We start from the raw sequence: 46,347 nt of genomic DNA on the forward strand, positions 1-46,347 counted from the left end.
TTTTCAGTATAAGAATCCACTTTTTCTGTCTATACTATATAATATATTATTTTACCACATAAATCACAAAAAAAGTTCTATTATTTTAGCCTCTAACTGACTAAATATAGCACATATGAAAATCTGTCGTACCCCTTATAAAATTGCATTATTGTAGATCGACAGATTATATGAAATTTAATGTTCTATCCTCTTATTTTATGATAAATTCTTGAATGTCCCTTTAAATTATCTATCCTATTTACTGTGGTATTTATTTCCACAAAACTTTCGTTATTAAAGCTGCTGCTACAAGCGTTTGTTTTCTGCCATCAAATCCATAATACAGTTTTCCAGTGCATTGACTTCCTGCTATGTCAGCTTAATCTTCCTTTTCGATAAATACTGCTTTCATTCTACCATAAACGTGCACCGTTCCTTCTAACTCTGCGTTGGTGACCAAGTCATTGTCTCCATAATCAGCCAGACTTTAACGGAAAAACGGTGTCGATAATATACGTCCATTCCGCTCATCATACAGTTACATTTTTCATCATTTATATCATCCATCCTCATTTTGCAAGGGGTTTCTCTATTTTTTTACTCCAATATTTATTATAAAATTTTAAAAAATCTGATGCAATATTAAAACGCATCAGATTTTTACTTTTCAAAACTTTGTTAAAGCCTAATGCAAGATGCTTTATTTTTATAACTGTGCCCAACGCAACTCGTGATTTTATCAAAGCACTACCGTCCCTTCAACAAAACCTGATGAATTATATCCCCATTGATCCCATGGGCACTTTCCATTACTGTCTCGGATAAACTAGGATGAGGATGAATTGTTTTCGCGATATCCTCTGCTGTTAGACCATTACGAATGGCGATGGCACCTTCCATGATGAGGTCGCTGGCATGGGCACCGAGGATGTGCATACCTATAACTTTGCCGGTATCAGCATTGGTGATGATTTTTACTAGCCCATCTGTTTCACCCATGGAAACAGCCTTGCCGTTGCTAGCGAAGTTAAATTTGCTGACTTTTATCGCTATGTTTTGTGCCTCAGCCGCTTGCTCGGTAATGCCAACCATCGCTACTTCTGGCGTCGTAAATATACAGCCTGGCACTGCGCTGTAATCCATAGTACTATTGCCGCCCATTGCATTTTCGGCGGCAACCATACCTTCTGCCGAAGCGGCGTGGGCCCACATTTCTTGTCCAGTTGTATCGCCGATGGCGTAAATGCCTGCTATATTGGTCTCCATTTTATCATTCACTTTGATACCGTGCTTGCTATATTGAGCTCCCACCGTTTCAAGACCAAGTCCCTCTACTACAGGGTTTCGTCCAGTTGCGATCAATACTTTTTCAACTGCAAGCACTTGAAGCCCCTTACCATTATCAAGGAAAACCTTTACACCGTCGGCACTTGCTTCGATACTCGTCACTTTCGTCTTGGTCAGCATTTTGATGCCCTGTTTACGCAGCGGAATGCCTACCCGTTTCACTAGATCATGATCGACATTCGGTAAAATGGTTGGAAGCATCTCTACTACGGTAACTTCACAGCCAAAGGCTTGAAAAATAGCGGCAAACTCGATGCCTACCGCACCGCCACCGATCACGATCATACTGCGCGGTACCTCGGTCATTTCTAGCAGCTGATTGCTGTCAATGACGTCATCCAACTCCTGCCCTGGTATCGGTAAACGCATGGGCACAGACCCTGTAGCAAGGATGATGTTTTTTGCTTCATAACTGATTTGTCCATCATCCTGCTTAACATTCAAGCGATTCGCGTTCTCTAGCATCGCCGTCCCATGTACTAGGTCGATCGCGTTGCTTTTAATCAACTGCTCAATCCCGCCCCGCAGTTTACGTACCACTTGATTTTTCCGCTCCATAATTGCAGCAAAGTTAAACCCTATGTTATCCGCCTGCAAACCAAACGCAGCGCATTTTTTTAGTTCCTGCCATTTTTCTGCACTCTTTAGCAAAGTCTTCGTTGGTATACAACCACGGTTTAAACAGACGCCGCCCAATTGATCTTTTTCTATTAATAAAACCTTTCCACCTAGCTGGGCAGCTCGTATGGCAGCAACATAGCCACCGGGACCGCCACCGATTACCGCTACATCATATTGCATGTTTTTCCCTCCATCGATTTCGCTATTTGCTATACATCTCAACGCAGCATATTCCAAGAATCCTGACTATATTTTGTGGCAGCAAGCTCCGTACTTATCGCCTGTTCCTCTGCAGTAAGTTCACCGCACTCCAGCTGTATTCCAAGTGCCGTTGCAAACCCTTCTGGCATCGGACAATACACTTCCTCCCAAGTGACAGATCTGCCTAGCACTTCTTCCAGAGAAGTCGCCCTGCTTTTTAACATTTGAATCATCTGTTCTCGTTTTTCTTCTGATTGCATTCGCAATAAATCTACGAACTGCTCAGCGGAAAACCGTAAAAGCAAGGAGCCATGTTGTAAGATAACACCGTTTTTACGCACTTGCGCACTACCGACAAGCTTTCGCGCTGCTACGGTAAGCTCATAATACGAAGGAGCATCAAAGCAAGCCGCTGACGCAGGTTGCTTTTTTTTCTGTCCATACGCCGCGATTGGCACTGTCATTTCCGCTTTGACCCCCAACTGTTCAAGCCCTGCTAACAGTCCCTTACTAAAATAGCAATACGATGCCGTAATCGTCCGCGGAATCTGTGGAGCATCTTCCCGCACTACGATGCTATAGGTTAACTCAGCATCATGCAGCACCGCTCTGCCGCCAGTTAACCTGCGCACCACATCAATTTGCTGCTTTTTACATTGCTCTACATCGATTTCAGACTTAGACCGTTGAAAATAGCCTAAACTAACCGCCGCTGGCTTCCAGCCATAAAATCTGAGGGTCGGGGGAACTTTGCCTGCACTGTGTGCCAGTAGTATGGCTTCATCAACTGCCATATTGGTTGCGGCATCCGCGATTCCACTGTTAATAATTCGCCAATTCATCATGCACTCCCCTAACAATCCCACACACCTCTATTGCCTCCATCACTTCAAGTAAAGTAAGTGGATGAGGATAATTGTACATAACGCCACCGGGGCGTTCATTATAATAAGGACGATTACAATCCATGCAGCCACTCGTTTGAAAAGCCTGCCCATCCAGCAATACTGCAAACAGCTCTGCTTCTGGTACTTTATACGCGGAAATACAACCATTTTGGTAAGCAATAACGTCTTGCGAATAGCCACGTTTAAGCAATTGATGCGCAATCTGAATGCGCCGATACGTAGCAATGTCCGGCGGTAGTTTCTCTGCTAAAGCAGTTCCACGTACAGGCGTAAAGGCAAATAAGCCAATGCTGATGCTTTTGTCGATACAGATTGCCATCCGCTGCACCATCTCTTCTTCACTTTCACCCAAGCCAACGATGAGATGCGTAGTAATACGCCCCGGTAAGGCTTCTGCACAGGCTAGCAGTAGATTCCACGTAGCAGCCCAATCACCATTTTTCACGTTTGCATATAATGCTGGCGTAACGGCATCTAGTGCAATACAAACCCTTTCTGCGCCTCTTGCTACCAGTTCTTCCGCCTGCTCTACTGTTTCTAGATGACTTCCTACGCAGATTGGCACTTCACTACGGTTATGTAGGGACTCAACGGCTCGCACCGTATGTTCCCAGCTATCAGAACTGTCTACCACCTGTAAGCAAGCCCGTTTTAATTTGCCTGCGGTATAAGCAGCATTGATCCCAGCCGTAGCTTCTTCAATCGCAACCGTCGGCCAAGTCACGCGGGAAAGCAAGTCTGTCCGTGCTGCACTTTCCCGTGACTGGGCACAAAACTGGCAATTGTTTTTGCACTTTTCTCCGAGCATGATATAAGCAGTCGTTGGCAGAGCATTCGCCTTGATTTTCTTCTTGCCAATGACACAAGCTGTACCTGCTGAAATTTTCCAAAAGTTCATAATACACAGCACTCCTCACTTCGCTGAATCGTCCTGCCTAGTTCGTTTGCTAGTTCCACAGCTTTAGGGGTAGGATTCACAATCGTATCGAGTCCGATTTTAACCGCCCATTGATCAATCTCACTACGATATCGCCCCCCTGGTCGCATACAACCTAAATGAATCGGGATCGACGGACAAGTTTTTCTCGCCCACTTTAATAGTTCTACGACTTCTTCCATCTTTGGCGTTGAATACTCGGCATACCGCGTTTTGCGCGTTGGCGTAAAAACAATAAAAGTTAAGCTGTCTACACCGAGTTCTCGCAAAAGTTCGATCGCACGATACTCGCCCTTAAGTTCACCGCCCTGTAGTCCGATGCAAATATGCGGCATCACTTTCACCTGCTGACGTAACGCTTGATAACAATGGATATAATCCTGTACCGTCCGCTTAATACCCAATACTTCACGAATCGTTTCATCATCACCAATAAAATCAAAAGAAACACAATCGGCAATCTCCGCGATTTGTGAGATTTCTGCTTCATCGATCAAGCCTACATGGAGATTGTACCGTCTGCCCTGCTTTAACTCTTTTAGCTCTGCAACATGCTCGACAATCGGAACTTTTCCATCGGAACCGCAGCCGCCACTGATTAAAAAACTCGTGGCACTACTCGCCGCCATTGCTGAAATTGGCAGCATATGTTTTAGGTAATGACCACCGCAATGTGCACAATCTTGCTCGCAATGCGCAGCGGTTACACTAACGGATTTTGTCTGATTTGGGTAGGCAAAACGGATCATGCCTGCCATCTTAGCACCGGCTTACGAGCCGCTAAAGTTTCGTCCAAACGACCAACGACCGTCGTATGGGGTGCACTCTTAATCTCTGTTGCATCCGACTCAGCTTCTTGCGCAATTTTAATCATTACAGCGATAAAAGCATCCAATGTTTCTTTGCTTTCAGTATCCGTCGGTTCAATCATCATTGCTTCTTCTACAATCATTGGAAAATAAATCGTTGGTGGATGGTAGCCATAATCTAGCAGACGTTTCGCAAGATCGAGGGTATGAATCCCATATTGAGCTTGTTTCTTGGAGTTTAAGATACATTCATGCATGCAGAAACGGTCAAAAGGTGCATGATACTGTTCCTTCAATTGACTCAAGCAGTAATTCGCGTTCATTACGGCATCCTCACTGGCCTGCCGCAGTCCATCTGGTCCCAAAGCACGGATATAGGCATAACCACGAACAATCACACCAAAATTTCCATAAAAAGAATGTACCTTGCCAATAGATTCTGAACGATTATGATCGAGATCATATTTACTGCCATCAAAGGTAATAATCGGCGTTGGTAAAAATGGTGCAAGACTGCTCTTTACTCCGACAGCACCAGCGCCCGGACCGCCGCCCCCATGTGGTGTACCAAAGGTCTTATGTAGATTAAAATGAACCACATCAAAGCCCATATCACCAGGTCTAACGATACCCAGAATCGCATTGGCGTTCGCTCCATCATAATATAACAAGCCTCCGGCTTCATGAACGATACTGGCAATCTCTTCAATATTCGTCTCAAATAAGCCCAAGGTGCTCGGATTCGTCAACATGAGTGCCGCCGTATCTTTACCAACTGCTTCGCGGAGGGCGCCTAGATTAATCGATCCATCTTCATTTGATTTTATTTCCACGATTTCAAGTCCACATACAGCAGCCGAAGCAGGATTGGTACCATGCGCGGAATCTGGAACGATTACCTTCGTTCGCGTTTCCCCTCTATGGCGATGATACGCACGAATCAGTTTTAGCCCTGTCAATTCACCATGCGCCCCAGCAACTGGCTGCATCGTAATCGCATCCATACCAGCAATCTCGGCAAGATACTGCTCCATATCATAAAGTAGTTCTAGTGCCCCCTGCACAGTTTCCGGCTGCTGCAGTGGATGCACCAAAGAAAAGCCGGGATACCGACAAACATCCTCATTCACTTTTGGATTATACTTCATCGTACACGAACCCAGTGGATAAAAACCAGAATCCACACCAAAGTTGCGCTGCGACAATTGCGTATAATGCCGCATTAAATCGAGCTGACTAATCTCTGGCAATGGCGCAGGCTCTTTCCGTAAAAATTCTTGGGGAATCAGTGAAGCAATTGCTTCTTCTGGCACATCACATTTCGGCAGATCTAATCCGCAGCGACCTGCTTTGCTTATTTCAAAAATTAAGGCTTTTGCTTTTCTCATACCATCGCCCCCAATTTTTCAACCAATTTATCAATATCGCCCTGTGTTCTGTTTTCTGTTACACAGAGGAGCATACAGTTTTTAAGTTCTGGATAATAACACCCTAGATCGAGTCCGCCAATTATTTTTTCCTGTAATAATTCCGCATTGATTTCGGCTACAGGTTTTGGGCAACGGATCACAAACTCTTTAAAATAACTTACATCAAAAACACTGCTAAATCCATTCAATTTTGTCAGTTCACGGCAAGCGTAATGCGCTTTTTGCAGCGACAATCCCGCTACTTTCTGTAAACCGATTTTACCGACAGCACTTAAATAGACAGCTGCGGTCAAGGCACATAGTGCTTCATTCGAGCAGATATTGGAAGTCGCCTTTTCCCTGCGAATATGTTGTTCTCTTGCCTGCAAAGTTAACACAAAGCCACGATTGCCCTCATGGTCTACTGTCTGCCCGACGATACGCCCCGGCATTTTACGCATGAGTTTTTCATTCACCGCAAAAAAGCCTAAATAAGGGCCGCCAAAAGCAGGTGCTAACCCCATCGGCTGACCTTCGCCGACTACGATATCAGCACCGAGTACGCCCGGTGCTTCTAAAAGGCCTAAGGAAATCGGATCAACCGCAACGATAAGGAGTGCGCCTTGCGCATGCGCGGTCTCAGCAATTTTTTTCACATCTTCAATACAGCCGAAAAAGTTCGGTGATTGAAGAATGATCGCCGCTACATTTTTACTCATGAGCTGGGTAGCTTCTGCCAAATTGACAGTACCATCCGCGTAGCCTAGCTCTGTTATTGTATAATCCCGATCCCTTCCATAGGTATGAAGTACCTCACGATAATTCGGATGTACGGTACTCGCGACCAGTACTTCACTTCGGCGCGTAACACTGCAAGCCATCATCGCCGCCTCAGCTAAGGCAGTCCCACCGTCATACATCGAAGCATTGGAAACCTCCATGCCGGTTAACTGGCAAATCATACTCTGATATTCCCACAAGGCCTGCAAATAGCCTTGTGATATCTCTGGCTGATATTGCGTATACGCAGTATAAAACTCCGACCGCCCGATCACATGATCAACCACACTTGGAATGTAGTGATCATAAGCTCCCGCCCCTAGAAAGCAGGTATACTCCTGTAGATTGGCATTTTTCCCCGCCAACTTCTGCATTGCGTTGACGAGTTCAGGTTCAGACATTGCCGGTGGTAAATCAAGTGGCCTTTTAAATAATAATTTATCAGGGATATCACAAAAAATTTCTTCCACCTTTTCTACGCCAATTGCCGCTAGCATCGTTCGTCGGTCTTCATCGGTATGAGGTAAATAGCTCCATGCCATTTTAATTACCTTCCTCCGTTATAAATTTTTCGTACTCCTCGCTGCTCAGTAAATTATCTAACTCGGCTTGATCGGCTATTTTGATTACTGCGATCCATCCTTCGCCATAAGGATCTTCATTTATTATTTCTGGCGTATCGGTAAGTGCATCATTTATTTTGACAATTTCGCCGCCAACTGGCGCATAAATATCAGACACCGCTTTCACTGACTCTACCACGCAAAATCCCGCTCCCACAACGAGACTCGTATCAGCGATAGGCACTTCAACAAAAACCACATCGCCAAGCTGAGACTGTGCATAATCCGTAATGCCTACTGTTGCCTGATTACCCTCAATTTTTACCCATTCATGGTCACGTGAATACTTTAATTCTGCTGGAATATTCATACTTGTTGCCCCTCTCTTTTATAAAACGGTTTAGGAATCACCTGCACTGCTACGTTTTTACCGCGAATTTCTATCGCAAACTCTTGACCAACCTTCGCAAACTCAGTTTCCACTAAAGCAAGACCAATATTCTTCTCTAAAGTTGGTGCATAGGTTCCTGTGGTTACTATACCAATACGCCTGCCTTCAGCCATCACTGGATATTCCGCCCGAGCAATGCCTCGACCAGTTACGACAAAGCCAACGCTCTTACGTTTTACACCATTTTTCTTTTGCTCTGCCAAAGCAGCCTGACCATTAAACTCACCTTTATCAAGCTTCACAAACATCCCAATACCGGCTTCGAGCGGTGAAATATCCTTGGATAACTCATGCCCATATAATGGAAAACAAGCTTCAAAACGCAAGGTATCTCTACAACCTAACCCCACTGGCAATAATCCATAAGGTTTCCCCACAGCCATGATCGCAGCCCACAGTTCGGCAGCATCCTCAGCCTGACAGTAAATTTCAAAACCATCCTCACCAGTATACCCAGTTCTTGATATAAGAACCTCCTTACCGGCTACGATTACGTTTGGTAAAAACCAATAATATGCTAGTTCCTCTAGGTTCGTATCTGTCAAATGGCTAAGAATACTCTGTGCCAGGGGTCCTTGCAATGCCAATTGTGCCGTTTTAGCAGATACATTGGTTAGTTCTACCTGAAAGTTTTCTTTGTTCTCCTGCATCCACTGCCAATCTTTTTCAATATTAGCCGCATTGATGACCAATAAATATTCCTCTTCGCCCTGCTTATAAATCAGTAGATCGTCAACGATACCACCATCTTTATAACACATTGGCGTATATTGTATTTTATGCTGGGTAAGGCGAGATACATCATTTGTTACTAAATTTTGTAGAAATGCCAAAGAATCAGCGCCTTTGACCAAAACCTCGCCCATATGCGAAACATCAAAGAGTCCCGCCTTTTCTCTAACGGCTCGATGTTCCTCTAAAATCCCGCTATACTGCACAGGGAGTAACCATCCACCAAATTCAACGATTTTACCACCATATTCCAGATGAGTTTCATATAGAGGTGTCTTTTTTGCTTCTATCATAGTTTCTCTCCTCTTCTTTCTTATATTTGGGCAAAAAATAAAGACAGAGACAAAGGCGGACGAATCCACCTTTGTCTCTGTCTGTTGTACCTGAGAGTTTTGCCTAAAAGGCTCCCCATCGGTGACGCCCATTATCTGAGCGTTCTCTCCAGAGTTTAGTCCGGTTATGGTTCTTTTTACCTGAGAGTTTGACAAAGTTCTTGCTCCTTCGGCGCCGCTTTCGCGATCTCTCCTATAACCATCATTCTAATTTATTATTTCATTGTCATATATACGATTACAATAACATCTCTGTTAATTTATGTCAATGGAGTCTTTTCATATTCACCATTCTTTTTATAGCAAATAGCTTTCGTCGTTCATGTTTCTCAAACTAGCAATTTACCGATTTTCTTGAGATTTGGCGCACAACGAAACACCCCAGCGATAAAATCACTGGGGTGTTTCGTTCCTTCTAACTCCGCGTTGGTGACCAACTCATTGTCTCCATAATCAACCGAACTGCATCGGAAAAACCTTGTCGATAATATACGTCCATTCCGCTCGTCATCATACAGTTATATTCATCATCCAAATCTACCAAGGTTTCCTGCAATTCCACGGGCAAAGCACTCTTGATTTTTCTCTGATACACAAGAACTTTTTCATTGGCATAATAATATTCACTAGAATACTTCCCTAAATCGAGTCCGGCCAAATTTTCATGCTCCATCGTGCCAACCAGCGAATCAAATACATTTTTTATCATCATTTATATCCCCCATCCTCATCCTGCAAGGGGTTTCTCTATTGTAATCCAATAAAGGAACCCACCCTACAGTTTGTTTCAGGGGAAATCAAAAAAGCGCATGCGCGGGTTTATTCAACCTACACATGCGCTTTGCTATATCTTAATTGCATGCAGACGCTAAGCTCCTGTCAAAACTTCAATCATATCATACCGAACAAACCATCTCCCTTGTCACCCAAGGAAAATCACGGTATAATAAATTGTCGTCGTAGACAGCTAGCTGTTACGTGTAGGTGCCAACACACCTGCTCGTGCCTAAAGAGTGTTAGCGCACTCTTGGGACACGGCGACTTTTTTAATTTCCACCTATCTATAATTATATTACACTTCGTAACGATTGCAAGTAAAAATAGGCTAAAACATGATTTTTTTATTATGAAAATCATGTTTTTTTGTGGTTTTTAGGAGATATTACCAACTTGAACTTTATCTTTTAATCTGTAAATAAGCATAGCAGTTATTCGATCCATATTCATATTCATATTGATGGGAAAGGTGTTTTGCTTAACAAATTTTGTTTCAATCATTTTGAAAGTCTCTTCTGCTACAGCATTCTACTATGGACAGTTTTCCATACTTAGAAATCGCCGAATATTGAAAGTGCTCATCTAATAAATTCACACTAGGAAATTCATCGTATATCAACCAAAAGCAGGTAAATCAAGATAAGTCTTTGCGCATAAGTACAGCCTGACCATGAATTGTTTTAACCTGTTCTAACTCTTCCCATTTATGTCTGATATATAGATTCTTTGCTTCTTCAGTAACAAGAAATAAGCGTATATAACCTAGACGACGAGCTTCAACTTCCAATTTTTCTATTAAAAATGAAGCAATATGATTACTACGATAAAACGGATGGACAAATAAAGATGCTACCCACGGCGATAAATCGGGTCTCTTATTAAAATCAGACTTCCATAAACTAATCATTCCAACTGGCTTTTTCTTATCTAACGCCACCAATGTAAGCGGTATTCTTTCTTTGTTTGCTCCTTCTGTAAAACGAGCCACCGCATGTTTTAATGATCCACCAGACTGACAGCCCCATTGACCATACGCCCAGCTTGCACAGGTAAGAATCATGTCGGGATAATCAGCCAGATAACCTACATTTATTGTTGTCTCACTCATTTTATATCCATACCTTTCTCTGTATTCAAGGCACAAAGCGCAATAAAAAACGACTATTATCTTTATCTAAATCTTGACATAGAAGCAACATTATTTCTCTATTAACTTATAAAATTTGATCAATCTCTGTATAAATACCACGGCAACGGCATTCTTGATCTACCCAATCTAAATGATAGTGACCAAAATACCACATTTTATATTGAATCTGTGACTCAATCTCCGTTAGCAGCTCAGCCACCTCGTCACAAAAAAAGCTCCAGTCAATTCCTATATCTTTCGTTTTGGGGTGCAAAAACCGCACGGGTGCAGCATGTGTTATAACAATATCCACTTTATAGTCTACAGTTTGTAGGTTCGTTTTAAGATTTTCCACGTCTGCCTGGTTGTGAATTTCTTCTTTCCACCATGATAAATCCAAAACCCGGTACTTCCTGTCAGTAGAATGTGCGCCACCAAACGCAAGGATTTTCAGCCCACAAATATCAAAAATCTCCCCACGCATCAAGTGCAGCACGTTTGACCGTACTTCATGCACTCGCCCACCATTCCATATTTTTATTGGTAAATTATTTAGCAAATGAAAATTTTCGTGATTACCATCGACAAAAACGGTTGTATATGGCTGTTTTGCAAGCCAATTCAACCGTTTTTTATCACCCCAAGACTTGCCATATTTAGCAGACCACCACGGCAAGCCAAAATCTCCGCAAACGATAACAATATCATCAGCCGTTAGGTTGGCAAAAGGTTCGGCAAACCGTTCTCGTGGCTCACCGTGAATATCACCTGTGATGTAAATTGCCATTGTCAGCACCTCGTCTTTATCTATTCATAATACGCCCGTTATTTTGCCGTCTTAATATGGATTTTACGCTTTTAGTGAGTAATTAGCTTCATAATCCATAGCCACACCATATTCGTTCAATACCTTGCCTTGGTGATGCTTTCCATCCGTTAAAAGGTCAACAATAATCTTGCCCCCTTGCGGAAGTGTCTTCATGAATGGTCCTGTCGTATTTCCGTTCAAGTCAGTCGTAATCCCGCCCGGCATCACACCAAATATTTCAACTGAGATATTATTTTTTGTATAATACGCGCCAAAAGCCGCAATCATTGAGTTTAGTGATGCTTTACTAGTCATATAAGCGAAAGGTGAAAAGAAATCTTTGGCAACTGTTGGGATGCTCAAATTCAAGATACGCCCATTATTAGCCGCTAATATAGGTGTAAAGGCTTTAATCATTTCAAAGTTTCCAAAGAAATTCACATCAAAAACTTCCCGTAATTCAACAGTAGTGAAATCTAAAGCATCCTTATGCATGTCACCGGGGATACCGGCATTATTAATCAAAACATTCAAGTCAGCATGATTGGCTTGAATATATTTCGCAGCAGCCTGAATCGTTGACACATCATTCAAATCTACTTTGATCCATTCCGCCTTGACACCACTAGCTTTAAGCTTCGCCACAGCGGCTAAGCCACGTTCCTCACTACGTGCTCCCAATAAGATTGACCAACCTTGTTGACCTAATTGGCGGGCAGTTTCAAAACCAATCCCTTTATTCGCACCGGAAATTAATACTTTGTTTATCATAATATCGCTCCTTTGTTTTCACGATTTCGACTATTTTATCAGTGGCGCTTATGTAACCACCTGTTGAAAACGTCCCTCTAATGAGCCTCGCTGTTCACAATATTTTCTAAGACGGTTCGCAAGTACACCTAGCTTTATAGTAAGTCATGGAAGACGCAAAATCAATATACAAAATTGTTATATTTAAGAATACCAAGCTTGATATAATAGCTCTATGCCCCGATCAATTTCATGATTACTCATACCACCAAAGCCAAGCATTATTTGAGAATTATTACTGCTTTTATGCAGATATGTACTAGAAAGTGAAAATAGTTTTACATTCTTTTCCTGCGCACGGTTTATAAGTTCCGTTTCATTAAGAGAATTACCAACTAACTCTAAAACAATGTGGAGTCCCGCTCCCTGTCCGATAATGTTAGCTTGATCGCCGAAATGATGTTGGATAGATTGAATTATTGCATCATGCTTCTTTTTATAGAGCGTTCGCATTTTGCGCAGATGTCGTTCCCAGTATCCTTGTTCCATAAACATAGTTAATGTTCTCTGATCTAATAATGAAACATTCGTAGAATAATTGGCAAATAACCTACGATATAGGCTGAGCAATTGATAAGGCAGGATCATATAGCTTATTCGAAGTGCTGGAGATAATACTTTAGAAAAAGTCCCTATATATACTATATTGCCTTGCGGGTGCAATCCTTGCAAGGCTGGAATTGGTTTTCCAAAGTACCTCAATTCACTATCATAGTCATCTTCAATAATGACACCGCCAACGGTTTCTGCCCAATTAATCAACTTCAGTCTATTTACCACAGGCATAACACAACCTAATGGAAATTGGTGAGAAGGTGTGACATATACAACTGTACTATTCGTATTTTGTAAAAATTCCAAGTCTAGACCATCTGAATTTACTGGTATGGGCATGAGGGAAAAGGAATGATTACGGAAAACAGTTTTGGAAATGAAATGTCCAGGATCTTCCATGGCAAAGTTAGAATGATTTTCTCTCAATATGGGTGCGAGAATTGAAAGACTATCCTGAAGCCCAGAGCAAACGATGATTTGATCAGGCTCACAAGAAACACCCCGAGAACGCGCTAAATATCTTTGAATCTGGCAGCGTAATGCAAAATCGCCTTGTTGATTACTATAGAAAGCAAGTTGCTTCGGACTTGCTTTTAAACACTCTGTATAAAGCTTACGCCACAAGTTAATAGGAAAACTCCCTGGTGAAAGACAAGCCGGATGAAAATCAAAAGCATATACTTTTTCGTCGGCAAAGGCCTTTGGGGAATATGTGTTGATGGGATGAAAAGCTGCTGAAAGAAATTCCGGATCTATGAATGACACATAGTATCCACTTCTTGGCTTGCTGTATATATACCCTTCTGCACATAACTGTTGATAGGCATATTCCACCGTATTACGGCTTACCGATAATTCGCCAGCTAGGTTTTTAATAGATAGAAGTTTCGTCTTGGGAGATAATTCCCCCGATAATATTTTATTTTTAAGCTGATCATAGATTTTAGAATGTAATGGTTGCTGACCATTATGATCCAATATAAACATTACGCTCACCCAACTCATTTAATTGAAAAATTTTAACTACCGTCCGTATAGATAGTAATATCTATTGTCAAATTCCGAAAAATCTGACCCCCTATTATAAAATAAAACTGTCACTGTGATTATGGGTAGTTTTATTTTATAATAGGACTATCCGATATACAACATATTATTATATACAGTGTAATCTAGCTGGTTTGTACAATAATCGTACGAACCACATTGCATCGGTCGATACCTAAATTTACTTAAACAGAAAAGGATGATTCTTATGCTTAACAAAAAATTATTGGACGTACTTTCGCATCCCGTAGATGGAGCCGTCAGCATTGTAACGAATGGTGATGCTGGTCCGCATTTAGTCAATACTTGGAATAATTATATAGTAGTTACACCTGACGACAAACTATTAATTCCAGTTTCTGGCTTTAACAAAACAGAAAAAAACCTTAGTGTTCATAACCAGGTTATTCTATCCATTGCCAGCAGAGAAATAGAAGGTTACAAAGCGAAAGGAACCGGTTTTATTGTAAAAGGAACGACCCGTTTTATAAAATCGGGTGATGATTTCGATCATATGAAGGAAAAGTTTTCCTGGATTCGTGCCGTATTAGAAATAACCGTAACGACTGCAACACAAATGCTTTAAGAAGATTTATTCTTAGGGTTCTATAACAAATGTCGAGGTAAGCAAAAAACAAATTGCTTGCCTCGACCTATTTTTTGTCCAAATGAATTATTAAGGTAACGACCTATACGCCAAATATAGTCTGCAGATAATTGTCAAGAATGCAAAGTGTCTTATTTAAAGCCGTGTAAGGAAATTTATGGGTTGCCTTATAGCATATTCTTTGCGGAATTGGCTCTGATAACTTCTGCAGGACAAACTGTCCATTTTGTATCATGTGTGTACCTACAGAAGCCGGGACGATAGCCCATTGCCTGATGTCCTTCATAAAAGTAGTAATAAGCCCTGCCGAATCTAAATGAATGCGCGAAGGGCAATGCGGGTCCCACCACTGATCATGTTTGAATTGAAATTCTTTGTTCCAAATTATGAATATTTCGTGTTGCGGTGCCAATTCTTTTATTTCAACAGTATCCACTGCCTGACGTTTCGGTGAAGCAAGACGCAACAACATCATTTCTTCAGTAAAAAATGGCTTAACCGTGACACATGGCGAAGCTATTTCTCTTACCACAAACGCCACATCCATCTCACGTCTTTCAATACTATCAAACGCTTCCTGCGTATGCTGCGTTCGAATTTGCAACCGTATCGCTGGATTATGCTGCTGTAACATCTGATATAACGGTGGTAAAACAAAATGGCTTATACTTTCAGCGACACTAATTGCCAAACTTAATTGAGCTTCATTCGTTTGCAAGACTTGAGTTTCCCGCCAGAGGGCCTCCCATCTTTCTGCAATATAAAAAAAATTTTCTCCTTTGGGCGTCAGACTGATTTTGGATTCCCCCTTTCTTCTCTCTACCAATATTCCACCCATTTCCTGCTCTAAGGTCTTCAATCGATAGCTTACTGTAGCTTGAGATAAGTGCAGGGATTCTGCTGCCTTGCTTAAATTTCCAGTTTTTACGATAGCTAAAAAAGCTTCAATACCGGGAAAGTACATAAAAACACCCCTCAATATATAGAAAAATTTAATATATATTACAAAATATTTGATCTTTACAGTATTATTCTATATATGTAAAATTATCATTAACAAAGCTACTAGTCAAATAACTATTTTCACGGGAGGCGATAATGTGATAGAAGGCATCAGTCACGTAACTTTTATTGTTAGAGACCTTGAACTTGCAACTAAATTTTTCAAACAAATATTTGACGCGGAAGAAGTTTACTCTAGTGGAGATACTACATTTTCAGTATCAAGAGAGAAATTCTTCATGATTGGCGGGCAATGGATTGCAATAATGGAAGGAGAGTCTCTTCCAATTCGCACATACAACCATATCGCTTTTAAAATACCAGAAGCAGATTTTGAAACATATAAATCACGCATTCGAAAACTAGGTATAGATTTTAAGCAACCACGCCCCCGCGTAGAAGGCGAAGGCCAGTCATTGTATTTTTATGACTTCGACAATCATTTGTTTGAAATACATACCGGAACACTTTCTCAGCGACTAAAAAGATATAAAAGGAAGTAACAAAACCAATGCTTTATTCCTACCACATATACAGTTTAAATCTCGTACACTATACCTTTATGGTAAATTTGTAATACGAAACGGCTTTTCTTCGAATCATAGCATAGAACATGAAAGGTGGTTTACCAATGAAAATTCTCATTGTTGGCTATTTTAGCGAGACCTCAAAATTAAATATTGTAAGGAATTTCCCGAAAAACTGGGACATTGTAATCGTCCCGCCTGGAAAAGAAATGCTACATCATATTGAAGATTGCCATGTACTCATACCTGAACATATTAAAGTCGACAGCAGCCTGCTTTCTATAGCAAAAAATTTAAAATTAGTACAGACGGGTGCAGGATTTGATAATGTAGATATCAAGTCTTGCACGCAACTCGGCATTTGGGCAGCCAATGCCGCAGGCGTGAATGCACAAGCAGTAGCCGAGCACGTAATGGCACTGATATTATCTTATTATAAAAACATACCCTTTCTTGATACTTTCATGAAGAACAGGATGGATGAAAGTCAATTGGACTATACAGGGAGTGAATTAAAAGACAAAACGATTGGTATTATCGGATTTGGCGCTGTCGGTAGAAAAGTAGCTGAATTTTGCAAGGTTTTTGATATGAATGTGCTCGTTTATGCAAGAAATACGGTTGTACCATCTGACAGTTTTGTGAAAATGACGGATTTCGATACTCTTGTACGCACATCAGACATAATAAGTGTACATGCAGCCCTGAATCAGCAAACCAAAAACCTGATCAACAAATCCGTATTTGAAAAAATGAATAATTCCGTGCTTTTTGTCAATACAGCTCGCGGTGGGATTGTCAATGAACAAGACTTGATATTTGCATTAAAAAATGGGGATATTTCAGGTGCCTGCCTTGATGTATTTGAATCTGAACCCCTTCCAATTGACAGTGAGCTCAGAGATCTGGCTAATGTAATACTTACTCCTCATACCGCAGGCATGCCTGATGGTCTCAAATTTCATAAAAAAAGATATGATTTCTTTGTGAATAATATTAAACGTGTAGAAAATGGTAACGAGCCGAAAAGCAAGCTCAATCAATTATTATAGTTTTGGTAAAATAAAAAAACGGAAACGAAATAAAACGATTGAACTGACCCCCATAAATTAGATTTAGATCTAACTTATGGGGGTCAGTTCAAAAAGCCATTAATCGGTGCTTGTAACAACTGAAAAATCAGGTCCAGTATTGTTGACGCTTGACGGTGCTTACACCAAACATAATTTTGAAAATAACCTTCCCTTCCTGTCATTTGATCCCGAGATGGCTGCAAAATCAATTGGGCATCTGAAGGAACTAATTCAGAAAATCCATCCCAAAGTTATTTTTTTTGGACACGATAACAAGCAAGCATCAAAGGGACGTACATTCCCCGACTTCTTGTAACGGAGGGGAATGCCCTTATGAACAATCACTCCCACTTAACCAAAAATGATCATCATTTAATTGGAACGCTTTGCTTACTCTTCGTATTTGGGAATATCAATAATTGCAACCCAATATTTCCCGCCCAATGTCAGAGAACAAGTACTCGGTGCTTTATCTGCCACAATAGTACTGCTAAATAAAGTTCATTTCCTCAAGTTCTTTCAATTGATTTTTACGATACATAGCCATTCCTGTTTTCATTTTCCGAAAACCAAGATGCTCATAGAGACTAACCGTATTGGGATGCGTATAAAGGATAATATTGCACTGACTAACCTGACCTATCAACCGGTTAATAATTTCTTTTCCCAAACCTTTGCCATGATACCCTTCATCAAGCGCAATATTATAGATCGCAGCCTGACAAATACCATCTGAAATGGCTCTACCAAACCCAATTAACGTATCCTGATCAAAAACAAAGACAACAGCATAGCTATTCTGGAATACTTTTTGCTGTGTCACAGCATCCAGATCACTTAATCCAAAATTCGCCAAAAGTTCAGCGACCCGTGTCCAATCGATACATTTAGTATGTGTCTGAAAACGATATGTCATTAAAGTCCCTCGCTTTTCCTATGTTTCACCAAATTTATATTTTTTATCAAGTATTAGTAATGAAATTTTACTGTCCGATTTTTTCTCTGCCATGCTTCGTGTTCCATACCTTTATATCCGGACCTTTTGGAAGTATGCCATAACGATTCCCCTGTATCGTAGATAAATGATAATGTTTCTTAATACTATCAAAATCAGTCGTTTCGCCAAAACCAGCAGTCTGATATAAATCCCGTGCATAACCCCATAAATTAGGGAATTCAACAAGACGGTTTCTATTTACACGAAATCCATTATAATACGCCACGTCAAACCGCGCTAATGTTACATATAATCTCACATCAGAATCTGTAATTTGTCTGCCAAAAAGATATCGCTGCTCTGCTAAACGTTTTTCCAATTCATCCAGCCGATTAAAAATCGTATCATAAGCCTCTTCATAAGCAACTTGCGATTGGGCAAAACCGGCTCTATAGACCCCATTATTCAAATCTCGAAAAATAATATCATTAAGTTTATCAATCTCGTCTCGCAATGACTCAGGATATAAATCAGGTGCTCCTTTCTTATGATACTTTTTCCATGCCGTTTCCAAATAATTAGTCAACCGAAAGTAATCATTATTAACAATCTTTTTTGTTTTAATATCTACAACTGCTGGGACAGTAGGCCTTCCTGTATAGTTTGGATCTGCATTATAGTATACTTCACTAATATAATGAATCTTCAGCACCGGATCAATCTCGCCCTCATCCAAGGTAAATGCCCAATCCGTACGAGGCAGGTTCGGTCGAATGGGATCTGCAGTTCCTACACTGATTACATCTTCTAGTCCCAGCAGTTTTCTCACAATAATCGCCCGATGAGCCCACGGACAAACCGGAGACCATAATAAACGGTATCGCCCCGCTTCAACTGGCAATTCTCCCACTTCCTCCCCAAAAGGAATTGAAAATTGATTTTTTTGGCGATTAAACGCACCATCTTTTTTCATTTCAACGGATTTTAATGTTAATGCCATTTTTTTACCCTCTTTACTTTTTATAAATTTTTCCATTCTTCTTTTTAACAAAACGTACTGTCATATAAAAAAACACCGTATTACTTTGATATATGCTATGAATGACTCTGCCTAAATTTGATATTCAGGTTCCGTTGAATAGGCTATTTTAGAAAGAAATTCTTTTGTTCTTGTATTTTGGGGATTTTCAAAAACTTCTTTTGGTGTTCCATCTTCTATAATTTTTCCATTGTACAAAAACAGAACCCGATTTGCTACTTTTTTTACGAAATTCATCTCATGTGAAACCAAAATCATTGTGTTGCCTTCCAATGCGGTTGCTTTTATTGTATCGAGTACTTCACCGACTAATTCAGGATCTAATGCGGATGTTGGTTCATCAAACAGAAGTAGTTTAGGATTCATCGCCAAAGCACGTGCAATGGCCACACGCTGTTGCTGACCACCCGATAATTGTTTTGGATAGGAGTCGATCTGTTTTGCTAAACCAACCTTCTCCAACTGAAACTTTGCAATCTCCTCGGCTTCATTTTTCGCCAGTTTCTTGACGACAACTAAGCCTTCCATCACATTTTCTAAAGCCGTCTTACGACGGAATAAATTAAACTGTTGAAAAACCATAGCGGTATTTTGGCGAAGATTAATTAATTCTTGTTTTGTCTTTTTTTTCACATCGACTCGTAAACCATCAATTGTTATAGTTCCCTCTTCTGCCTCTTCCAATAAATTTATACATCTTAGAAGTGTTGATTTTCCAGCTCCCGAAGGACCAATAACAGCTACAACATCACCTTTTTTAATTGTCAGATCAATGTGATCAAGGACCTTATTTTTTTTAAATGTTTTGGATAAATTTTTAATTTCGATCATAGAAAATCAATGCTCCTTAAAAACATATTCGCACGTTCATTCTGGTATTGTTAATTTTCGTTCAATGACTTTTATACTTCGTTCAATAATAATGGTCATAACCCAATAAATAATAGCTAATGAAACATAAACTTCAAAATAGCGATAATTAGATCCGGCTAAAATTTTTCCCTGTGCTGTTATTTCCACAACCGAACAGACAAAAGCCAGTGAAGTACCTTTCAATAAACTAATTAAGGCATTACCTAATGTTGGTAATGCGACGACAAAAGCTTCCGGAATAATAATACGATATAAGACTTGAAAAAAAGTCATTCCCAAAGAATACGCTGCTTCAATTTGTCCTTTTTCAATAGATTGAATCGCCGCTCGAATACTTTCCGAATTGTACGCTGCTTCATTTAATGAAAAAGTAACTAAAACAAATAACAGTGGGGGAATACTATTTAAATTATAAGTTGTATCATTGTAATAGTTATAATAACGCAAAAAAATAGGGATGCCATAATACGTAAGATATAACTGCACCAACAATGGAGTCCCTCTTGTAAAAGAGACAAAAACTGCTGTAAGCTGCGTTAAAAATGTTATACCTTTTACTTTAATGATAGCTAAAATAAACCCGAGAAGTAATCCAATAACCATGGATAAAATAGTGATTTCTAGCGTAACCGGTAAATATAGCAACAAACTTGGTATTTGCGTAAACACGAGTTTGATATCGAAAATATTGGGCATGTAATAAATCCTCCTTAACGAATAACCCTTCACAAATCTGAGGTCAGCCCCATCTATGATAAAGAACGGCAATCTCTACTACCCTCTTGATAGTAAATCGAGATTGCCGTAACTTGCTTTACATTAAGCAAAAAAATCATTTAGGTGCATAATCATTATGAAAGTATTTTTGACTAATTTTTGTAATCGTACCATCCGCTATAACTTCTGCTAATGCTTGATTAATATCTTTTTCTAACTGTTCACCATCTTTCCCTTTGCTGATTAATAGATAACTATATGGTGCACCAATTAAATCCGACTCTTCCGCTGTTAAAGAAATCGTTTTTAATTTGAGCCCATAATCTTTAATGTAATTTTCCAACATAGCAGCATCAATAAGCTGAAAATCATATTTTCCACTTTCTACATTTTGCAAAATAGGCAGTAAATCTGCTTCTGTATAGTTTAATAAGACAGTTTGGCTGGTATGTTCTTTATTATAATTTTCTAGAGCGGTCGTATAGTTTGTTCCTGCACTAACTTCAGTTGTTTTTCCCTGAAGATCTTTAAAGGAATTTATACTTTTATTGTCAGCAGCTACTGCAATAACATATTGGTTTTTAAATATTGGCTTTGAATAAATATATTTTTCTTTGCGCTCCTTGTTCATAGCAAAATTATTAGCCCCGATTTGATAGCGATCCGAATCTAATCCCGCAAAGATCGAAGGAAATTCCGTTTTTTCAAAGGAAAGTTCATATTGAGGAAGTTTTTCAAAGATGGCTTTAACGGTCTCTATATCATACCCTGTTATTTCATTATTTTCATTTACATAACTAAAAGGTTTAGGTTGCCCGCCCGTTGCCACAACAATTTTTTTCCTCGCAGAACCATCCTTATTTCCCGAAGAAGCTGCTTGGTCTGAGCCACAACCAGCAGCTAATATAATTCCTACCAATAAAAGGCTTATAGCTGCGAATAGTTTACGCTGTATTTTATATCTAATTTTCATTTATAGATCCCCTTATTTATTTTTTATTTTTGGATATTAAAAATTTATGATCCGGGTCTTTACTTAGTCGTGCTCGATCATGTGGTTCTCCCCACAACGCAGCAAAATCAATTTGATTCCAAAAGCGAGTATTGTAATCTACAAAAATAGTATTCGTATTTCCCGTCTGCTTTGCCAAATCTTTAAAATATGTATTATTTTTAAAGGCTGGAATTTGATACAAGTCGCGCGCATAGCCCCAAATATTTTTAAAATCCACAATACGATTTCGAACTGGTCCCAAATGTCTGTAATAAGAAATATCAAATCTTGCCAACGTGACAAAGAAACGCACATCACTATCTGAGACATAATCCCCAAACAAAAAGCGGTTTTTCCCTAGACGTTTTTCAAGTTCATCTAAGCCCTTATAAAAATGATTGAATGCATCATTGTAAGCGCCGATCGTTTGTGCAAAAGCCGCTTTATAAACCCCATTATTGATGTTGTGAAAAAGCCATTCATTGAACTTATCTATCTCACTTCGCAATGTTTCAGGATATAAATCAGGTGCATTTTCTTTATGAAATTCTGCAAAATCAACTTCAAAATAATTGGTTAACTTATGATAATCATTGTTAATTACTTTTTTTGTTTTACTATCCACTAAGGCAGGAACTGTTGCACGACCTTTATATTCCGGATCTGCATTTGCATACAGTTCACTCAAAAACTCGACATCTAAAATTGGGTCTTTATGCTTCTCGTCATAGCAAAATTCCCAGCCTAAATCAACAGTTCGTTCTGTTCTACCGACTAAATTTACACTTATAGCATCGATTCCCAATAATTCTCTAACGATAGCGGCTCTATTTGACCAGTTACATCCCTTTGCCCAAATCAAACGATATCGGTTAGCTTCAACCGGGTTTTCATTTTCCTGCGGCCCAAATTTAGCCGTAAAGTGATTATTTTGTCTTACAAAAGCTCCATTCGCATCAATTTCATTTTCTGTCTCTTTCGGACGTGGTCTAGCTATATCATGATTTGGCATATGATGACCTCCCTATTTATTTAACGTTTCTCTATGATGCGGTTGTGACCAAATAGACAAATCCGGACCTTTCGCTAAAATCTGATAAGGATTTTCCGCATGATTTCCTAAATGATAACCTCTTTTTATGGCAGCAAAATCTGTTGTGTCACCAAAGCCAGGCGTTTGGTATAAATCTCTTGCATAACCCCATAAATTCGGGAAATCAATCAACCGATTTCGATTCGTTCGAAATACCATATAATATGCTATATCAAAACGAGCTAAGGTAACATATAAACGAATGTCAGAATCCGTAATCTGATTTCCAAATAAATATCGTTGCTTACTTAACCTTTGTTCTAATTGATCAAGTCGTGCAAACAAAGCATCATACGCTTTTTCATAAGCTGTTTGAGATTGGGCGAAACCTGCTTTATATACGCCATTATTTACATCATTAAAAATGATATCATTGAGCTTATCAATTTCACTCCGTAATTCAACCGGATACAAGTCCGGTGCATCTTTTTTTTGAAATTTTTTCCAAGCAAGCTCCCAGTAATTTGTTAATTTAAAATAATCATTATTAACCACTTTACCCGTTTTTACATCAACAACGGTTGGTACGGTTGCACGTCCTGTATAATTTGGTTCAGTTTTTTCATAAATTTCCGGTAAATAGCGAATTCCCAAAACTGGATCTACGCCGCCTGCATCTAAAGAAAACTCCCACCCCTTATCCGTGCGAACCGGATTTGCGGTTCCAATACTAATAACATCTTGCAATCCTAATAAATGAATAGCAATGATTTGGCGATGTGCCCACGGACAAATCGGTGCCCAAAGCAATCTATAGCGATTTGCTTCTATAGGCAAATCATTTTCGCCATCGCCAAATGGAGTCGTAAAGTAATTATTTTGTCTTACAAAAGCTCCAGCTTCACTAATTTCATGTATATCCTCTGACGTAGCAATTTTAGGTTCAAAATTTTTTATCGCTGCATCTGTCAAAAGGACTGTTTCTTTTTTCGTCGTCATAAAAAGGCCTCCATTTATAAAATTTTCTCCGTATATACAATTGGAATACTCGACTGTAATTGTATATCTGGATGAACTATATAATCTAAACTTTCATAAAATCCCTGCGCTTGAACTTGACTCGTAATAATAATTTTTTTCACACCATATTCTTTCGCCCATACCTCCATTGCCTGAATGAGTATACGACCAACACCTTTTCCTTGATAATCTTGTACAACACAAACTCGTTCTATCTTTGCTGTGTTGTCATCCACAAGCTGTAATCTTGCCGTCGCGATTGGTTCTTTGTCATCCAGTAAAAGTAGATACTTCGCCTTTTCACCATCTTTTTCATCAAACTCTAACTTCAATGGAATATTTTGTCCTTTTACAAAAACGTTAATGCGAATATAATATACAGCTGCTCTTTGCCACGTTTCTTCTACACGTACAATTTCCAAATAAATTCCTCCAGTTATATGTCCAAGATAAAATAAAACCTTGTAGTACTTACCGTTTCACCCTTGATATAAAAAAAACAGAGACGTAAAAGGATTCATATCCTTCACGCCTCTGTTTTTTCAGTCAGCATTGATTTTCATTATCATATCATGTTTTCATAGAATCATCAATATATTCGCTACTATCATTGATATAAATTTACCTCATCTAAGTTAAATACTGCTAGTGTAAGCAGCTTAGCACGCTCATATAAAGACTCTACAACTGCATATTCTTCTTTACTATGATTTCTTTCTCCTTTTACCCCCATACCACAAACTGTTGGTATGCCGCTTGAAACAGCATATGCTGAATCGGATGCTCCACCGACTTTTCGTGCCTTTAGAGGGCCTAAGTTGTTTTCTCTTGCTGTTGCTTGAACGAATCTAAATAATTGTTCTACACCAGGTGTTGTATCCATTGGTTTAAGACAAGCACCTAAACTTAATTGTGTATGTGTACCTTCTATATAGGTTTGTTCAGCAATAGCTTGTAGTTGTTTCGAAAACACCGCTATATCGGATTCCTTACCAAAGCGCACATCAATTTTTATTTTTGCGTAATCCGGTGTAGAGTTGGGCACCGTGCCACCTTCAATTGTTCCTACATTAAATGAAATAGCCGCTTGCTTATCCGTAAGCTTTTCAATTTCCAGTAACTTATGTGCGATCTCTACTATAGCACTGCGCCCAATTTCCGGATTATTTCCAACATGAGCTGCTACCCCAAAAGTTTCCATAGTAAAAGAAGCTACACCCTTACGACCAATAATGATTGCATCATCCACAAAACCTGTTTCACAATTAAATACGGCTCGTGCACCAATAAATTCTCGTTGCAGCACGGTAGCAGCATCCGATTTTTGGTGTCCATTTTCTTCATCGCCAGCTAAAATTATTTTGAAAGAAGAACTGTTATATCCAATTGCCTGCAAAGCTTTAATTGCATATAAAATAATGACAATACCGCCCTTCATATCCAAAACACCTGGTCCAAAAGCCTTTCCATCCGTAATGGTAAAAGGTCTTTTTCCAACAGTTCCTTTTTTAAAAACGGTATCACTATGCCCTAAAAAAACAATCGGTGCACCTTTTCGGTCATGCCTAATCTCAGCCAACAGCAGATTGCCAGCCTGATCGTAATGAACGTACTGAACCTCGGCGCCTAAATTTTCTAAAATCTCACCTATTTTAATTTGTAACAGATCAATTCCGACCTTATCATCATTGCCACTATCGTGATTAACTAATTCTTGCCACAAGGATAACATTTCACTTTTATGTGCATCAATAAAAGCCAGCAGCTTCTTTTTTTCCATTAAAATCAGCCTCCTCCCGCAAACTGCAACTACCGCAAAAATTCTTTTTTCTCAAAAGTAAAAGAATCTAATAAAGTTTGAACCGGCTCAATTCCAATTCCAATTTCTAACGGTACTTTTATCATCGCTTTTTTATTAATCGTTACAGGCGCACTCATAAAATCATTTGCATAATAACGGTTAGATGCTGGCACATCACCAGGGAATTTATAATTAGGCAGGGAAGCTATGGCAATATTATGGGCCCGCGCGATCCCCGCATCGAGCATTCCGCCACACCATACAGGGATATTATTTTCCTGACATAAGTCATGTATTTTTTTTGCCTCCGTAAGACCGCCGACACGGGCAACTTTAATATTTATTGTTTTCATACTACCAAGTTCAATAGCTTTCCTAGCATCTTCAACAGATTCAATACTCTCATCCAAACAAATTTTTGTTCGCAATTCTTTTTGCAGCTTTGCATGATCAATAATATCATCATTTGCCAGTGGCTGTTCAATCATAAGTAAATTCAAGTCATCTATTTGTTTAAACAAATCCATATCCGCAAGAGTATATGCCGAATTGGCATCTGCCATCAACGTAATATCACCAAATTCTTTACGCACCACAGATAGATAGTGCAGATCTTTTGCTGGTTTTATTTTCACCTTAATCCGTCGGTAACCTTCATTTATATATCTATCTACCATATATAAAAGTTCATCTGGATTTTTTTGAATTCCTAAGCTGACACCAGTTTCAATCTCACTTCTCGTTCCCCCTAGTGCTTTTGCAAGAGAAATGTTATTCTCTTTTGCATACAAATCCCAAAGAGCGCAGTCTATTGCTGCTTTTGCCATTTTATTACGGCGAATCCATTTAAAATCATCTTGTATTTTTTCTGGACATGAAATATCTTGATTACTAAAAAGAATCGGAATTAAAAATTTTTCGATATTAGCCCAAGCAGTGTCTGTTGTTTCTTCACTGTACCACGGTGCTGCCAATGCCGAACATTCACCATACCCAATGTGATCTTTGGAATGAATTTCGACAACAATAAATTTTTTCGTTTTCATAGCAGCAAAACTAGTTTCAAAAGAAACCTTTAATGCCATTTCCATTTTTCGTAATACGATTTTCTTTATTTTCATTGTTTCAACCTCAAAATCTAAAATCAAATCTACTCACAGTAAACAAAGCAAAAGCAATACTTTTTCGTTTTTTTTAGACTGCCCATGATTAAAAAACAGGAATTACAGATCCGGCAAAACGTTCAAGAATAAAATTGCGGACTGCCTCACTTTGATATAATTGAACAAACTTTTGTAATTGTGGATTATCTTTATCTGCCTCACGAACAGCTAACACATTAGCATAAGCTGAATCTTTTGATTCTACTAAAATGGCATCTTTTTTCGGATCTAATTTTGCATTAACAGCATAATTCATATTCACGGCAGCAAAATCCATATCATTCAAGGAACGAGGGATTTGTGCAGCTTCCAATTCAAAAATCTGCAAATGTTTTGGATTTTCGATAATATCTTGCACGGATGGTGAAAAGCCAACATTATCTTTTAATTTAATAAGTTTTGCCGACTGCAATAATAGCAATGCACGCCCGCCATTTGTTGGATCATTTGGGATAGCCATTTTACTTCCATCTTTAATTTCATCTAAAGATTTAATTTTATTTGAATAAATTGCCATTGGAGCTATAATTGTTTTGCCAATATCTACTATTTTGTAACCTTTTTCTTTTATAGCATTTTCCATAAATGGTTTATGTTGAAAAGCATTTATATCAATTTCGCCATTATTCAAAGCCTCGTTTGGCGTAATATAATCACTAAACTCAACAACTTTTATCTTTAAGCCTTGCTTTTCGGCCTCACCTTTAAAAAACTCCATAATTTCTCCGTTAGCCCCTGGTGTGACACCAACAACAATTTCTTTGTCGGCAGCAACTGGTTTGGATGTTTCTTTTTCACCATTACTGCAACCTAAAACAGAAAGTGCCAACAAACTTAATGAAAATACTCCTACTATAATTTTTTTGTAATTCATAAATTGTCTCCATTCCATCAACATATACTTAATAATTTCGATTATTCCATCGCGAAAAGCATACTTAATTGATATATTTTATATGCTTTATTTTTAATATTATAAACGTTATGAAAAATTTTGTCAATGTCAGCATTGTCATTGCAATCGATATATGATACGTCTACTAGATCGGTTTTGATGCTGTCTCAAAGTTCGAGATATACTATTGTTACTACCTAGCGCAAAAGTAAAAAAATTGTTACGTTATAAAATAAACATAGCACCAACAAAAGCGGCGCTATGTTTATTTAAGCTTCTTTTAAATTTAAAAATTTCCGAATGTATCTTGCATAAATTAGCTAAATATGATAAATAAAGTTTGAAATTCAATTCTCAAAATGCTGGAACTACAGCACCTTTATACTTATCTTCAATAAATTTTCTAACATCATCAGATTGTAAAATCTGCACTAATTTTTGAATTTCTGGTCTATTTTCATCATTTTTTCTTACAACCAAAACATTTGCATAAGGAGAATCCGCAGCTTCACGGAATAAAGCCGAATTAGGGTCTATTTTTGCTTCTAATATCCAGTTTGTATTGATAACCGCACCATCAACATCAGGTAAAGCGCGGACAAGCTGTGCCGACTCAACCTCAACAAACTGTAAATGTTTCGGATTTTCGACGATATCTTTCGGTGTTGCTGAAAAGTTAATTACGTCGGCCTTTAATTTAATCAAACCTTGTTTTTGCAAAAGAACCAAACTGCGAAATTCATTAGATGGATTATTAGGAATCGCAATTTTAGCACCATCTGGTAATGCATCGATCGATTTAATTTTTTGTGAATAGAATCCCATTGGTTCTACGTGTACTTTGGCCACTGAAACAAAATCATAGCCTTTTTCTTTTGCTACAGAGTCAAGATATGGTACGTGCTGAAAGTAGTTCGCATCAATCTGTTTTTCCTGTAAAGCAGGATTTAATTGCCCTTCATCATCTAAATTAACAATTTCGAGATTGATACCGGCTTCTTTTAATTTAGGTTTAATAAAATTTAAAATATCAGTATGTGGAATTAACGCGGCCCCTACTTTTAATGTAACTTCTGATTTGTCAGCCGTAGGTGCTGTTACTGCTTTATCGGCACCGCAACCCGAAAATAAAATTCCCACAAGTAAGATAGAAACTAATAACAATACATTTTTTACGATTTTTTTCCCTAACATAATCATCATCCCTCACTATAATTTACTCAAATTTGTACCGCTTGCGTTCAATATATTTGGCGATAAAATCGCCACCCCACTGTATTCCTTGGACTAAAAGCACGAGTATAACAACGGTAACGATCATGACATCATCCCTATAGCGCATATAACCAAAGCGAATAGCCAGAGACCCCAAACCACCTCCACCGATAGCACCAGCTACTGCTGTAAAACCAATAACCATAATAATAGCAATTGTCATACCGCGAATCAGTGATGGAAGTGCCTCAGGAATAAGCACTTGAGTAATAATGGTAAATGGAGATGCCCCCATCGCCAGTGCCGCTTCAATTTTACCAAATGCAACTTCCTTTAAACAATTTTCTATAATTCTGGCAAAAAAAGGAGCAGAACCAATCGAAAGTGGTACGATAGCCGCGGTAGCTCCCAGTGTCGTTCCAATCAGGAATCTGGATAATGGCAATAATATAACAATTAAAATAATGGAAGGAAAGGAGCGAAAAATATTCACAATCGTTCCTAAAGCCTGATGAACTTTAGCCGATTCCAATATATTCCCCTTTTCGGTGACAACAAGAATGACCCCAAATGGTAAACCAATCAACAATGCAACAATCGTAGATGCCCCTGCCATATATAAAGTCTCTGTTAAACCAGTCAAAACCAAGTCAAACAAGTCATTGTTCAAATTCCCTCACCACCTTGAAAAATTCGTTTTTTCTGAAAGCCCTGTAATATATGGATGAATCTTTGTGCGGTATTACTTTCGGGATTGGAGAAAAACTTTTCGACCGTCCCTGTTTCAACAATTTTGCCGTTCTCAATAACAGCCATATGATTGCAAATCGTATTCAAAACATCCAATTCATGTGTAATCAAAATAATTGTTAAGCCAAGTTTTTTATTAATATTCTTTAATAATTCCAAAATAGAATACGTTGTCTGCGGGTCCAAAGCAGAAGTAGCTTCATCACTCAAAAGTACGTCAGGATCATTGGCTAGTGCCCGCGCTATACCAACTCGCTGTTTTTGTCCGCCACTGAGTTGCAGTGGATACGCTTGCATTTTATCGGACAAATCCACCAACTGTAATATTTCCCTTACTCTGTTTTCAATTTGATCTGAGCGAAACCCCGCAATTTTCAAAGGAAAGGCAACATTCTCAAAAACTGTTTTTGAATCAAATAAATTAAACTGCTGAAAAATCATGCCAATTTTCCGTCTGGCCTGCCGCAATTGTTTGTCATTCATACTGGAAATATCTTTTTCACCAATTAAAATCTCGCCCGAATCTGGTTCTTCTAAACGGTTTAAACATCGGATCAACGTCGATTTTCCTGCTCCGCTGAAACCAATAATACCAAAAATATCACCTTTTTCAATTTTTAAATTTATATCAGAGACTGCTTCAATAGAAGAGTGCGGTGTATAATACGTTTTTTTTAAATTTTTGATTTTTATCATTTCGTTTCAACTCACTTTGCTCTTTGCCATCGAAATCTGCATTCCTTCTTATCGATATGTATCTAATACGCGGTCATAAATATCTTCTACAACACGTAGTCCTCCGTTATAGCCTGCGTAACCGCAATTAAGCACCAGACGATGACTGATTGGTGCACTCACCGTCAAAAGATCAGCTTTTAACTCTTGTGCTAAATTTTTTTCCCAACTGCTGCCCAGAATCAAAGCACGACTTTTATTCTCATCTTTGGCGATAGATTCCTGGATTGCTCCACCATCCGTCTCAAATACAACTTCCGCTGAGCGAAATTCTGAAATATGCTGAAATTCGTTTCGAATTGCATCTTGAAATTTTTTAGGCGTATTATCAACAATAAATTGCTGAGCAGGAAGTAACCCTAGTTCATTAAGTAAATATTTGGCAAATCCAATCGCATACGATGCATCTAATATTGTATAAAATCGACGCGGCAGCCCATAGCGGAACTCCAGTAAAAAATCTGCCATACGTTCAATATGCATGTAAAATTTTTCTTCTTCTTTTTTGATAAATGATTTTACCTGTTTTGCATCCAATTTCATCTGATCTGCCACCTGATACAAAAATTCACTACTGGCCTTACCGCCGATTGGAAGATAAGGAAAGTGAATATATGGCGTACCATATTTTTCTTTCAAATGATTTGCAATGTCCAGCCCTGACCAGGCGTTTACCACAATGTTATATTGTGCTTTTGGAATAGTTTTCCACTCCTCTACGCCATTGGATTCAGTGCCAAATAAAATATTCACCGTAAGTCCTATCCCCTCCAATATTCGCTTGATTTCTTCTAAATTCCCATTCCAGTATGGATCTTGGTAAGGTACTGTCGCAAAAACATTCACTAAATACAGAATCTTCGACTTGTCATTGCAGAACTTATCCACATACTGATCGATAATTGCATTTACCACCACTTCATGGCTCACATAATTATTACTTTTAAATCCGCCGGTTTCAGCATAAACAATCGGTTTATCCAAATCTTGCCAAGGCGCAACAACACTTTCCACATTATCACCAACGATATCTGCAGTACAGCCAGTTAAAACTACATAAAGGTCTGCATCAATAACTTTAAATGCCCCTTCAATCAAAGTATTTAATTTTTCCTCACCACCAAAAACGATTTCCGTTTCACTTGAATTCGTACAAGGAATCGTGCTGCCGCCGGCATAGCCTTCACCCTGTCCGATGAGTCGAGAAATCTTTCCACTACAACCGGGACCCGCATGAACAATGGGAACCGCCCTTTTGATAGCAACAACCGATTGTTGTGCCCCTAAAGCGCAAGAATAACGTGGTTGCTCAATAAACTTCGACATTTTGATTCCTCCCCAAGAAAAAAAATGGATCTTGTTCGAGCCACCATTTTGTATACGGAATGGTGCTGTGTTTCGACAAATTTGTAACAAATTCTTTATTATCCAACGTTTCTAAAAGACGTTCCGCATAATTCAGTAAACCTTGATAACCAAATAGAAGCTGTTCATCTCCAATAAGAAGCGTTGGTATACCCAGTTTCGCACCCCAAATCGTCATTCCGCCATGACGAGCAATCATAATGTCGGGACGCACCTTAGATAAAATATTCATCAATTCATATGCCTGCTTATTGCAAACATTGTAATGAGGAACATCACCATATGTTTTTACCGCATGTGCCAGAGCATCAGAGACTGCTTCACCATTGTCATAAAAAGGATCATGATGAAAAATAGCTGCTCCCTGAACCGTAAACCCCAACTCACGTAATAAAGCAATTAACGAATGACCATGGGCTGCACCAGCTGTAATATAAGCTTTTTTCCCCTGAAATATTTTGCGATATGCTTCAATCTGCGGCAATAGTCTCACATGTTCCCGAAGAATAACTTTTTCTATTTCTGCTTCACGATCTAAGACTTTTTCCAATTCCCGCAACCAGATATCCGTGCCCGCAATACCATATCCTGGTGGTGACTTCATTTCAGGAACGCCATATACCTGTTCTAATGCCGCTCCTAAATACGTTCCTAACGTTGGACAAATTTGAATCGTTGCAACCGCTTCGGAAATATATTCCAAAGCCGCTACAGTAGAAAATGGAACAATATATTGCGCTTCATAGCCCAAAGATTCTAAAAGCTCATCAAATATATGGCTGCCCCAAAAATTAATAACATTAACTTTATTCGTTTTTTTTCGAGGTGGTTTAACTATTTTTCTTACAATCGAATGATACGCTGCATCAAATCCGGAAGTCCAAATTTTTGAGCGAAACCCTTCACAAAAACAAGCCACCACGGGAATATTGAGTTCTTCCGATAAACGATTGGCCGTTTCTTCTACGTCGTCTCCAATAATAGCCACAGCACAAGATGTCGTAATGAAAATAGCTTTAGGATGTACTCGTTCATAAGCAGCCCGCACCGTATTTTCTAACTTCACGGTTCCACCAAAAATCGTATCATTTTCATCAACATTCGTATTAAAATAACGACCATTACTCGGCGGTAAATCACGACTCATTTGCCCCACACGATAAACATAATTATAATTAAAAAAATCACCAGCGCAGCCAACCGGGGCATGATTCACAATCGCTGCATCACGAATCATCGAAAGCTGGCATAAGGCATTACCGGAACCACAATTCATGCATTGGCTGAAACTACGAGTGCATTCGTGCAGCTTTCCTGCCTGAGCTCGTTGCACAAGATCACTGGCTGTCCCTTCAAAACCTGTAATAGACCCAAGCCTTTTTTCTCTGATGACAACCTCCGGTTCTTTTAAACTAATAACACTCATAATAAATTTCCTCCGTTTTATAGCAAAAAAAAGCCGGACAATCTCCAACATGAGAGTGCCCAGCCTTCAGTTTATCTGATCAACTAGAAATAAAAAGATATGTATCATATAGCTTGTAATGCGGTAGTCAAATCACGGACTAAATCTTGACTATCTTCAATCCCCACCGATAAACGTATGAGATTATCATAAATACCATTTTGTTCACGAATTTCTTTTGGAATTGATGCATGCGTCATAATTGCTGGTGCCTCAACCAAACTTTCCACACCACCTAAACTTTCCGCCAAAGAAAATAATTTTGTGTTTTCCAAAAAACGACGAGTTGCTTCTGCATCGCCTCTAATGAAAAAAGATACCATTCCACCAAAATGTTTCATCTGTTTTTTTGCTATTTCATAATAAGGACTGGTCGGTAATCCTGGATAAAGTACTTTTTCTACATTAGGCTGTTTTTCCAAGAAGCGAGCAATTTCCAAAGCATTTTTAGAATGTGCCTCCATTCTTAATTTCAAGGTTTTTAAACCACGTAATAATAAAAAAGAATCAAATGGTGAAATCACCGATCCAATCGCATTTTGTAAAAATTTTATACGCTGCGAAAGCTCATTATTTTCTTTTGTAACCACAACCCCTGCTATAATATCAGAATGACCATTGAGATATTTTGTCGCCGAATGAACAACAACATCAAACCCAAAATCCAATGGGTTTTGTAAATACGCTGACGCAAAAGTATTATCACATACACTGATCAAATGGTGTTTGGCAGCAATCGCTGCAATGCTTTCTAAATCAACAATTTTCAGCAGTGGATTGGTTGGTGTTTCCACCCAAATAAGCTTGGTATCTTTCTCAATAGCTGCTTCTACAGCATCTGGATTCGTAAAATCAACATATGTTACTCGTAAATGGTTAAGATTTTTCTTTACTTGTTCTAATAAGCGAAACGTTCCCCCATAAAGATCATCCGTCGCAATTACATGTCCTTCACTTCCAATCGCATCAATCACTGCTGACTCTGCTGCCAAACCGGATGCAAACGCATATCCTGCAGCCCCATTTTCAAGCGATGCAATACATTCTTCCAAAGCAGCACGCGTAGGATTGCCACTGCGCGAATAATCATATCCTTTATGTTTTCCCGGGCTTTCTTGCACAAAGGTGGAAGTAGCGTAAATCGGCGTTATTACAGCACCGGTAGCACTATCTGGTTTCTGTCCTTCATGAATCGCTCTTGTTGAAAATTCATATTTACTCATTTCTGCCACTCCCTATTTTAATTTTTTACGTAAATAATTCATATAGTCTGCTTTTGTTATAAGGCCGTAAAATTTATCATCTTTAAGAACGAGAACCAGTAAGTCTTTTTTTAACAAAGCAACGACCTTATTCAAATCATCTTCAATCGATACAGTAATAACATCCCGTGACATATATTCATTTACAAGTTTGTTGAAATTTTGTTCGTCACCATGCTGTACGGCCGTGAGCAAATCCCATTCGTCAATAATTCCAAGGATCGCATCCTCTTGGACAACAGGCAACTGTGAAATTTCAAACATTTGCATTTTAGAATAAGCTGACAATAACGTATCGTCGGGTTTCACGGTAATAACAGCTCGATCCGAATACTGACGTGTAACCAAATCCGCTAAATTATTTTTCTTTTCCTGTTTAATCAAACCTTGATCTATCATCCAATAATCGTTAAACATCTTGCTCAAGTACTTATTTCCACTATCACAAACAAAAGTAACAATATTTTTCGGCGTTGTTTGTTCCTGCGCATATTTTACAGCTGCGCTGATAAGCGTACCGCTCGAAGAACCAGCCAAAATCCCCTCTTTTTTCAATAAAGTCCGCGCCGCGGCGAAACTTTCCTCATCCGTGATGGAATATGCTTTTTTTATTAATGTCAAATCAAATTGACTAGGAATAAAATCTTCACCGATTCCTTCAACAAACCAGCTTCCAGCTGTTCCTATCGTATTATTTTTTACATAATCTGCTAAAACAGAACCAGCAGGATCGCCTAGAACTATTTCTAAATCTGGCTTAACACGCTTAAAATAATTTGTTAACCCTTTTAAAGTTCCAGCGGATCCAACCCCGACAACCAATGCGTCAAGCTGGTGATCTGTCTGCTCCCAAATTTCTGGTGCCGTAGTTCGCTCATGTGCAGCTGGATTTGCCGAATTATTAAATTGATTTATAAAAAACGCATGCGGCGTTTCTTCAGCAATTCTTTGGGCATAATCTTGATAATATTCAGGATGACCTTTTTCCACATCAGATCGAGTAAGAATAATTTCAACCCCCATCGCTTTGAGATGGTTTATTTTTTCTACACTCATTTTATCAGGAATTACAAGAATCAATTTGTAACCTTTGGTAATTGCCGCTAAAGCTAAACCAATTCCCGTGTTACCAGCTGTGGCCTCCACTAAAGTATCTCCCGCTTTAATTTTCCCGTCTTTTTCGGCCTGTTCTACCATAGATAAACCAACCCGGTCTTTAATGGATCCTCCTGGATTTTGACATTCCAATTTTAAAAACAAACGACTTTTACCTGTATCAAAACAGGTAACTTCTACCAAAGGTGTATTGCCAATTAAATCTATGGTATGTTTTGCCTGAAATAGAGAATTTATTTGTGTCATAACGTTTTTCCCCCTTTCAACATCATCAGTAAACAGTTGGTCTCAATTTAAGTTAACATCACGCAATGTCTTCAACTATGTAAAAATAGAACAAAAAAAGCCTATTAACTGTATCACACACTTTCATGCGACACAGCTAATAGGCTTTAGCATTCTAATCACCTAGTCTACAGGCTCTATTTTTGCCATAATGCCTACAAAAATATTACTTGTAATATTTTAATAACATTCTTTTCGTATATGTTTACCTAATGAATAGTATAGATATTATAATATCATAGATTTATAATTTGTCAATGCGATTTCACGCTGGAATAATCATTGTGTGATCGATATATGATAATGTCTTACTATACCGTTTTTGATTATGTCCCAAGTTCCATAATACACAGAGATTTCTTCTTTTTTGCTATCCCAATATTTATTATAGAAAAAATGGCAGAAATTTTTTTCTAATAACATTCTCTTATTTTCAGTTTTTCTGATCAACTGTATTACAACGATCTTTTTTGCCGTGCTGTAAGTCTTAAACACTATTATCATTCGTTAATGTAAGTGCTGACTGAATAAATACTTTCATACCATACAGCAAAGACTCTTCGTCAATATCAAACTGGGAATTGTGATTAGAATATATCAATCCTTTTTCACTATTCGATGCTCCAATAAAAACAAAGCAGCCTGGAGCTTTTTGTAAGTACGCAGAAAAATCTTCACTTGCCATGCGTTTGGGAAATACTACAACATTTTCGGCGTTAACCACGTTTCTACCAATTTTCCTCAGCGTGCCAACCAGCCCAGGATCATTGATAACTGCGGAATAACCTTGATGATAGTCAAATTCGAAAGAAGCACCATGTGCCTGTGTTATACCTTTGACAATTCGTTCTATAAGCAATGGTATATTTTCACGAACTGTTACGCCAAAACTACGAACAGTTCCTCCTAACCGAACTGTCTGTGGAATGATACTATAAGAGGTTCCTCCCTGAAAAATCGTGACAGATATAACAGCTGCTTCAAGTGCACTGGTATTGCGTGAAATAATTTGCTGCAGATTAACTACAACCTCAGATGCGATAATTACAGGATCAACAGTCGTTTCAGGGCGTGAGCCATGCCCACCACGACCCTTAATCAAAAGATCGAATGTATCTGTATTCGCTAAAACAGTCCCTTCTGTCAAGCCAATTTTTCCTACCGGCAGATCATTGGTAAGATGCAGCCCAATAATTGCATTGATTCCATCAAGTGCACCAGATGCAACTATTTCACGAGCGCCTCCAGGCTGTTGTTCCTCCGCGTGTTGAAAAATAAATCGAATTTCACCGTGTATCTGTTCCTGTAACTGTATAAGAACTTTTGCGGCTCCCAAAAGCATCGCTGCATGTCCATCGTGACCGCAAGCATGCATGATTCCTTCTTTTTGTGACCTGTATTCCACTTGATTTTCTTCCGTGATTGGTAAAGCGTCAATATCAGCACGCAATGCAATTATTTTTCCTGGCAACCGCCCTTTTAAGCTAGCTACAACACTGGTCTTTGTCGGTTTTGACACAGACACATAACCAAAAGACTGTAACCGATCAAAAATAAATTTTGCTGTCTTCTCTTCTTGAAAAGATAACTCAGGAAAGCGATGAAAATGTCTCCGCCATTTTCGAACTTCTTGCTCTATACCATTTATAAGATAATCAATATTTTCCATTGCACTGCCCTCTTTCTAAAAAGTCATAACTTTTGCCATTTTAAAAACACATTTTTCTCCAAAAAATTAACAAAAGCCACAAAAAACTGTGAAAGAATCGTCACTACGATAATGACAACAAACATGCGCGGGGTATTATACAATGCTGTAGATTCTTGCAAAAGATATCCAAGGCCTGCCTTTGACGCCGTTATTTCTGCAAAAATAACACCTGTCAGCCCCGTCGTCGCAGTAATCCGCAAACCCGTTATAATAGATGGCATCGCTGCCGGAATAAGCAATTTAAATACCGTCTGACTTTTTGTAGCACCAAAAACTTTCGCTACCTTAAGAAAATTAATATTGGTCTGCTTTGCACCATTACGTGTATTAAAAAAAATCACAAAAAAGGTGAACAAAAAAACTAACACCATTTTGCTCAACAGTCCTATACCAAACCAAATGATCAACAAAGGTATCACAGCTACCTTTGGCACAGCCATTACCGCAGAAAAGAAAGGTGTAAAAAACTGATCAATCCACGGAAAAGCAACAAAAACTACTCCCAATAAAACACCAGCAGCAACCGCGACGGCATATCCGGCAAAAAATTCTTCAACAGTAATAATCATATGCGGCCAAAGAACATTTTGCGCAATCATATTATAAAACTCTATTGCCACGTCGCTTGGCGCAGCAAGAAACATTTTATTGATTTTTCCAGCTTTCACTGCATATTCTGCAAGACCCAATACTGACAAAAGAAATATTAGCTGTCCACTATATAATCCGATGATTTTCGCACGCTTATTTTTCATGAGAAACCTCCTCGCACTATTTTATTAAGAGTCAAATATAAGCTCTTATATCTTCACGATCTGAACTGATTTCATTCAATCTCTGCTGAATCTTTTCAATTAATGCCAATTGCGCTGCATCAGTCCGTCTGCGCGGACGATCTTCTTCAATTTCATAAATATTGCTGATACGACCCGGACGTGGTGAAAGCAATACCACCCGTGTCCCCAAATAAACCGCTTCAGCAACATCATGTGTAATAAAAATCATCGTTTTATTCTCTCGCCGCCACAAATCGACAATTTCATCCTGAAGCGTCTGGCGCGTTAGATAATCCAACGCGCCAAGCGGTTCATCCATCAACAAAACTTCCGGATCATTCACCATCGTCCGGGCTAATCCAACCCTTTGGCGCATTCCTCCAGAAAGCTGTTGCGGATAACGATCTTCAAATCCAGTCAAGTTCATCATTTTTATATATTTATCGACTAAAATTTTTTTATCCGCTTTGCTGCGTCTATTGATTTCTAGACCAAATTCAATATTCCGTCGAACCGTACGCCACGGAAATAGCGAGGAATCCTGAAAAACAACACCAATATTTTTACTTGGTCCGGTTACTTCCTTTCCATCAAGAAAAATGTGACCACTTGTTTGTTTTAAAAGTCCGGAAATAATTTCAAGCAAAGTACTTTTACCACAACCACTGGCTCCCAAAACAGAGATGAATTCACCTTCTTCAATATTGAGATGAATATCTTTCAAAGCCTGCGTATTTGTTCCCGTTCCATCCGTGTAGATCATATTAATATGCTGCAGAGATATCTTTGCCATAATCACCAAATCCTTTAACGTTTCTTTGCATAGCAAAATTACTTATTATACGTGTAGCTTTCCGGCAAAAAGCTGGAATCGATTTTCTGACTGATATCAACATAGTTTTGCTGAAATTTCCATTTCATTTGCAATTCCTGTGTAGCTTTTATATTATCGAGATTGATTTTCAAATCATTGTCCCATACTTCGAATTCACTATGCACAGCTTTGCGCATAGTTTCTTCCGGTACGTTATACTTTTTTGCTGCAAAAGCAATAAATTCATCTACATGATTTTTTGCATATACATAACTATTATAATAGCCTTGTAAAAATCTTCTTACAGCCTCAGGATTTTTTTCTTTAAATGTATTACTGGTTAAAATCAACCCTGTATGAAACTTCGGAACGACTTTCCATCCCGTTGTCAAAGTATGCCCTATACCGGCCTCTTCTGCTTTTGTCGCATATGGCTGGGTTACAATAATAGCACTGGACTGATTATTTTCTAGATTAGCATACGCAACCTGTGTTTCCGTTGCAATAAGTTCTACATCTTTATCCGGATCTAGACCATTTTGCTGAAGCCATTCCCTAATGGTAAGTTCCTGTCCACTGCGTGCCGTCCCGCTGCTAATTTTTTTTCCCTTCAAATCTGCCACATTATGAATATCATTTCCCACAACAATATGCCATGCTCCCTTGGTTCTCCACATACTCGATACCGGGGTAACCGGCGCACCGTTACTCAAGGCAACGATCGACTGCGATGTATTATAGTCAGCCATATCAATGGAATCAGAAATCAATGCTGCAACCTTATCCGTGATATTCGTCATTTCCAGTTCAACGCCAGCGTCTTTAAAAATTCCCTTTTCAACCCCAAACAAAACACCGGTACTTGCCATCGTATTATACGGTGAAAAACGAATTTTTATCAATTGTCCATCAGAACCTGTATTTGCTGTGTTTTCTTCCGATGCCGCCTGCTGCGTTCCTGAACAACCACTTAAAGAAATCGCCAATGCTGTAATTCCAAGTAACGTAATGATGAGTTTTTTAAAGTTCCTCATTGAAAATTTCTCCTTTTTCATTTTATCCGATGCCTCCACTTTAGCCACACCAAACAACAACTTGTCTGCCTGTGGCTAAGATGGCTCTGCAAAAACATACAGTTTAATTCGCCGAAAAGCTTTCCCCGACCGAAATCCACCACCGAGTGTATTTCCCCCAGCAATTGCACAAGACATATGAATGTGCGCAAACAAAGGCGATGTCTTCTGATCATCAAGAAACAATTCATCCAACGGTGCTAACTGCCGCAAATAAATATCCCCTGAAAAACTTGTTATTTCGGCCGGACCTTTGCAATTTGTCAAAACAAGCTGTGGTGGAATATCAAAACTTGCAGGAGCTGCCAGCAAAACATCTTTAATCGAGCCAACCGCACCACTTATATAAACATGTTGCAGTCTGGATTCCAACATATATTGATCCAAACACATCCTTATCTCTTCATCACGTTCAATAATCCATTCATATATTACCATGTTGCTATTTTGCTCCCCTTAAAATTAATTTACACGATATTTATCAATCACACCCAGATCCGTCATAATCTGTCTGAGGTCTTCTTTATATTCCACTTCGAGATCAGGATATGGTCTGCGAATCCCCCCTAAAGGCAAGCCCAACAACTCATAAGCTGCTTTAATAACAATCGGATTAGAAAACCAGTATAAAGCTTTTAATAGCGGATAATATTTGAAATAAGTATTACGGCTTTCTTCTACTTTTTCAATACTGTCCCAGGGACGTGAAATCAGCGCCATCTCTTCTGGAATAATATTTCCCCCAATATTCGCTGTCCCATTACCACCAACTGCCAGCGTAGGTAACACAATCGAGTAACCCGGAGCATCACAGCAAAGAATATTCAGTTTGTCCCCCACCTGTCGTTTCACTTCAACGAGATGAGCAACACTCGGCACAGCTTCCTTATCGACAATAAAGTTTGGCATTTCTTTCGCAAGCGTTACCAGCGTGTCCACCTCCAGCTCCACGCCTAAACGGCTTGGATTATTGTAAACGCCAACCGGTACGGATACCGCACGCATGCATGCACGCAAATGCTCCAAAATAGCACTTTGCGGCGGTAAAAGGTAAGGAGGCGCTGTAAATATCAGTCCATCAGCTCCTTCATTTTCCGCAAACTTTGCAAACTGTACCGCATCCTTTGTCAATGTATACGAAGCGTTAAAAAAAACAGGAATACGCCCTTTGGTAAGTTTAATTACCTTCTTAACAATCGTTTCTCTCTCTTCCGGTGTCAGAAGCGTTACTTCACCAGCCGACCCCATAACAAAAAGTTCGGATGTGCCATATTCAATCTGACGATCAATAATTTCCTTAAACACCCCAAAATCGATTTTCCCATTTTTGTCGTACGGTGTCGGCAATGCTACCCAAGAACCTGTTGGTTTAAACATACTATCCATCTCCTTAAATAAATAAAAAAACTGAAAGCTAAAAGAGTGGTAGTCGTACCCACATCTTTCAGCCTTCAGTTTTTCTGATCAGCTTACATTTTATGTTATAAGAATACTTGAAAATCTACCTCATGTCCAATGCAAATTATCAATATCCTTATGCATTAGCCTCATTAGCAGAAGCTAATGTAGCATAAATTTTTCATTTCGTCTATAATAAAGATACAATAAAATTTATATTTTAGGAGCTTGCTATGGATTGGAATCAACTCGAATATTTCAAGACAGTCGCCCAAATGCAACATGTTACGTTAGCAGCCGAGAAACTCATGATTTCTCAATCAGCACTCAGCCGCTCTATTGCAAATCTAGAAAAGGAGCTAGGTTTTCCGCTGTTTAATCGTTCTGGAAAAAATATTATGCTAAATACAAACGGACAAATTTTTCTAAACTATGCAGAACGATCCTTGAAAGAAATTACTGTAGGCAGAAAAATCATCATGGATTCGCTGAACCCTGGTATTGGAAATATTGCCTTCGCCTTTTTACGTTCTTTAGGCACGCACGTAGTTCCTAAACTTTTGGTACACTTCCGCACATCTTTTCCTGAAATACAATTTAAACTTTACGAAAACAGCACCTTATTTCTTTTGGAGCAACTACTAACAGAAGAAATTGATTTGTGCCTGTGTACTTCTAATATGATGAAAGATCATTTAGAATGGAAATTTCTTTTTTCAGAAGAACTTTTCGTTGCCGTCCCCTCCATGCATCATCTTGCTTCAAAAAGTAGTATTGAACTGGCTGAAATTGCAACCGAGCCCTTGATCACACTTAAAAGCAGTTATGGTCTGCGCCTATTAGTTGACCGTTTTTTCAATGAAATTGGTGTTCGTCCACTGATTGCCTTTGAAGGAGAAGAGATCCTGACAATTGCCGGTCTAGTTGAGGCAGAACTTGGCGTATCATTAATACCAAAAATGATCGGATTAGAACAATTCAATATCGTTCTGCTTCCCGTGACCAAGTCTAAATGTGTACGAAATATCGGTTTATGTTGGAATAAAAAACATTACCTATCTCCCTCGGCAACAAAATTTAAAGATTTTGTCATTCGCTCAACTTTTTCAGTATGAAAATCCAAGCAAAGCTTGAATAAATAACGATACAGGATCAAATCCGGAGCGTCCTGAATCTGAAGATATATATCCTTGTGGCTTGGCAACACTTGTATGTGTCACGTTTTTCTCGGTAAAGAAAATCAATCTTTATTCTAACTGCGTTCTCCAATTTTTCAAACTTAACCGTTTTGTCCATTATGCAAAACAGCGGCATCAATGATTATTTTATTAATGCCAACACTATTTATGTTTTTTGGTATTATTATAAAAATGTATAACAAAAAAAGTGGTAAACACTATAAACAACACATTCACGCTGAATATCAAGACCAAAACATTGTCATTTCGCTTGAGTGTGGCATCTTCGAAGATGAAATGATTGCCAAAAAACTTCGTTTGATAATGATATGAATTGAATTTCAACGCGAAGATTTAGAAGCAAATTGGAAACTTTTATCTGATGAAGAAAGTTATTCAAGCATCCGGCATTGTGCCTTTGCATTTGAATATTGCCCATGTTCTTGCGGGAATTTCATTTATGCGGAAGCCATCAGGCACAGGCATTTTCCCATTGTAATCTGACGCTATCGAATATGGAAATTCCGCTGAGCATCCGTTTCCATAGCATATACCTAAAATCTGACCGTCCAATTCCGATTCTCCGCAGTAACTGCACGACGTTTCGATCGTTCCATCGGTTTTCGAATGTGTCCAGAAATTCGGTATCTCCTTCAGGTTCGAGTCATCCTTTGTCGAAAATGACTTGACTTTTTCAATGACCTTAAACCTTTTCTTTTCTTCGATTCTATAATCCATAACATAACCGCCCTCCAAAACAAGTTTAACGGAAAGCTTTGAAAACAATTTGAGATTTGCGCCGACGTTTTTCGCCTGTGACGGCGTGGTGATGCCGTGAAATTTTAGAACGCCCGTCTGAAACCTTCAGGGCTGTCATAGCCGTATTTAATGCAACATCGATGACCTTGACATCGGATGATGATGCAAGCTCCATTCCCGCGGGCGCGAATGTATTCACCAAGCGTATAGCCGCAGAGAATTCCGAACACACGTTGAAAATGAAAGTTTGAGGAGTACGCCCGCTTTTGCGATCTCGTCACAATCTAATTCTTCCTTTATGTTTTCTTCAATATAGTCAATTGCATGTTGTATTCCAACGATCCAGTTCAAACAGTTTCACTTTCTTCCTTTAATATCATTATAGAAGGTTCAATATATGTTATCCTGACTTTTTGTGCGGAGAGCTGTCTGGGTGTGATATCAAAAAAGCATTTGCATTTTACTGTCTTTGTTTTTTTCATAAGCAGCAAAAATACCTTTTAAGCGTGCGATAATAAAGGAAACATTAACTGATTGTGGGCGAAGAGATTTTCTTTGCTCTTTAAAATAAATAACGTAGTATTTGTTTCATTCACTTGTGAGATTTTATAGTTATAAATTTGCTTTGGCGTAAAACCAAACACTACATATTTAGTACTATCTAGCGCCATAATAGATAGAATTTCACCCATATCTTTTTTAGCATCGCAGAATATATCAAAACATAATAATTTATCATCTTTATATGCCGCAATTACGATTGCATCACACTTTTCAATATAGTAAATATTATTATTCATAAACTGTAAGCAATAAAACATGAGCAACCCTATATTGTCTACCATCGGTAAGGCTGAGAACGGATTTGATTGCGAATATTTACGTAGTAGCAGTTCTCTGTCTTGTGATAAAGCCATATCAAGTTTTTTCACAACACCTTAAGTTTTATAAATCGGCATTTCATTCTGGTATTCAACTGCTTCAACAAAGCCAAACTTAGGATAAAAGTCAAGAACACTATCATTTGCGAAAAGATAAACTGCATCGCATTTATCTTTCCATTCTTCCAATATTTTATTGATTAAAAAACATGACAACCCTTTATTCCTATATGCAATGTCTGTCATAACAGTTCCAAGCTGAATATAAGATTTTCTCTGATTCTGCCACATTGTATCTATTATATTTACAGAAACATTTGCAACTACATGCTTATTATCTAAAAAGACATGCGGAATATAGCTTTTTTCCCAAGTTTTGAAACTTAAGCCAAATATTTTTTTTGCCAATACATTAAAACTGTTTCGTATCTGTTCATTATCAATTATATTAGAATTATAAGTATATTCTTTTCCATTGATATTATACTTCATATGATTATCCTCCAATAAAAGCGTCTTCGGCAATTGAAAAATTCACAAAACGAATCGCAAAAAAATCATCATATTTTGTAAGTGCCATGTTGAACAAAGTCAAGATTTACCGCCGATAATCCAGCGGTAAAAAAGGCTTTTCTAAACGTAATGATACTTTATATTTTATTTAAATACAACTGTAATTATCGTTGCTTCAGTTGTATCATGCACACTCCCATTAACATCATTACTACAACAGATTCTAATACCCTTTTCAATAGGATGGATTTTTCTATGTATTATTCTGCCATATCATAATATTTTTTAAATTTTATTACTTACATAATAATTTACCGGACATTACCCCAATAAATCAATGTCTGGTATTCAAAAGATACAAAACCATTATTATTAAACTTATCAAAGATATTTTTCAACTCTTTAAGCATTGGTTCATAATTGTTATCACTTGGTGATGGTGCATACGATGATGATAATAGCCGCCCCGTCAATTGCTCAAAATTAAAATACTGGTTATTGGGCAACATATCCGTATCATACTTATCTTGAAAAAACTCCTTTAGTTCAGCATCTCCAATATTCTCAAGACTTATCTCTTTATATTCTTTGGCGTAATTAAGTAGCAACTGTTCATAATCAATCAAAAATGGATTTCCTTTCTTTATACGCTTGTTCCAAACTAATAAATGCCAATGGGGACGTCAGACTGTGCGAAAACGCTTAAATTTTGAATCTCAATAATCCCTAAAATACCGTTTGACATAAAAATTACGGCTGTAACAAATAGTATTTCTTAAACCTATTTGATTGCCGCTATTAGTTTCTTTGCTCCTATAATATTGAGCACACGTTTTAGGTTATACATTAAACAATGCATAACCGCTTCGCCTTTCACTTTTTCAATACCACGCAGCAAAAAATGCGTATAGCCTAAAGTGCGCTTTATTGTACCAAATGGATGTTCGACTATCATTTGCCGTTGCTTATAAAGTTTTAAATTGCTAGCTAGTCGTTCATCCGTACGTGCCATTACTTTATGATGTTCTCCCTGTACTATTTGCCGACCACGTTTATTTTTTGTACACTCATCTTTATGTATGCAGGTTTTACATGCTTTACTTCGATAAAGTTTTCCTATTGCATCCTTTTTGCTTACATTGCAAAGAATTTGGCTTTGGGGACAAATGTAA

51 protein-coding genes and 1 riboswitch are annotated in these 46,347 nt (G+C 38.6%); of the genes, 6 read left to right on the top strand and 45 right to left on the bottom strand.

Annotated features, from left to right (window positions below; translation table 11 throughout):
- Positions 1–420: 420 nt before the first annotated feature.
- The 14 genes from F606_RS23865 to pdxR all read right to left on the bottom strand — a co-directional run bounded on the left by F606_RS23865 (position 421) and on the right by pdxR (position 14,138).
- Positions 421–549 carry a hypothetical protein gene (locus tag F606_RS23865; protein ID WP_281166781.1) on the bottom strand — a complete coding sequence of 43 codons (129 nt, stop codon included), beginning with the start codon at positions 547–549 and terminating at the stop codon, positions 421–423.
- A gap of 180 nt (positions 550–729) precedes the next feature.
- Positions 730–2,130 carry a dihydrolipoyl dehydrogenase gene (lpdA, locus tag F606_RS0116720; protein ID WP_019555038.1) on the bottom strand — a complete coding sequence of 467 codons (1,401 nt, stop codon included), beginning with the start codon at positions 2,128–2,130 and terminating at the stop codon, positions 730–732.
- 38 nt (positions 2,131–2,168) lie between these two features.
- On the bottom strand, positions 2,169–2,996 hold the full coding sequence (locus F606_RS0116725) for an octanoyltransferase LipM (protein ID WP_245542143.1): 828 nt from the start codon (positions 2,994–2,996) through the stop codon (positions 2,169–2,171).
- The gene (locus F606_RS0116730) at positions 2,974–3,957 is read right to left on the bottom strand and encodes a LipS2 family lipoyl synthase (protein ID WP_019555040.1); all 984 of its coding nucleotides are present in this window, start codon (positions 3,955–3,957) and stop codon (positions 2,974–2,976) included. The genes F606_RS0116725 and F606_RS0116730 overlap by 23 nt, the downstream gene beginning before the upstream one ends.
- Positions 3,954–4,754 carry a LipS1 family lipoyl synthase gene (locus tag F606_RS0116735; RefSeq protein WP_154651201.1) on the bottom strand — a complete coding sequence of 267 codons (801 nt, stop codon included), beginning with the start codon at positions 4,752–4,754 and terminating at the stop codon, positions 3,954–3,956. The genes F606_RS0116730 and F606_RS0116735 overlap by 4 nt, the downstream gene beginning before the upstream one ends.
- Positions 4,742–6,193: an aminomethyl-transferring glycine dehydrogenase subunit GcvPB gene (gene gcvPB, locus F606_RS0116740; RefSeq protein WP_019555042.1), complete on the bottom strand. Its 1,452-nt coding sequence runs from the start codon at positions 6,191–6,193 to the stop codon at positions 4,742–4,744. The genes F606_RS0116735 and gcvPB overlap by 13 nt, the downstream gene beginning before the upstream one ends.
- A complete protein-coding gene (gcvPA, locus tag F606_RS0116745; RefSeq protein ID WP_019555043.1) occupies positions 6,190–7,536 on the bottom strand; it encodes an aminomethyl-transferring glycine dehydrogenase subunit GcvPA in 1,347 nt (448 codons plus the stop codon). The genes gcvPB and gcvPA overlap by 4 nt, the downstream gene beginning before the upstream one ends.
- 1 nt (position 7,537) lies before the next feature.
- A complete protein-coding gene (gcvH, locus tag F606_RS0116750; protein ID WP_019555044.1) occupies positions 7,538–7,927 on the bottom strand; it encodes a glycine cleavage system protein GcvH in 390 nt (129 codons plus the stop codon).
- Positions 7,924–9,033 (bottom strand): glycine cleavage system aminomethyltransferase GcvT, encoded by a 1,110-nt coding sequence (gene gcvT, locus F606_RS0116755; protein WP_019555045.1) that lies wholly within the window; start codon positions 9,031–9,033, stop codon positions 7,924–7,926. The genes gcvH and gcvT overlap by 4 nt, the downstream gene beginning before the upstream one ends.
- 157 nt (positions 9,034–9,190) lie before the next feature.
- Positions 9,191–9,278: riboswitch (glycine riboswitch) on the bottom strand.
- Between the two features lie 209 nt (positions 9,279–9,487).
- Positions 9,488–9,784 carry a hypothetical protein gene (locus F606_RS0116760; protein ID WP_019555046.1) on the bottom strand — a complete coding sequence of 99 codons (297 nt, stop codon included), beginning with the start codon at positions 9,782–9,784 and terminating at the stop codon, positions 9,488–9,490.
- A 699-nt stretch (positions 9,785–10,483) separates the two neighbouring features.
- Positions 10,484–10,957: a GNAT family N-acetyltransferase gene (locus F606_RS0116770; RefSeq protein WP_019555048.1), complete on the bottom strand. Its 474-nt coding sequence runs from the start codon at positions 10,955–10,957 to the stop codon at positions 10,484–10,486.
- 106 nt (positions 10,958–11,063) lie between these two features.
- Entirely contained in the window at positions 11,064–11,765 is a 702-nt protein-coding gene (locus F606_RS21510; RefSeq protein WP_019555049.1) for a metallophosphoesterase family protein, read from the bottom strand.
- Positions 11,766–11,828: 63 nt separating this feature from the next.
- Positions 11,829–12,557 carry an SDR family NAD(P)-dependent oxidoreductase gene (locus F606_RS0116780; RefSeq protein WP_019555050.1) on the bottom strand — a complete coding sequence of 243 codons (729 nt, stop codon included), beginning with the start codon at positions 12,555–12,557 and terminating at the stop codon, positions 11,829–11,831.
- 183 nt (positions 12,558–12,740) lie between these two features.
- Positions 12,741–14,138 carry a MocR-like pyridoxine biosynthesis transcription factor PdxR gene (pdxR, locus tag F606_RS0116785; protein WP_019555051.1) on the bottom strand — a complete coding sequence of 466 codons (1,398 nt, stop codon included), beginning with the start codon at positions 14,136–14,138 and terminating at the stop codon, positions 12,741–12,743.
- Positions 14,139–14,406: 268 nt separating this feature from the next.
- Between pdxR and F606_RS0116790 the strand changes: the two genes are divergently transcribed.
- The gene (locus tag F606_RS0116790; protein WP_019555052.1) at positions 14,407–14,784 is read left to right on the top strand and encodes a pyridoxamine 5'-phosphate oxidase family protein; all 378 of its coding nucleotides are present in this window, start codon (positions 14,407–14,409) and stop codon (positions 14,782–14,784) included.
- A 103-nt stretch (positions 14,785–14,887) separates the two neighbouring features.
- Here F606_RS0116790 and F606_RS0116795 read toward each other — a convergent pair whose 3' ends face one another.
- Positions 14,888–15,769, bottom strand: a complete 882-nt coding sequence (locus tag F606_RS0116795) for a LysR family transcriptional regulator (protein ID WP_019555053.1) — start codon at positions 15,767–15,769, stop codon at positions 14,888–14,890.
- Between the two features lie 136 nt (positions 15,770–15,905).
- On the opposite strand from F606_RS0116795, the gene fosX reads away from it, so the two are divergent.
- The 3 genes from fosX to F606_RS23545 all read left to right on the top strand — a co-directional run bounded on the left by fosX (position 15,906) and on the right by F606_RS23545 (position 17,723).
- A complete protein-coding gene (gene fosX, locus F606_RS0116800) occupies positions 15,906–16,310 on the top strand; it encodes a FosX/FosE/FosI family fosfomycin resistance hydrolase (protein ID WP_019555054.1) in 405 nt (134 codons plus the stop codon).
- Between the two features lie 110 nt (positions 16,311–16,420).
- Complete coding sequence (locus F606_RS0116805) at positions 16,421–17,386, top strand: NAD(P)-dependent oxidoreductase (protein WP_154651202.1); 966 nt, start codon at positions 16,421–16,423, stop codon at positions 17,384–17,386.
- Between the two features lie 106 nt (positions 17,387–17,492).
- Entirely contained in the window at positions 17,493–17,723 is a 231-nt protein-coding gene (locus F606_RS23545; protein WP_019555056.1) for an MBL fold metallo-hydrolase, read from the top strand.
- Positions 17,724–17,897: 174 nt separating this feature from the next.
- Here F606_RS23545 and F606_RS0116815 read toward each other — a convergent pair whose 3' ends face one another.
- From F606_RS0116815 to F606_RS0116930, 24 genes are all read right to left on the bottom strand, one after another.
- Complete coding sequence (locus F606_RS0116815) at positions 17,898–18,323, bottom strand: GNAT family N-acetyltransferase (RefSeq protein ID WP_019555057.1); 426 nt, start codon at positions 18,321–18,323, stop codon at positions 17,898–17,900.
- Between the two features lie 67 nt (positions 18,324–18,390).
- Positions 18,391–19,344 carry a glutathione S-transferase family protein gene (locus F606_RS0116820; RefSeq protein WP_019555058.1) on the bottom strand — a complete coding sequence of 318 codons (954 nt, stop codon included), beginning with the start codon at positions 19,342–19,344 and terminating at the stop codon, positions 18,391–18,393.
- 111 nt (positions 19,345–19,455) lie between these two features.
- Positions 19,456–20,214: an amino acid ABC transporter ATP-binding protein gene (locus tag F606_RS0116825; protein ID WP_019555059.1), complete on the bottom strand. Its 759-nt coding sequence runs from the start codon at positions 20,212–20,214 to the stop codon at positions 19,456–19,458.
- Positions 20,215–20,250: 36 nt separating this feature from the next.
- Positions 20,251–20,952, bottom strand: coding sequence for an amino acid ABC transporter permease (locus F606_RS0116830; RefSeq protein ID WP_019555060.1), 702 nt, complete (start codon positions 20,950–20,952; stop codon positions 20,251–20,253).
- 136 nt (positions 20,953–21,088) lie between these two features.
- Positions 21,089–21,946, bottom strand: a complete 858-nt coding sequence (locus F606_RS0116835) for a transporter substrate-binding domain-containing protein (protein ID WP_019555061.1) — start codon at positions 21,944–21,946, stop codon at positions 21,089–21,091.
- A gap of 16 nt (positions 21,947–21,962) precedes the next feature.
- On the bottom strand, positions 21,963–22,979 hold the full coding sequence (locus F606_RS0116840) for a glutathione S-transferase C-terminal domain-containing protein (protein WP_019555062.1): 1,017 nt from the start codon (positions 22,977–22,979) through the stop codon (positions 21,963–21,965).
- 12 nt (positions 22,980–22,991) lie between these two features.
- The gene (locus tag F606_RS0116845; RefSeq protein ID WP_019555063.1) at positions 22,992–23,999 is read right to left on the bottom strand and encodes a glutathione S-transferase family protein; all 1,008 of its coding nucleotides are present in this window, start codon (positions 23,997–23,999) and stop codon (positions 22,992–22,994) included.
- 14 nt (positions 24,000–24,013) lie between these two features.
- A complete protein-coding gene (locus F606_RS0116850) occupies positions 24,014–24,442 on the bottom strand; it encodes a GNAT family N-acetyltransferase (RefSeq protein WP_019555064.1) in 429 nt (142 codons plus the stop codon).
- Positions 24,443–24,627: 185 nt separating this feature from the next.
- A complete protein-coding gene (locus F606_RS0116855; protein ID WP_019555065.1) occupies positions 24,628–25,800 on the bottom strand; it encodes a M20 family metallopeptidase in 1,173 nt (390 codons plus the stop codon).
- Between the two features lie 29 nt (positions 25,801–25,829).
- Positions 25,830–26,942 (bottom strand): o-succinylbenzoate synthase, encoded by a 1,113-nt coding sequence (gene menC, locus F606_RS0116860; protein ID WP_019555066.1) that lies wholly within the window; start codon positions 26,940–26,942, stop codon positions 25,830–25,832.
- A gap of 88 nt (positions 26,943–27,030) precedes the next feature.
- Complete coding sequence (locus tag F606_RS0116865) at positions 27,031–27,858, bottom strand: MetQ/NlpA family ABC transporter substrate-binding protein (RefSeq protein ID WP_019555067.1); 828 nt, start codon at positions 27,856–27,858, stop codon at positions 27,031–27,033.
- A gap of 375 nt (positions 27,859–28,233) precedes the next feature.
- Complete coding sequence (locus tag F606_RS0116870; RefSeq protein ID WP_019555068.1) at positions 28,234–29,073, bottom strand: MetQ/NlpA family ABC transporter substrate-binding protein; 840 nt, start codon at positions 29,071–29,073, stop codon at positions 28,234–28,236.
- A gap of 22 nt (positions 29,074–29,095) precedes the next feature.
- Positions 29,096–29,764, bottom strand: a complete 669-nt coding sequence (locus F606_RS0116875; RefSeq protein WP_019555069.1) for a methionine ABC transporter permease — start codon at positions 29,762–29,764, stop codon at positions 29,096–29,098.
- Complete coding sequence (locus F606_RS0116880; RefSeq protein WP_019555070.1) at positions 29,761–30,540, bottom strand: methionine ABC transporter ATP-binding protein; 780 nt, start codon at positions 30,538–30,540, stop codon at positions 29,761–29,763. Before F606_RS0116880 ends, F606_RS0116875 begins: the two co-directional genes overlap by 4 nt.
- Positions 30,541–30,588: 48 nt before the next feature.
- Positions 30,589–31,905, bottom strand: coding sequence for a nitrogenase component 1 (locus F606_RS0116885; protein WP_019555071.1), 1,317 nt, complete (start codon positions 31,903–31,905; stop codon positions 30,589–30,591).
- On the bottom strand, positions 31,889–33,370 hold the full coding sequence (locus tag F606_RS0116890; protein ID WP_019555072.1) for a nitrogenase component 1: 1,482 nt from the start codon (positions 33,368–33,370) through the stop codon (positions 31,889–31,891). Before F606_RS0116890 ends, F606_RS0116885 begins: the two co-directional genes overlap by 17 nt.
- Before the next feature lie 104 nt (positions 33,371–33,474).
- On the bottom strand, positions 33,475–34,632 hold the full coding sequence (locus tag F606_RS23550; protein WP_019555073.1) for a trans-sulfuration enzyme family protein: 1,158 nt from the start codon (positions 34,630–34,632) through the stop codon (positions 33,475–33,477).
- A 12-nt stretch (positions 34,633–34,644) separates the two neighbouring features.
- A complete protein-coding gene (locus F606_RS23555) occupies positions 34,645–36,033 on the bottom strand; it encodes a pyridoxal-phosphate dependent enzyme (protein ID WP_019555074.1) in 1,389 nt (462 codons plus the stop codon).
- A gap of 526 nt (positions 36,034–36,559) precedes the next feature.
- Positions 36,560–37,741, bottom strand: coding sequence for an amidohydrolase (locus F606_RS0116905; protein WP_019555075.1), 1,182 nt, complete (start codon positions 37,739–37,741; stop codon positions 36,560–36,562).
- Between the two features lie 23 nt (positions 37,742–37,764).
- The gene (locus F606_RS0116910; RefSeq protein WP_019555076.1) at positions 37,765–38,538 is read right to left on the bottom strand and encodes an ABC transporter permease; all 774 of its coding nucleotides are present in this window, start codon (positions 38,536–38,538) and stop codon (positions 37,765–37,767) included.
- 31 nt (positions 38,539–38,569) lie between these two features.
- Complete coding sequence (locus F606_RS0116915; RefSeq protein WP_019555077.1) at positions 38,570–39,352, bottom strand: ABC transporter ATP-binding protein; 783 nt, start codon at positions 39,350–39,352, stop codon at positions 38,570–38,572.
- 38 nt (positions 39,353–39,390) lie between these two features.
- Positions 39,391–40,407 carry an ABC transporter substrate-binding protein gene (locus F606_RS0116920; protein ID WP_169558438.1) on the bottom strand — a complete coding sequence of 339 codons (1,017 nt, stop codon included), beginning with the start codon at positions 40,405–40,407 and terminating at the stop codon, positions 39,391–39,393.
- Between the two features lie 75 nt (positions 40,408–40,482).
- On the bottom strand, positions 40,483–40,884 hold the full coding sequence (locus F606_RS0116925) for a PPC domain-containing DNA-binding protein (RefSeq protein WP_019555079.1): 402 nt from the start codon (positions 40,882–40,884) through the stop codon (positions 40,483–40,485).
- Positions 40,885–40,908: 24 nt separating this feature from the next.
- On the bottom strand, positions 40,909–41,823 hold the full coding sequence (locus F606_RS0116930; RefSeq protein ID WP_019555080.1) for a dihydrodipicolinate synthase family protein: 915 nt from the start codon (positions 41,821–41,823) through the stop codon (positions 40,909–40,911).
- Positions 41,824–42,077: 254 nt separating this feature from the next.
- Here F606_RS0116930 and F606_RS0116935 point away from each other — a divergent pair, with 254 nt between their 5' ends.
- Together F606_RS0116935 and F606_RS22035 are read left to right on the top strand one after the other, a co-directional pair.
- Entirely contained in the window at positions 42,078–42,959 is an 882-nt protein-coding gene (locus tag F606_RS0116935) for a LysR family transcriptional regulator (protein ID WP_019555081.1), read from the top strand.
- Positions 42,960–43,160: 201 nt separating this feature from the next.
- Positions 43,161–43,355, top strand: a complete 195-nt coding sequence (locus F606_RS22035; RefSeq protein ID WP_019555082.1) for a DUF4160 domain-containing protein — start codon at positions 43,161–43,163, stop codon at positions 43,353–43,355.
- A gap of 63 nt (positions 43,356–43,418) precedes the next feature.
- Here F606_RS22035 and F606_RS22435 read toward each other — a convergent pair whose 3' ends face one another.
- From F606_RS22435 to F606_RS23015, 6 genes are all read right to left on the bottom strand, one after another.
- Positions 43,419–43,760: a GyrI-like domain-containing protein gene (locus tag F606_RS22435; protein WP_019555083.1), complete on the bottom strand. Its 342-nt coding sequence runs from the start codon at positions 43,758–43,760 to the stop codon at positions 43,419–43,421.
- 25 nt (positions 43,761–43,785) lie between these two features.
- Positions 43,786–43,956 carry a hypothetical protein gene (locus F606_RS23560; protein WP_211210092.1) on the bottom strand — a complete coding sequence of 57 codons (171 nt, stop codon included), beginning with the start codon at positions 43,954–43,956 and terminating at the stop codon, positions 43,786–43,788.
- A 325-nt stretch (positions 43,957–44,281) separates the two neighbouring features.
- The gene (locus F606_RS23005) at positions 44,282–44,713 is read right to left on the bottom strand and encodes a hypothetical protein (RefSeq protein WP_051083365.1); all 432 of its coding nucleotides are present in this window, start codon (positions 44,711–44,713) and stop codon (positions 44,282–44,284) included.
- A 6-nt stretch (positions 44,714–44,719) separates the two neighbouring features.
- A complete protein-coding gene (locus F606_RS23010) occupies positions 44,720–45,154 on the bottom strand; it encodes a GNAT family N-acetyltransferase (protein ID WP_019555085.1) in 435 nt (144 codons plus the stop codon).
- 332 nt (positions 45,155–45,486) lie between these two features.
- The gene (locus F606_RS22050) at positions 45,487–45,801 is read right to left on the bottom strand and encodes a hypothetical protein (protein WP_019555086.1); all 315 of its coding nucleotides are present in this window, start codon (positions 45,799–45,801) and stop codon (positions 45,487–45,489) included.
- A gap of 155 nt (positions 45,802–45,956) precedes the next feature.
- Positions 45,957–46,347: transposase (locus tag F606_RS23015; RefSeq protein ID WP_019555087.1), on the bottom strand; the 391-nt coding region annotated here is incomplete at its 5' end.

It is taken from the genome of Propionispira raffinosivorans DSM 20765 (assembly GCF_000381065.1).
Classification (GTDB): domain Bacteria; phylum Bacillota; class Negativicutes; order Selenomonadales; family Selenomonadaceae; genus Propionispira; species Propionispira raffinosivorans.

Coding starts and splice junctions, on each gene's coding strand:
- F606_RS23865 (WP_281166781.1), bottom strand. CDS start 549: ATGGATGATATAAATGATGAAAAATGTAACTGTATGATGAGCGGAATG.
- lpdA (WP_019555038.1), bottom strand. CDS start 2,130: ATGCAATATGATGTAGCGGTAATCGGTGGCGGTCCCGGTGGCTATGTT.
- F606_RS0116725 (WP_245542143.1), bottom strand. CDS start 2,996: ATGATGAATTGGCGAATTATTAACAGTGGAATCGCGGATGCCGCAACC.
- F606_RS0116730 (WP_019555040.1), bottom strand. CDS start 3,957: ATGAACTTTTGGAAAATTTCAGCAGGTACAGCTTGTGTCATTGGCAAG.
- F606_RS0116735 (WP_154651201.1), bottom strand. CDS start 4,754: ATGGCAGGCATGATCCGTTTTGCCTACCCAAATCAGACAAAATCCGTT.
- gcvPB (WP_019555042.1), bottom strand. CDS start 6,193: ATGAGAAAAGCAAAAGCCTTAATTTTTGAAATAAGCAAAGCAGGTCGC.
- gcvPA (WP_019555043.1), bottom strand. CDS start 7,536: ATGGCATGGAGCTATTTACCTCATACCGATGAAGACCGACGAACGATG.
- gcvH (WP_019555044.1), bottom strand. CDS start 7,927: ATGAATATTCCAGCAGAATTAAAGTATTCACGTGACCATGAATGGGTA.
- gcvT (WP_019555045.1), bottom strand. CDS start 9,033: ATGATAGAAGCAAAAAAGACACCTCTATATGAAACTCATCTGGAATAT.
- F606_RS0116760 (WP_019555046.1), bottom strand. CDS start 9,784: ATGATGATAAAAAATGTATTTGATTCGCTGGTTGGCACGATGGAGCAT.
- F606_RS0116770 (WP_019555048.1), bottom strand. CDS start 10,957: ATGAGTGAGACAACAATAAATGTAGGTTATCTGGCTGATTATCCCGAC.
- F606_RS21510 (WP_019555049.1), bottom strand. CDS start 11,765: ATGGCAATTTACATCACAGGTGATATTCACGGTGAGCCACGAGAACGG.
- F606_RS0116780 (WP_019555050.1), bottom strand. CDS start 12,557: ATGATAAACAAAGTATTAATTTCCGGTGCGAATAAAGGGATTGGTTTT.
- pdxR (WP_019555051.1), bottom strand. CDS start 14,138: ATGTTTATATTGGATCATAATGGTCAGCAACCATTACATTCTAAAATC.
- F606_RS0116790 (WP_019555052.1), top strand. CDS start 14,407: ATGCTTAACAAAAAATTATTGGACGTACTTTCGCATCCCGTAGATGGA.
- F606_RS0116795 (WP_019555053.1), bottom strand. CDS start 15,769: ATGTACTTTCCCGGTATTGAAGCTTTTTTAGCTATCGTAAAAACTGGA.
- F606_RS0116805 (WP_154651202.1), top strand. CDS start 16,421: ATGAAAGGTGGTTTACCAATGAAAATTCTCATTGTTGGCTATTTTAGC.
- F606_RS0116815 (WP_019555057.1), bottom strand. CDS start 18,323: ATGACATATCGTTTTCAGACACATACTAAATGTATCGATTGGACACGG.
- F606_RS0116820 (WP_019555058.1), bottom strand. CDS start 19,344: ATGGCATTAACATTAAAATCCGTTGAAATGAAAAAAGATGGTGCGTTT.
- F606_RS0116825 (WP_019555059.1), bottom strand. CDS start 20,214: ATGATCGAAATTAAAAATTTATCCAAAACATTTAAAAAAAATAAGGTC.
- F606_RS0116830 (WP_019555060.1), bottom strand. CDS start 20,952: ATGCCCAATATTTTCGATATCAAACTCGTGTTTACGCAAATACCAAGT.
- F606_RS0116835 (WP_019555061.1), bottom strand. CDS start 21,946: ATGAAAATTAGATATAAAATACAGCGTAAACTATTCGCAGCTATAAGC.
- F606_RS0116840 (WP_019555062.1), bottom strand. CDS start 22,979: ATGCCAAATCATGATATAGCTAGACCACGTCCGAAAGAGACAGAAAAT.
- F606_RS0116845 (WP_019555063.1), bottom strand. CDS start 23,999: ATGACGACGAAAAAAGAAACAGTCCTTTTGACAGATGCAGCGATAAAA.
- F606_RS0116855 (WP_019555065.1), bottom strand. CDS start 25,800: ATGGAAAAAAAGAAGCTGCTGGCTTTTATTGATGCACATAAAAGTGAA.
- menC (WP_019555066.1), bottom strand. CDS start 26,942: ATGAAAATAAAGAAAATCGTATTACGAAAAATGGAAATGGCATTAAAG.
- F606_RS0116865 (WP_019555067.1), bottom strand. CDS start 27,858: ATGAATTACAAAAAAATTATAGTAGGAGTATTTTCATTAAGTTTGTTG.
- F606_RS0116870 (WP_019555068.1), bottom strand. CDS start 29,073: ATGTTAGGGAAAAAAATCGTAAAAAATGTATTGTTATTAGTTTCTATC.
- F606_RS0116880 (WP_019555070.1), bottom strand. CDS start 30,540: ATGATAAAAATCAAAAATTTAAAAAAAACGTATTATACACCGCACTCT.
- F606_RS0116885 (WP_019555071.1), bottom strand. CDS start 31,905: ATGTCGAAGTTTATTGAGCAACCACGTTATTCTTGCGCTTTAGGGGCA.
- F606_RS0116890 (WP_019555072.1), bottom strand. CDS start 33,370: ATGAGTGTTATTAGTTTAAAAGAACCGGAGGTTGTCATCAGAGAAAAA.
- F606_RS23550 (WP_019555073.1), bottom strand. CDS start 34,632: ATGAGTAAATATGAATTTTCAACAAGAGCGATTCATGAAGGACAGAAA.
- F606_RS23555 (WP_019555074.1), bottom strand. CDS start 36,033: ATGACACAAATAAATTCTCTATTTCAGGCAAAACATACCATAGATTTA.
- F606_RS0116905 (WP_019555075.1), bottom strand. CDS start 37,741: ATGGAAAATATTGATTATCTTATAAATGGTATAGAGCAAGAAGTTCGA.
- F606_RS0116910 (WP_019555076.1), bottom strand. CDS start 38,538: ATGAAAAATAAGCGTGCGAAAATCATCGGATTATATAGTGGACAGCTA.
- F606_RS0116915 (WP_019555077.1), bottom strand. CDS start 39,352: ATGGCAAAGATATCTCTGCAGCATATTAATATGATCTACACGGATGGA.
- F606_RS0116920 (WP_169558438.1), bottom strand. CDS start 40,407: ATGAGGAACTTTAAAAAACTCATCATTACGTTACTTGGAATTACAGCA.
- F606_RS0116925 (WP_019555079.1), bottom strand. CDS start 40,884: ATGGTAATATATGAATGGATTATTGAACGTGATGAAGAGATAAGGATG.
- F606_RS0116930 (WP_019555080.1), bottom strand. CDS start 41,823: ATGTTTAAACCAACAGGTTCTTGGGTAGCATTGCCGACACCGTACGAC.
- F606_RS0116935 (WP_019555081.1), top strand. CDS start 42,078: ATGGATTGGAATCAACTCGAATATTTCAAGACAGTCGCCCAAATGCAA.
- F606_RS22035 (WP_019555082.1), top strand. CDS start 43,161: ATGATTATTTTATTAATGCCAACACTATTTATGTTTTTTGGTATTATT.
- F606_RS22435 (WP_019555083.1), bottom strand. CDS start 43,760: ATGGATTATAGAATCGAAGAAAAGAAAAGGTTTAAGGTCATTGAAAAA.
- F606_RS23560 (WP_211210092.1), bottom strand. CDS start 43,956: ATGGAGCTTGCATCATCATCCGATGTCAAGGTCATCGATGTTGCATTA.
- F606_RS23010 (WP_019555085.1), bottom strand. CDS start 45,154: ATGAAGTATAATATCAATGGAAAAGAATATACTTATAATTCTAATATA.